General features: G+C 74.2%; 53 protein-coding genes and 1 riboswitch (2 of these 54 running past the window's edge). Of the genes, 22 read left to right on the top strand and 31 right to left on the bottom strand.

Going from position 1 to position 55,496, the window contains the following annotated elements:
* Nucleotides 1–864, top strand: partial view of an SCO1860 family LAETG-anchored protein gene (locus tag HZZ00_RS08655; RefSeq protein ID WP_180331652.1) — the 3' portion only. Its footprint begins 75 nt before the window's first position; 864 of the gene's 939 nt are visible here — the last part of the coding sequence; its start codon lies off the left edge, out of view; the stop codon is at nucleotides 862–864.
* Nucleotides 865–1,294: 430 nt separating this feature from the next.
* Here HZZ00_RS08655 and cobC read toward each other — a convergent pair whose 3' ends face one another.
* From cobC to cobM, 6 genes are read right to left on the bottom strand one after another with little or no spacing between them, the layout of a single operon-like run.
* On the bottom strand, nucleotides 1,295–2,350 hold the full coding sequence (gene cobC, locus HZZ00_RS08660) for an Rv2231c family pyridoxal phosphate-dependent protein CobC (RefSeq protein ID WP_180331653.1): 1,056 nt from the start codon (nucleotides 2,348–2,350) through the stop codon (nucleotides 1,295–1,297).
* Nucleotides 2,340–3,248 (bottom strand): sirohydrochlorin chelatase, encoded by a 909-nt coding sequence (locus HZZ00_RS08665; RefSeq protein ID WP_180331654.1) that lies wholly within the window; start codon nucleotides 3,246–3,248, stop codon nucleotides 2,340–2,342. Before HZZ00_RS08665 ends, cobC begins: the two co-directional genes overlap by 11 nt.
* Complete coding sequence (locus HZZ00_RS08670) at nucleotides 3,245–3,832, bottom strand: precorrin-8X methylmutase (RefSeq protein ID WP_180331655.1); 588 nt, start codon at nucleotides 3,830–3,832, stop codon at nucleotides 3,245–3,247. The genes HZZ00_RS08665 and HZZ00_RS08670 overlap by 4 nt, the downstream gene beginning before the upstream one ends.
* Nucleotides 3,829–5,526, bottom strand: a complete 1,698-nt coding sequence (cobJ, locus tag HZZ00_RS08675) for a precorrin-3B C(17)-methyltransferase (RefSeq protein WP_180331656.1) — start codon at nucleotides 5,524–5,526, stop codon at nucleotides 3,829–3,831. The genes HZZ00_RS08670 and cobJ overlap by 4 nt, the downstream gene beginning before the upstream one ends.
* Nucleotides 5,523–6,860, bottom strand: a complete 1,338-nt coding sequence (cbiE, locus tag HZZ00_RS08680; protein ID WP_180331657.1) for a precorrin-6y C5,15-methyltransferase (decarboxylating) subunit CbiE — start codon at nucleotides 6,858–6,860, stop codon at nucleotides 5,523–5,525. Before cbiE ends, cobJ begins: the two co-directional genes overlap by 4 nt.
* Complete coding sequence (gene cobM, locus HZZ00_RS08685) at nucleotides 6,857–7,699, bottom strand: precorrin-4 C(11)-methyltransferase (RefSeq protein ID WP_180331658.1); 843 nt, start codon at nucleotides 7,697–7,699, stop codon at nucleotides 6,857–6,859. The genes cbiE and cobM overlap by 4 nt, the downstream gene beginning before the upstream one ends.
* 119 nt (nucleotides 7,700–7,818) lie before the next feature.
* Between cobM and HZZ00_RS08690 the strand changes: the two genes are divergently transcribed.
* The gene (locus tag HZZ00_RS08690) at nucleotides 7,819–8,550 is read left to right on the top strand and encodes a ZIP family metal transporter (RefSeq protein ID WP_180331659.1); all 732 of its coding nucleotides are present in this window, start codon (nucleotides 7,819–7,821) and stop codon (nucleotides 8,548–8,550) included.
* 23 nt (nucleotides 8,551–8,573) lie between these two features.
* Here HZZ00_RS08690 and cobI read toward each other — a convergent pair whose 3' ends face one another.
* From cobI to HZZ00_RS08740, 10 genes are all read right to left on the bottom strand, one after another.
* The gene (cobI, locus tag HZZ00_RS08695) at nucleotides 8,574–9,323 is read right to left on the bottom strand and encodes a precorrin-2 C(20)-methyltransferase (protein ID WP_180331660.1); all 750 of its coding nucleotides are present in this window, start codon (nucleotides 9,321–9,323) and stop codon (nucleotides 8,574–8,576) included.
* The gene (locus tag HZZ00_RS08700; RefSeq protein ID WP_180331661.1) at nucleotides 9,320–10,696 is read right to left on the bottom strand and encodes a cobyrinate a,c-diamide synthase; all 1,377 of its coding nucleotides are present in this window, start codon (nucleotides 10,694–10,696) and stop codon (nucleotides 9,320–9,322) included. Before HZZ00_RS08700 ends, cobI begins: the two co-directional genes overlap by 4 nt.
* Nucleotides 10,690–11,289 (bottom strand): cob(I)yrinic acid a,c-diamide adenosyltransferase, encoded by a 600-nt coding sequence (gene cobO, locus HZZ00_RS08705; protein ID WP_180331662.1) that lies wholly within the window; start codon nucleotides 11,287–11,289, stop codon nucleotides 10,690–10,692. Before cobO ends, HZZ00_RS08700 begins: the two co-directional genes overlap by 7 nt.
* Nucleotides 11,289–13,298, bottom strand: coding sequence for a putative cobaltochelatase (locus tag HZZ00_RS08710; protein WP_180331663.1), 2,010 nt, complete (start codon nucleotides 13,296–13,298; stop codon nucleotides 11,289–11,291). The genes cobO and HZZ00_RS08710 overlap by 1 nt, the downstream gene beginning before the upstream one ends.
* Nucleotides 13,295–16,951, bottom strand: coding sequence for a cobaltochelatase subunit CobN (cobN, locus tag HZZ00_RS08715; protein ID WP_180331664.1), 3,657 nt, complete (start codon nucleotides 16,949–16,951; stop codon nucleotides 13,295–13,297). The genes HZZ00_RS08710 and cobN overlap by 4 nt, the downstream gene beginning before the upstream one ends.
* Nucleotides 16,948–18,456, bottom strand: a complete 1,509-nt coding sequence (locus HZZ00_RS08720) for a cobyric acid synthase (RefSeq protein WP_180331665.1) — start codon at nucleotides 18,454–18,456, stop codon at nucleotides 16,948–16,950. Before HZZ00_RS08720 ends, cobN begins: the two co-directional genes overlap by 4 nt.
* Nucleotides 18,453–19,415: a cobalamin biosynthesis protein gene (locus HZZ00_RS08725; protein ID WP_180331666.1), complete on the bottom strand. Its 963-nt coding sequence runs from the start codon at nucleotides 19,413–19,415 to the stop codon at nucleotides 18,453–18,455. Before HZZ00_RS08725 ends, HZZ00_RS08720 begins: the two co-directional genes overlap by 4 nt.
* Nucleotides 19,416–19,515: 100 nt before the next feature.
* Nucleotides 19,516–19,658: riboswitch (cobalamin riboswitch) on the bottom strand.
* 133 nt (nucleotides 19,659–19,791) lie between these two features.
* Nucleotides 19,792–20,019: a hypothetical protein gene (locus HZZ00_RS08730; RefSeq protein WP_180331667.1), complete on the bottom strand. Its 228-nt coding sequence runs from the start codon at nucleotides 20,017–20,019 to the stop codon at nucleotides 19,792–19,794.
* 34 nt (nucleotides 20,020–20,053) lie between these two features.
* Nucleotides 20,054–21,310, bottom strand: coding sequence for an inorganic phosphate transporter (locus tag HZZ00_RS08735; protein ID WP_180331668.1), 1,257 nt, complete (start codon nucleotides 21,308–21,310; stop codon nucleotides 20,054–20,056).
* A gap of 155 nt (nucleotides 21,311–21,465) precedes the next feature.
* Nucleotides 21,466–22,215, bottom strand: a complete 750-nt coding sequence (locus tag HZZ00_RS08740) for a lysozyme (RefSeq protein WP_180331669.1) — start codon at nucleotides 22,213–22,215, stop codon at nucleotides 21,466–21,468.
* A 254-nt stretch (nucleotides 22,216–22,469) separates the two neighbouring features.
* On the opposite strand from HZZ00_RS08740, the gene HZZ00_RS08745 reads away from it, so the two are divergent.
* The 3 genes from HZZ00_RS08745 to HZZ00_RS08755 all read left to right on the top strand — a co-directional run bounded on the left by HZZ00_RS08745 (nucleotide 22,470) and on the right by HZZ00_RS08755 (nucleotide 26,508).
* Nucleotides 22,470–23,129: a class II aldolase/adducin family protein gene (locus HZZ00_RS08745; RefSeq protein ID WP_257585717.1), complete on the top strand. Its 660-nt coding sequence runs from the start codon at nucleotides 22,470–22,472 to the stop codon at nucleotides 23,127–23,129.
* A 661-nt stretch (nucleotides 23,130–23,790) separates the two neighbouring features.
* Nucleotides 23,791–24,918, top strand: coding sequence for an alpha/beta hydrolase (locus HZZ00_RS08750; protein WP_180331670.1), 1,128 nt, complete (start codon nucleotides 23,791–23,793; stop codon nucleotides 24,916–24,918).
* A 180-nt stretch (nucleotides 24,919–25,098) separates the two neighbouring features.
* Nucleotides 25,099–26,508 carry a hypothetical protein gene (locus HZZ00_RS08755; RefSeq protein WP_180331671.1) on the top strand — a complete coding sequence of 470 codons (1,410 nt, stop codon included), beginning with the start codon at nucleotides 25,099–25,101 and terminating at the stop codon, nucleotides 26,506–26,508.
* A 15-nt stretch (nucleotides 26,509–26,523) separates the two neighbouring features.
* Here HZZ00_RS08755 and HZZ00_RS08760 read toward each other — a convergent pair whose 3' ends face one another.
* Entirely contained in the window at nucleotides 26,524–26,937 is a 414-nt protein-coding gene (locus HZZ00_RS08760) for a VOC family protein (protein ID WP_180331672.1), read from the bottom strand.
* Nucleotides 26,938–27,114: 177 nt separating this feature from the next.
* Here HZZ00_RS08760 and HZZ00_RS08765 point away from each other — a divergent pair, with 177 nt between their 5' ends.
* The 3 genes from HZZ00_RS08765 to HZZ00_RS08775 all read left to right on the top strand — a co-directional run bounded on the left by HZZ00_RS08765 (nucleotide 27,115) and on the right by HZZ00_RS08775 (nucleotide 30,191).
* The gene (locus tag HZZ00_RS08765; protein WP_180331673.1) at nucleotides 27,115–28,713 is read left to right on the top strand and encodes an ABC-F family ATP-binding cassette domain-containing protein; all 1,599 of its coding nucleotides are present in this window, start codon (nucleotides 27,115–27,117) and stop codon (nucleotides 28,711–28,713) included.
* A 335-nt stretch (nucleotides 28,714–29,048) separates the two neighbouring features.
* Complete coding sequence (locus HZZ00_RS08770) at nucleotides 29,049–29,270, top strand: helix-turn-helix domain-containing protein (protein ID WP_004002281.1); 222 nt, start codon at nucleotides 29,049–29,051, stop codon at nucleotides 29,268–29,270.
* Nucleotides 29,271–29,387: 117 nt separating this feature from the next.
* The gene (locus tag HZZ00_RS08775) at nucleotides 29,388–30,191 is read left to right on the top strand and encodes an enoyl-CoA hydratase/isomerase family protein (protein WP_180331674.1); all 804 of its coding nucleotides are present in this window, start codon (nucleotides 29,388–29,390) and stop codon (nucleotides 30,189–30,191) included.
* A gap of 11 nt (nucleotides 30,192–30,202) precedes the next feature.
* Here HZZ00_RS08775 and HZZ00_RS08780 read toward each other — a convergent pair whose 3' ends face one another.
* The gene (locus HZZ00_RS08780; protein ID WP_180331675.1) at nucleotides 30,203–30,925 is read right to left on the bottom strand and encodes a nucleopolyhedrovirus P10 family protein; all 723 of its coding nucleotides are present in this window, start codon (nucleotides 30,923–30,925) and stop codon (nucleotides 30,203–30,205) included.
* 87 nt (nucleotides 30,926–31,012) lie between these two features.
* On the opposite strand from HZZ00_RS08780, the gene HZZ00_RS08785 reads away from it, so the two are divergent.
* From HZZ00_RS08785 to amaP, 5 genes are read left to right on the top strand one after another with little or no spacing between them, the layout of a single operon-like run.
* A complete protein-coding gene (locus HZZ00_RS08785; RefSeq protein WP_180331676.1) occupies nucleotides 31,013–31,486 on the top strand; it encodes an Asp23/Gls24 family envelope stress response protein in 474 nt (157 codons plus the stop codon).
* 55 nt (nucleotides 31,487–31,541) lie between these two features.
* Entirely contained in the window at nucleotides 31,542–31,736 is a 195-nt protein-coding gene (locus HZZ00_RS08790) for a hypothetical protein (protein ID WP_180331677.1), read from the top strand.
* Nucleotides 31,733–32,107 carry an Asp23/Gls24 family envelope stress response protein gene (locus HZZ00_RS08795; RefSeq protein ID WP_180331678.1) on the top strand — a complete coding sequence of 125 codons (375 nt, stop codon included), beginning with the start codon at nucleotides 31,733–31,735 and terminating at the stop codon, nucleotides 32,105–32,107. Before HZZ00_RS08790 ends, HZZ00_RS08795 begins: the two co-directional genes overlap by 4 nt.
* Nucleotides 32,104–32,709, top strand: a complete 606-nt coding sequence (locus tag HZZ00_RS08800; RefSeq protein WP_257585719.1) for a DUF6286 domain-containing protein — start codon at nucleotides 32,104–32,106, stop codon at nucleotides 32,707–32,709. The genes HZZ00_RS08795 and HZZ00_RS08800 overlap by 4 nt, the downstream gene beginning before the upstream one ends.
* Nucleotides 32,710–32,714: 5 nt before the next feature.
* On the top strand, nucleotides 32,715–33,296 hold the full coding sequence (gene amaP, locus HZZ00_RS08805; RefSeq protein ID WP_180331679.1) for an alkaline shock response membrane anchor protein AmaP: 582 nt from the start codon (nucleotides 32,715–32,717) through the stop codon (nucleotides 33,294–33,296).
* A 14-nt stretch (nucleotides 33,297–33,310) separates the two neighbouring features.
* Here amaP and HZZ00_RS08810 read toward each other — a convergent pair whose 3' ends face one another.
* From HZZ00_RS08810 to HZZ00_RS08830, 5 genes are all read right to left on the bottom strand, one after another.
* Nucleotides 33,311–34,066, bottom strand: a complete 756-nt coding sequence (locus tag HZZ00_RS08810; RefSeq protein ID WP_180331680.1) for an SDR family oxidoreductase — start codon at nucleotides 34,064–34,066, stop codon at nucleotides 33,311–33,313.
* 5 nt (nucleotides 34,067–34,071) lie between these two features.
* Entirely contained in the window at nucleotides 34,072–35,883 is a 1,812-nt protein-coding gene (locus HZZ00_RS08815; protein WP_180331681.1) for a glycoside hydrolase family 15 protein, read from the bottom strand.
* 73 nt (nucleotides 35,884–35,956) lie between these two features.
* Entirely contained in the window at nucleotides 35,957–36,769 is an 813-nt protein-coding gene (locus tag HZZ00_RS08820; RefSeq protein WP_275657255.1) for an SURF1 family protein, read from the bottom strand.
* Nucleotides 36,770–36,831: 62 nt separating this feature from the next.
* Nucleotides 36,832–37,065 (bottom strand): hypothetical protein, encoded by a 234-nt coding sequence (locus HZZ00_RS08825; protein WP_071828796.1) that lies wholly within the window; start codon nucleotides 37,063–37,065, stop codon nucleotides 36,832–36,834.
* 123 nt (nucleotides 37,066–37,188) lie between these two features.
* The gene (locus tag HZZ00_RS08830; RefSeq protein WP_180331682.1) at nucleotides 37,189–38,172 is read right to left on the bottom strand and encodes a DEDDh family exonuclease; all 984 of its coding nucleotides are present in this window, start codon (nucleotides 38,170–38,172) and stop codon (nucleotides 37,189–37,191) included.
* Nucleotides 38,173–38,349: 177 nt separating this feature from the next.
* On the opposite strand from HZZ00_RS08830, the gene HZZ00_RS08835 reads away from it, so the two are divergent.
* On the top strand, nucleotides 38,350–39,060 hold the full coding sequence (locus HZZ00_RS08835) for a VIT family protein (protein ID WP_180331683.1): 711 nt from the start codon (nucleotides 38,350–38,352) through the stop codon (nucleotides 39,058–39,060).
* A 20-nt stretch (nucleotides 39,061–39,080) separates the two neighbouring features.
* Here the strand turns inward: HZZ00_RS08835 and HZZ00_RS08840 are convergent, their stop codons facing one another.
* Entirely contained in the window at nucleotides 39,081–40,460 is a 1,380-nt protein-coding gene (locus HZZ00_RS08840) for a CoA transferase (protein WP_180331684.1), read from the bottom strand.
* 120 nt (nucleotides 40,461–40,580) lie between these two features.
* Nucleotides 40,581–42,113 carry a S8 family serine peptidase gene (locus HZZ00_RS08845; protein ID WP_180331685.1) on the bottom strand — a complete coding sequence of 511 codons (1,533 nt, stop codon included), beginning with the start codon at nucleotides 42,111–42,113 and terminating at the stop codon, nucleotides 40,581–40,583.
* Between the two features lie 278 nt (nucleotides 42,114–42,391).
* Here HZZ00_RS08845 and HZZ00_RS08850 point away from each other — a divergent pair, with 278 nt between their 5' ends.
* The 3 genes from HZZ00_RS08850 to moaA all read left to right on the top strand — a co-directional run bounded on the left by HZZ00_RS08850 (nucleotide 42,392) and on the right by moaA (nucleotide 45,515).
* Nucleotides 42,392–42,748, top strand: coding sequence for a DUF485 domain-containing protein (locus tag HZZ00_RS08850; protein ID WP_180331686.1), 357 nt, complete (start codon nucleotides 42,392–42,394; stop codon nucleotides 42,746–42,748).
* On the top strand, nucleotides 42,745–44,373 hold the full coding sequence (locus HZZ00_RS08855) for a cation acetate symporter (protein WP_180331687.1): 1,629 nt from the start codon (nucleotides 42,745–42,747) through the stop codon (nucleotides 44,371–44,373). Before HZZ00_RS08850 ends, HZZ00_RS08855 begins: the two co-directional genes overlap by 4 nt.
* Before the next feature lie 152 nt (nucleotides 44,374–44,525).
* Nucleotides 44,526–45,515: a GTP 3',8-cyclase MoaA gene (gene moaA, locus HZZ00_RS08860; protein ID WP_180333434.1), complete on the top strand. Its 990-nt coding sequence runs from the start codon at nucleotides 44,526–44,528 to the stop codon at nucleotides 45,513–45,515.
* A gap of 36 nt (nucleotides 45,516–45,551) precedes the next feature.
* Here the strand turns inward: moaA and HZZ00_RS08865 are convergent, their stop codons facing one another.
* Nucleotides 45,552–45,764 carry a hypothetical protein gene (locus HZZ00_RS08865; protein WP_180331688.1) on the bottom strand — a complete coding sequence of 71 codons (213 nt, stop codon included), beginning with the start codon at nucleotides 45,762–45,764 and terminating at the stop codon, nucleotides 45,552–45,554.
* 272 nt (nucleotides 45,765–46,036) lie between these two features.
* The gene (locus HZZ00_RS08870) at nucleotides 46,037–46,420 is read right to left on the bottom strand and encodes a DUF3099 domain-containing protein (protein ID WP_180331689.1); all 384 of its coding nucleotides are present in this window, start codon (nucleotides 46,418–46,420) and stop codon (nucleotides 46,037–46,039) included.
* A gap of 241 nt (nucleotides 46,421–46,661) precedes the next feature.
* On the opposite strand from HZZ00_RS08870, the gene HZZ00_RS08875 reads away from it, so the two are divergent.
* The gene (locus tag HZZ00_RS08875; RefSeq protein ID WP_070025936.1) at nucleotides 46,662–46,952 is read left to right on the top strand and encodes a GlsB/YeaQ/YmgE family stress response membrane protein; all 291 of its coding nucleotides are present in this window, start codon (nucleotides 46,662–46,664) and stop codon (nucleotides 46,950–46,952) included.
* 74 nt (nucleotides 46,953–47,026) lie between these two features.
* Here the strand turns inward: HZZ00_RS08875 and tyrS are convergent, their stop codons facing one another.
* From tyrS to HZZ00_RS08890, 3 genes are read right to left on the bottom strand one after another with little or no spacing between them, the layout of a single operon-like run.
* Nucleotides 47,027–48,298 (bottom strand): tyrosine--tRNA ligase, encoded by a 1,272-nt coding sequence (tyrS, locus tag HZZ00_RS08880; protein WP_180331690.1) that lies wholly within the window; start codon nucleotides 48,296–48,298, stop codon nucleotides 47,027–47,029.
* A 56-nt stretch (nucleotides 48,299–48,354) separates the two neighbouring features.
* Complete coding sequence (locus HZZ00_RS08885; protein WP_180331691.1) at nucleotides 48,355–49,749, bottom strand: metallopeptidase TldD-related protein; 1,395 nt, start codon at nucleotides 49,747–49,749, stop codon at nucleotides 48,355–48,357.
* Nucleotides 49,746–51,269: a TldD/PmbA family protein gene (locus HZZ00_RS08890; RefSeq protein ID WP_180331692.1), complete on the bottom strand. Its 1,524-nt coding sequence runs from the start codon at nucleotides 51,267–51,269 to the stop codon at nucleotides 49,746–49,748. Before HZZ00_RS08890 ends, HZZ00_RS08885 begins: the two co-directional genes overlap by 4 nt.
* A gap of 249 nt (nucleotides 51,270–51,518) precedes the next feature.
* Here HZZ00_RS08890 and fabG point away from each other — a divergent pair, with 249 nt between their 5' ends.
* From fabG to HZZ00_RS08905, 3 genes are all read left to right on the top strand, one after another.
* On the top strand, nucleotides 51,519–52,223 hold the full coding sequence (gene fabG, locus HZZ00_RS08895) for a 3-oxoacyl-[acyl-carrier-protein] reductase (protein ID WP_074991950.1): 705 nt from the start codon (nucleotides 51,519–51,521) through the stop codon (nucleotides 52,221–52,223).
* 5 nt (nucleotides 52,224–52,228) lie between these two features.
* The gene (gene fabI / locus HZZ00_RS08900; protein ID WP_070025941.1) at nucleotides 52,229–52,996 is read left to right on the top strand and encodes an enoyl-ACP reductase FabI; all 768 of its coding nucleotides are present in this window, start codon (nucleotides 52,229–52,231) and stop codon (nucleotides 52,994–52,996) included.
* A gap of 231 nt (nucleotides 52,997–53,227) precedes the next feature.
* A complete protein-coding gene (locus HZZ00_RS08905) occupies nucleotides 53,228–53,578 on the top strand; it encodes a hypothetical protein (protein ID WP_180331693.1) in 351 nt (116 codons plus the stop codon).
* On the opposite strand, the gene HZZ00_RS08910 is transcribed toward HZZ00_RS08905, so the two are convergent.
* Entirely contained in the window at nucleotides 53,556–54,248 is a 693-nt protein-coding gene (locus tag HZZ00_RS08910; protein ID WP_180331694.1) for a FadR/GntR family transcriptional regulator, read from the bottom strand. The two genes, HZZ00_RS08905 and HZZ00_RS08910, sit on opposite strands and share 23 nt — an antisense overlap.
* Nucleotides 54,249–54,358: 110 nt before the next feature.
* Here HZZ00_RS08910 and HZZ00_RS08915 point away from each other — a divergent pair, with 110 nt between their 5' ends.
* Nucleotides 54,359–55,496, top strand: partial view of a CynX/NimT family MFS transporter gene (locus HZZ00_RS08915; RefSeq protein WP_180333435.1) — the 5' portion only. It continues 221 nt past the right edge of the window; only the first 1,138 of its 1,359 coding nucleotides appear in the window; the start codon lies at nucleotides 54,359–54,361; its stop codon lies beyond the right edge, outside the window.

The raw sequence follows: 55,496 nt of genomic DNA on the forward strand, positions 1-55,496 counted from the left end.
CCCGCGCTCCTCGGCGCGGGCGCGGCGCACGCCACCGGCGACACCGGTCACGCCTCCGCCACCGTGCTGCGCACCGGCCTCGACGTGTCCCTGCTCAACAAGTCCGTCGACGTCCCGCTGGCGGTCTCGCTCAACGAGGTCCAGGCGCCGCGCAGCGCCGACCGCACGGCCCTCTCCGCCCGTCTGGACGGGGTGGCCGGCGGCGAGCCCTTCACCGTCCTCGGCGCGGACGTCGCCCAGGCGAAGGCCACGGTGACCGACCGGCGGGCCGAGGGCTCGGTCCGGGTCGTCAACGCCCGGCTGCACGTGCCCGGTCTGCCCGCGCTCGCCCTGATCGAGGTCGGCACGGTCACCGCCCGGGCCACCTGCGAGGCGGGCACGGCGCCGACCGCCGCCGCGGACGTCCTCGGCGCGGTCACCGTCCTCGGCCGGCGCGTCACGCTCACCGCGGGCGGCACGACCGAGGTCAAGGTGCCCGGCGTGGGCGAGGTCCGCCTCGACCTCGCCCAGCGCGCCACCACGACGCGTACGGCCGCCGCGACCGCCCTGCAACTCAAGGTCTCCGTCAACCCGTTGAAGCTCAACGTCGCCGACGTCGAGGGCACGGTCACGCTCGCCAGGGCCACCTGCGACGCCCCGAAGGCGCCCGCCACGAGCCACCCGGCCCCGAGCCGTCACCCCGCCCCCGGCACCAAGTCCGACGCGGCCCCCGTCTCCGACACGAAACCCGAGGGCGGCACCACCGGGACCGATCTGGCCGAGACCGGCGGCAGCCCGGCGACACCGTACATCGCGGGCGGCGCGGTGGCCTTGCTGGCGGCGGGCGGGGGAGCGGTGCTGGCGGCGCGGCGAAGGAAGCACTGAGCGCGAGGGCCCGCCGGCCAGGGCTCCGGGGGCCGGGGTGCCCGGAGTGACCGGGAGCGGTGGCGGGGGTGCGACGTCTCGCTCCGGGGAGCGGAGCCGGTGGCCGCCCGGCCGCCGGCGTGGGCTGTGGCGCCGCTGCGGTCCCTGCGCCCCGATGAGGGGTGCCTGTGGCCCCGCAGGTGGAGCCCCCTCGGGGCGCCCGGAGTGCCGCGGCGCGGCGGGCTCCGGTCCGCCGGCCGGGACGGTGGGCGAACCCGGTCTCCCTCCCCACCGGTTGCGGTGCGCGGACCGCGATCCGGGTGCCGCCGCCCTCGCCGGTCGGGCCGTCGGCGGGGCGGTACGCGCGTCGTCTCCTCCCCGGCGGCCGGCGAACCCCGCCGGTGCCCGCGGTGCCGGGGGCGGGTCCGGGCACCGCGGGCACGCCGTCCCGTCAGGGGAGGGCGGCCGACAGGGCGGTCAGGAAGGCGTCCGTCGTGGAGCGGTCCCGGACGGCCAGCCGTACCCAGTCCTCGCCCAGGCCGGGGAACGTGTCCCCGCGGCGCACGGCGTAGCCGAGATCGCGCAGCCGGCGTCGTACCGCCGCCGCCCCCGGCATGCGGACCAGTACGAAGGGGGCCTCGGCCGGGCCGGTGACCGAGACGCCCCGGTCGGCGAGCGCGGCCAGGCCCGCCACCAGGTGGGCGCGGTCCGCCGCGACGCGGTGCGCCGCGTGCCCCGCCTCGGCCAGGGCCGGGGGCGTCATGCACGCCTCGGCGGCGGTCAGCGCCGGGGTCGACACCGGCCACAGCGGCTGGGCCCGCTCCAGGGCCGTGATGATCTCCGGGGCGGCCAGGACGTAGCCGATGCGCAGTCCGGCCAGCCCCCAGGTCTTGGTCAGGCTGCGGAGCACGATCAGACCGGGCAGGTCCGTCCGCCCGGCCAGCGCCTCCCGCTCGCCGGGCACCGCGTCCATGAATGCCTCGTCGACCACCAGGTACCGGCCGGGCCGGGCGAGCCGGCCGATCACCCCGGCCGGGTGGAGCACCGACGTCGGGTTGGTCGGATTGCCGATCACCACCAGGTCGGCGTCCCCGGGCACCGCCTCGGGGTCCAGCCGGAAGCCGTCCCGCGGCCGCAGCAGCACCCGTTCCACCGTGTGCCCGGCATCCCGCAGCGCCGCCTCCGGCTCGGTGAACTGCGGATGCACCACGACCGGCCGGCGCACCCCGAGGGCCCGGGCGAGCAGCACGAACGCCTCGGCCGCGCCCGCCGTCAGCAGCACGTGCCCGTCGGGCAGTCCGTGCCGCGCCGCCACCGCCGCCCGCGCGGCCCGCCCGTCCGGGTAGGCCGCGAGCGACGACAGCGACCCGGCGATCCGGGCGCGCAGCCACTCCGGAGGGGTGTCGGTGCGCACGTTGACCGCGAGGTCGACCAGTGCCGCGCCGTCGTCCCGCACCTCGGCGTCCCCGTGGTGGCGCAGGTCCGGCCCGCGATCGTCAGTGCGCATGGCTGTGCGTGTGCCCGCCGTGGTGGTGCCCGTGCCCGTGCCCGTCGTCGTCCGGGTGGAAGTGCGGCTGCTGGGGCAGCCCCACCTTGTCCTCGAAGCCCGGCAGCGCGATCCGGTACACGCACGAGTCGCAGTTCATCCGCAGATCGCCCGCGACGGCCTCCTCGTACCGTTCGAGCACCAGGTCGAGCAGCTCCGGCTCGGGCCCGATCACGTCGGCCGAGCGCACCTCGACGTCGGGGTGCGCGGCCGCCCACTCCTCGGTCTGCCGCCGCACCCGGTCCGGCAGGACGCCGGTGAACAGGAAGTAGGGCAGCACGACGACCTTCCGTGCCCCCAGCCGCGCGCACCGGTCCAGGCCGCTCGGCACGTCCGGCGCCGCCAGCGACACGAACGCCGTCTCCACGCCCGCGTACCCGCGGCCCTCCCACAGCAGCCGCGCCGCCTTGAACACCTCCGCGTTGGCGTCCGGGTCCGTGGAGCCGCGGCCCACCAGCAGCACGGTCACCTCCGCCCGGTCCCGGCCGCCGGCCGCCTCGTCGAGGCGCCGCTCCAGGACCTTCAGCAGCGCCGGGTGCGGGCCCAGCGGACGGCCGTAGGTGTACGAGATCCCCGGGTGCCGCTCCTTCTCCCGGGCCAGCGCGGCCGGGATGTCGCCCTTGGCGTGCCCGGCGGACACCAGCATCAGCGGGACGGCGGCGAACCGGCGCACGCCCCGCTCCACCAGCTCGGCCACGGCGTCGCCCAGCGGCGGCGGGGACAGCTCGATGAAGCCGCCCGCGACGGGCAGGTCCGGACGGCGGCGGCCCAGCTCCTCGACGAAGGCGCGGAACGCCTCGGCTCCGGCGTCGTCACGGGTGCCGTGGCCGGCGATCAGCAGGGCGGGCGGGGTGGTCACAGGGTCTCCTCGGACGGTATCGGGTGGTACAGCAGGGCGTTGAGCGCGGCGGCGGCGACCGCCGAGCCGCCCTTCTCGGACACGTTGCTCACGGCGGGCAGCCCGCTCGCGCGCAGCGCCGCCTTGGACTCGGCCGCGCCGACGAAGCCGACGGGCAGGCCGATGACGAGCGCGGGCGCGGCGTCCAGGGTGAGCAGTTCCTCCAGGGCGGTCGGCGCGCAGCCGATCACCCACAGGGCGCCGGGGCCCACCTCCTCGTAGGCGAGCCGCACGGCGTGCGCGGAGCGGGTGAGCCCCGGTCCCGACCTGGCGTCCTTCAGCCGGCACACGGTCCGGCGCCGGGTGATGCCGGCCGCGACCATCTCCACGTCCACGACGACCGGCGCCCCGGCGTGCAGCGCGGCGTGCGCCGGGACCAGGTCCGCCTCCGCCAGGACGAGGTCGCTCGCGTACTCCAGGTCGGCGGCGGAGTGGATGACCCGCTCCACCACCGCGCGGGTCAGCGGCGGGAAGTGCGAGGTGTCCAGACGGGCCCGCAGCCGCCGGAAGGACTCCTCCTCGATGGGGTGCACGATCCGGTTCACCGGGCCTCCTCCCGCGCCGGGCCGCTCTGCCAGCGGTAGCCGCGCGGGGTCACCATCCGCCCGGCGACCGTGCGGGACGCGGTGTTGCCCACGGTGACGACCGTCATCATGTCGACCGTCGCCGGGTCGAGCCCGGCCAGCGTGGTGACCCGGCTCGACTCGTCCGGCCGGGAGGCGTTGCGCACGACGCCGACGGGTGTCGTCGGCTCCCGGTGCCCGGCGAGGATCGCGAGCGCCTTCGGCAACTGCCAGTCGCGGCCCCGGGAACGGGGGTTGTAGAAGGTGACCACGAGGTCCGCCTCGGCCGCCGCCCGCACCCGCCGCTCGATGACCTCCCACGGCGTGTGCAGGTCGGAGAGGCTGATCGACACATGGTCGTGGCCCAGCGGCGCGCCCAGGATCGCGGCGGCGGCCAGCGCGGCCGTCACCCCGGGCACCCCGACCACGTCGATGTCGTCCGAGGCCTCGGCGAGCGCGGGCGAGGCCATGGCGTACACGCCCGCGTCCCCGCTGCCGATCAGCGCCACCGCGTGTCCCCGCCGGGCCTGCGCGACCGCCGTGCGCGCCCGCTCCTCCTCGGCGCCGAGCCCCGACTCCAGCACCCGGGTGCCGGGCCGCAGCAGATCGCGGACCTGGTCCACGTACTGGTCGAGCCCGACCAGCACCGAGGCCCGCCGCAGCTCGGCCGCCGCGCGCGGGGTGAGCAGGTCCCGGGCACCCGGCCCGAGCCCGACCACCGCGAGCCGCCCGCGGCCCGGACGCCGCGCCACGGCACAGGTCGCCATCGCCGGGGAGGCGTCCGACTTCCGCTTGGGGACCAGGAGTTCGCCGCCGCGCACCAGGGCCGCAGCCTCGGCGACCGACGGGGTGCCGACGGCCGCGAGCGGGGCGTCGGAGGGGTTGGGCACCTCGACCGCCGCCAGTTCCGCGGCGGAGTACGTCACCACGGGCACGCCCAGCCGTTCGGCGGCGCCCAGGATGCCGGGCTCGGCCGACTTGGCGTCCACGGTGGCGAGTTCGGCGACCGACTTCGCGGACAGCCCCGCCTCCCGGAGCGCGCCCTCGACCAGCGCCAGGACCTCCTCGACCGGCGCCCCCCTGGACGCGCCGACGCCGACCACCAGGGACGGCGGCCGCAACAGCACCTCGCGCTCGCCCGGCGGGACGTCCCGGTCGGTGAGGCGGACGGTGTACGACCCGTGCGCCGAGCAGGGCAGCGGGGGCAGCGGCCAGGCCAACTCCTGCTCCAGCACCACCGGTTCCCCGTCCAGCAGCGCCCGGGAGACGGCGGCGACCGCGCCCTCGCAGGGCAGGCCGAGGGTGTCCAGACCGGCCAGCCCCGCCGCGTCCGTCGCGGTGGTCACCACCGGTTCGGCGCCCAGCAGCCCGGCCACCTCGCGGGCGAGTTCATTGGCGCCGCCGCCGTGCCCGCCGACCAGGGACACCGCGAACCGGCCGCCCTCGTCCACGCAGACCACGCCCGGGTCGGTCGCCTTGTCGCCGAGCAGCGGCGCGAGCAGCCGTACCGTCGCGCCCGTGGCCAGGAAGCACACCAGCTGCTCGCACTCGGCGAACGCGGCCCGCACCGCCGGTCCCACGGCACCCTCGTACACCCGCGTACGGTCCGGCCAGGCCGCGGCCAGCCGGTCCCGTGCCGCCGCCCCCGCCGCGGTGGCGGAAATCAGGCCGATCACTGGTCAACTCCTCGATTGGATACGGGGCTTCTGACGCCCCACAGCAGAAACACCGGGTTGGTGGCCGCGAGCCGGGTCACCTCGCCCGGCAGCGGGGCCAGCCGCGAGGACTGGAGCAGCACCCCGTCGCAGCGCAGCCCGGCGCCGGTCAGCGCCTCGCGGGCCGCCGGCACCCGGTCCAGGGCGGCCATGGCCACGACCACGGCCCGCCGCGCGCGCGGCGCGCACGCCCGGATGACGGCGGGCAGTTCACGCCCCCCACCGCCGATGAACACGGCGTCCGGGTCCTGCGCGAGCCCGTCCAGCGCGTCCGGCGCGGTGCCGTGCACCACGTCCACCTCGACACCGTGGGCGCGGGCGTTCTCCCGGATCCGGGCCACCCCGTCCGCGCTCTTCTCCACGGCGACGACGGCCGCGCCGAGCCGGGCGCACTCCACCGCCACCGACCCCGACCCGGCACCCACGTCCCACACCAGGTCGCCGAGGCGCGGTCCGAGCCGGGCCAGGGCGAGCGCGCGCACCTCGAACTTGGTGATCATCGAGTCGCGGTGGGCGAACTCCGACTCCTCCAGCGCCCAGCGCGAAGGCCCGGGCGCCGCTCCGGCGAGGGCGCCCGGCACCCTCGGCACCAGTGACGCATCCGGCACCGACGGCACATCCGGTACATGCGGCACCGGCGGCACCGGCGGCTCGTCGGGCACCGACGGCGCACCGGCCGCATCCGGCCCCCGCCGCGTCGCCAGGCACAGCACCACGCTCACCGCGGTGCCCCAGTCACGGGCCGCCGCCTCGGCCGGGGTCACCCGCTCGACCCGCTCGCGCACCGGATCGCCCAGCGCGCTCGCCACGACGAGCACCCGGTCGCGGCCGGCGAGCGCCGCGCCCAGTTCGGCGGGGCCCGCGCCCGGACCGGTGAGCACGGCCACCTTGGGACGGGCCCGGCAGACGTGCACCGCGGTGCGCAACGCCCTGCCGTGCGCGCTGACCACCACCGCGTCGTCCCAGGGCAGCCCGAGCCGGGCGAACGCCGTGGCCACCGAGGAGACCCCCGGGCGCACCGACAGCCGCTCGGCGCCGAAGCGCTCGGCCAGCACCCGCACGATCCCGAAGAACCCCGGGTCGCCGGAGGCCAGCACCAGCACCGGCAGCTCCTTCTCGACATACCCGGCGACGGTGTCCAGGGCGGGCGCCAGCGGGCCCAGCACGACCCGCTCGGCCCCGGCGGGCAACCGGACCGCGTCCAGGTGCCGCCGCCCGCCGACGACGAGCGCGGCGCCCGCCGCGACGTCCTGCGGCAGCGGCGCCCCCGTCCCCGTGCCGACGACCGTGATCACCTGCCCGCCCCTCGCTCCCGCAGCTCCCGCCGGGCCGCCGGGTCCGCCTTGCGGAAGCCGTGGAAGTGGCCCGGGTGGTAGAGGTGCGAGCGGGTGCCGTGCGCGTCCAGCGCCGGACCCACCAGGAACAGCGTGTGCTTCCAGAGCTTGTGCTCCTTGACCGTCTCCTCCAGCGTGCCGATCGTGCACCGCACGACCAGTTCCTCCGGCCACGTCGCCTGATGGGCGACGATCACCGGGGTCGTCGTCGGATAGCCGCCCTCCAGCAGCTCCCGCACCAGCTGCCCGCTGCGCGCCGCGGACAGGAAGACCGCCATCGTGGTGCCGTGCCGGGCGAACTCGCGCACCTCCTCGCCGGGCGGCATGGGCGTCTTGCCGCCGCCGAGCCGGGTGAGGACGACGGACTGCGCGACCTCGGGGATGGTCAGCTCGCGCCCCGCGAGGGCCGCCACCGCCGAGAACGACGAGACACCGGGGACGATCTCCGTCGCGATCCCCAGCTCCGCGCACCGGTCCAGCTGCTCCTGCGTGCCGCCCCACAGCGCCGGGTCGCCGGAGTGGATCCGCGCCACCTTCAGGCCCTCGGCGTGCGCCCGCCGGTAGACGGCCACGACCTCCTCCAGGGACATCGCCGCCGAGTCCAGGATCTCCGCGTCCGCGCGCGCGTGCTCCAGCACCTCGGCCTGGACCAGGCTGGCCGCCCAGATCACCACGTCCGCCGCCGCGATCGCGCGCGCGGCCCGGAACGTCAGCAGGTCGGCGGCGCCGGGTCCGGCACCGACGAAGGTCACCTTGCCGAGGGGTGTCCCGGCGGGCGTGTCTGTGGGGGCGTCGGCCATCGGAAAGGTCCTCTCGTACGGAAAGCACACGGCAGTAGCGGGGTGAAATGTCAGGATGCGAGGCGGTATGCGAGGTGCTCGATGTGCGCGAAGGCGCCTCCATCGGATAGCAAGTGCCTATGGCGGTCTTCGTCGCGCTCGGCGCGTTCCTGATGACGCTGGCCGGCGGCTGGACGGCACAGCGGGTGACCGACCGTCGGCATCTCGTCCTCGGACTCGCCGGCGGTCTCATGCTGGGCGTGGTCGGCCTCGACCTGCTGCCGGAGGCACTGCGCGCCGCCGACCGCGAGATCTTCGGGGTACCCGCCGCCCTGCTGCTGTTCGTGACCGGTTTCCTGCTGGCCCACCTCGTGGAACGCACCCTCGCCGCCCGCCAGGCCGCCCACGGCGGGGACGAGCACGACCATCACCGGGCGCCCGAGGTCGGCCTCACCGCGGCCGGCGCCATGGTGGGCCACAGCGCCATGGACGGCGTGGCGATCGGCGCGGCCTTCCAGGTCGGCGGCGGCATGGGCACCGCCGTCGCGCTCGCCGTGATCGCCCACGACTTCGCCGACGGCTTCAACACCTTCACCATCACCAGCCTGTACGGCAACGCCCGCCGCCGAGCCCTCGGCATGCTGCTCGCCGACGCCTGCGCCCCCCTGGCCGGCGCGCTGTCCACCGTCTTCTTCCACATCCCCGAAACGGTGCTCGGCGGCTATCTCGGCCTCTTCGGCGGCGTGCTGCTCTACCTCGCCGCCGCCGAGATCCTGCCCGAGGCCCACCACGAGCACCCGGCCCGCTCCACCCTGCTGTGCACGGTCGCCGGCGCGGCGTTCATCTGGCTGGTGGTCGGCATCTCCGGCTGAGGGCACCGGTCCGCCCGCGCGCCTCACAGCTTGCCGCCCCGCCCGCCGTCCCGCCGCGGCGGCGCGATCAGCGTCGACAGATACGGCAACGGCGCGCCGTCCAGCTCGGCGGCCGGCCGCACCGACTCCTCGGGCAGTCCCAGCGCCGACCCCCACACCGCGTCCTGGAGCCGCCCGGAGCGGGTCAGCGCCCCGGCGACCTCGGCGGCCTGCCGCCCGAACTTGTACGCCACGACCGTCCCCGGCCCGGCCAGCGCCTCCTCCAGCACCGCGGAACCCGCCGTGACCGGCACCAGCGTCAGCGGCTCGGTGCCCTCGGTCAGCACGGCACCGGAGCGCGCCGCCAGGTCCTGCATCGCGGTGATCCCGGGCACGGTCTCCACGACGAGCCCCGGCACCAGCTCCGCGACGGTCTGCGCGAGATACGTGAACGTCGAGTACACGTTCGGATCGCCGATGGTGGCGAAGGCGACCGACCCGTGCCGCCCCAGCAGCGCGGCGACCCGCTCGCCCGCCGCGTCCCAGGCGGCCTCCCGGCGCGTCCGGTCGGTCCGCTCGTTCAGCGCGAACACCACGCGGACGACCTTCTCCTCGGCCACGTAGTGCAGCACGGTCGCCTCGGCGCGCCCCGGCTCACCCCCGTCCCGCCCGTCGGCCGCGCCCATCACCGGCACGACGACGGCATCGGCCGCCCGCAGCGCGTTGACCCCCTTCACCGTCACCAGCTCCGGGTCGCCCGGACCGACCCCGACACCGATCAGCCTGCTGCTCATGACGTCCGGCACCTCTCCACGAACCGACGGGCCACACCGGGCTCGGACGCCCAGTGCGTGTGCAGGTAACTCGCGTGCACGCCCCGCTGAACAAAACCCTCCACCCGCCGGTCCCGGCCCCGGACGCCCCACGCGGGGGCGGGACCGGCGCCCGGCTCGACCGCGGTGCGATGGAACTCGTGCCCCCGCATCCGCGTCCCGGCCGCGGCCAGCGCGCTGTCCCCGACGGCCACGGCGTCCCGGTACCCGAGGGTGAGCCGCTCCGTCATCCGCGCGGTGGCGTCCAGCACCCCGCACATGGGACGGCCGTCCAACTCCCGGCACAGATACAGCAGCCCGGCGCACTCGGCGGCGATCGGCGCCCCGGACGCGGCGAGTTCGGCGACGGCCGCGCGCAGCGGTTCGTTGGCGGACAGCTCGGCGGCGTACACCTCGGGGAAACCACCGCCGACGACCAGCCCGGCCGTGCCGTCCGGCAGCCGCTCCGCCCGCAGCGGATCGAAGGGGACGACCTCGGCGCCTGCGGCGGTGAGCAGTTCGGTGTGCTCGGCGTAGGAGAAGGTGAAGGCCGGGCCGCCGGCCACCGCGATGCGCGGCCCCGGCCCGCCGGCCGGCCGGACCGGGCCGTCGGGGCCGGGCGGCACGGGGCTCCACGGGTCCCCCGGCACCGGCCCGGCGGTACGCGCCAGCGCCTCCAGCGCGGCCAGATCGCACCCCTCGGAGACCAGTGCCGCCATCGCCGCCACGGAGCCGGTCGCCGCCGACTGCCGCTCGGCGACCGGCACCAGGCCCAGGTGCCGGGACGGCGTCTCGACCGGACGGGCCCGCCGCAGCACGCCCAGCACCGGCACCCCCGCAGAGTCCAGCGCCTCGCGCAGCAGCTCCTCGTGGCGGTCGGACCCCACCTTGTTCAGGATCACGCCGCCGATCCGCACCCCCGGGTCCCACGACGCGAACCCGTGCACCAGCGCCGCCACCGACCGTGACTGCGCCGAGGCGTCCACCACCAGCACCACCGGCGCCCGCAGCAGCTTGGCGACCTGCGCCGTGGACGCCAGTTCGCCCTCCCCGGCGGCGCCGTCGTACAGCCCCATCACGCCCTCGACCACGGCGAGGTCGCACCCCCGCGCCCCGTGCAGGAACAGGGGGGCGATCAGCTCCGGCCCGCACAGGTACGCGTCCAGGTTCCGCCCCGTCCGCCCGGTCGCGAGCGCGTGGTACCCGGGGTCGATGTAGTCCGGCCCGACCTTGTGCGGGGACACGGCGAGCCCCCGCGCGGCGAACGCGGCCATCAGCCCCGTGGCCACGGTGGTCTTGCCGCTGCCCGAGGAGGGCGCGGCGACGACCAGCCGGGGCACCGGCGAACTCACCACTCGATGCCCTTCTGGCCCTTCTGCCCCACGTCCATGGGGTGCTTCACCTTCGACATGTCCGTCACCAGGTCGGCGAAGTCCACCAGCTCCGGCGGCGCGTTCCGCCCGGTGACGACCACGTGCTGGGTGCCGGGCCGCGTGCGCAGCACCTCGATCACCTCGTCGGTGTCCACCCAGCCCCAGTGCATGGGGTACGCGAACTCGTCCAGCACGTACAGCCGGTACGTCTGCGCCGCCAGGTCCCGCTTGACCTGCTCCCAGCCCTCCCGGGCCTTCTCCTCGTTGTCCATCTGCGCGTCCCGCTGGACCCAGGACCAGCCCTCGCCCATCTTGTGCCAGGCGACGGTGCCGCCCTCGCCGGAGGCACCCAGCACGCGCAGCGCGTTCTCCTCGCCGACCTTCCACTTCGCCGACTTGACGAACTGGAACACCCCGATGGGCCACCCCTGGTTCCAGGCCCGCAGCGCGAGCCCGAACGCGGCGGTGGACTTGCCCTTGCCGACCCCGGTGTGCACGACGACCAGCGGGCGGTTGCGCCGCTGACGGGTCGTCAGACCGTCGTCGGGTACGACACTCGGCTGCCCCTGAGGCATTACGCGGCCCTCCTGCTGCCGTTCCCCTGCACATCCCTGACGAGACCGGCGATCGAGTCGGCCCGCAGCTCGTCCAGCGTGACGGCCGTACCGCCCAGCTCGCCCGCGAGCCGCCCGGCGAGCCCGAGCCGCACCGGACCCGACTCGCAGTCCACGACCACCGACGCCACCGCCTCGGCCGCGAACAGCCGCGCCGCGCGACCGGCGAGCGCCACCGGGTCGGGGCCACCCGTGGCCCGCCCGTCGGTCACCACGACCAGCAGCGCCCGGCGCGCCGGATCCCGCAGCCGCTCCACCCGCAGCACCTCGTGTGCCTTGAGCAGCCCGGCGGCCAGCGGCGTACGGCCCCCGGTCGGCAGTGACTCCAGCCGTACGGCGGCCGCGTCCACGGAGGACGTCGGCGGCAGCGCGACCTCCGCGGCCGACCCCCGGAACGTCACCAGACCGACCTTGTCCCGCCGCTGGTAGGCGTCGAGCAGCAGCGACAGCACGGCGCCCTTGACGGCGCTCATCCGCTGCCGGGCCGCCATCGACCCGGAGGCGTCGACGACGAACAGCACGAGGTTGCCCTCGCGCCCCTCCCTGACCGCCTGCCGCAGATCGTCCCGGCGGACCACCAGCCCCGGCCCGGACCGCCCCCGCGCCCGCTGGTGCGGGGCCGCGGCCCGCACGGTCGCCGCCAGGTGCAGCTTGGTCAGGGCGCCCCGCGGCCGCCGGGCCCCGGTCGTCCGCCCGTGCTCGGTCCGCGCCCGCGAGCGCCGCCCGGCAACGCCCTCCCCGATCCCGGGCACGCTCAGCGCCTTGGTCCGGAACGGCTCGGCGGCCCGCACGGCCGACTGCTCCCGCGGGCCCGCTGCCCGCGGCTCCCCGCCCTCGCCGGCCTCGGGCCGCGCGGCGGTGTCCCCGCCGCCCTGCGGCCCGTCCTCGGGCTCGGGCCGTCCACCGCCACCGGGACCGCCGGGGCCGGGATCGTCGTCCCCGTCCCCGTCGCCGTCCTGCCCGGCGGACTGCTCCAGCGTCTCGTCCAGCTTGTCCTCGTCCAGGCCCGGCGCGTCGAAGGGGTTGCGGCGCCTGCGGTGCGGCAGCGCCAGCAGCGCGGCCTGCCGCACGTCCTCCGCCAGCACGTCCGTCCGCCCGGCCCACGCGGCCAGCGCGGTCGCCGTGCGCGCCATCACGATGTCGGCGCGCATGCCGTCCACCTCGAAGGCCGCGCAGGTCGCCGCGATCTGCCGCAGCGCGCCATCGCCCAGCCGCACCCGCGGCAGCAACTCCCGCGCCGCCGCGATCCGTTGGCGCACGGCGGCCTCCTCGGCGGCCCACCGCGCGGCGAAGCCGTCCGGATCGTCGTCGTACGCCAGCCGGCGCCTGACGACCTCCACCCGCTGGTCCGGCTCCCGCGAGGCCGCGACCTCCACGGTCAGCCCGAACCGGTCGAGCAGCTGCGGCCGCAGCTCGCCCTCCTCCGGGTTCATCGTCCCGACGAGCAGGAAACGCGCCGCGTGCCGCACGGACACGCCCTCGCGCTCCACGTACGAGGAGCCCATCGCCGCCGCGTCCAGCAGCAGGTCGACCAGGTGGTCGTGGAGCAGGTTGACCTCGTCCACGTACAGGATGCCCCGGTGCGCGTCGGCGAGCAGGCCCGGCTCGAACGCCTTCACGCCCTCCGCGAGCGCCCGCTCGATGTCCAGCGCGCCGACCAGCCGGTCCTCCGAGGCGCCGACCGGCAGCTCGACCATCCGCGCGGCCCGCCGCGCACCCGGCCCCGGCTCGTGCGGCCCGTCCGGGCAGGCCGGGTCCGGGGCGGCCGGATCGCAGGAGAACCGGCACCCGGGCACCACGGCCACCTCGGGCAGCAGCGCCGAGAGCGCCCGCACCGCCGTCGACTTGGCGGTGCCCTTCTCGCCGCGCACCAGCACACCGCCGACCGCCGGGGAGACGGCGTTCAGCAGCAGCGCCAGCCGCAGGTCGTCCTGGCCGACCACGGCCGTGAAAGGAAAGGGGGTGGTCACTGGTCGTCGCCCTCCAAGTCGCCTTCCAGCTCCAGATAGGTGGCTCGCAGCCGCTCCAGCGTGTCCGCGTCCGGCTCGGCCCACAGGCCCCGGTCCGCCGCCTCCAGCAGCCGCTCGGTGATGCCGCGCAGCGCCCAGGGGTTGGACTTCTTCATGAAGTCCCGGTTCTCCGGGTCGAAGACGTACTCGGCGCTGAGCTTCTCGTACATCCAGTCGTCCACCACGCCCGCCGTGGCGTCGTAGCCGAACAGGTAGTCCACGGTCGCCGCCATCTCGAAGGCGCCCTTGTAGCCGTGCCGCCGCATCGCCGCCATCCAGCGCGGGTTGACCACCCGCGCCCGGAACACGCGGTGCGTCTCCTCGCCCAGCGTCCGCGTCCGCACCTGGTCCGGAACGGCCGAATCGCCCACGTACGCCTCGGGATTGGCGCCGGTCAGATGCCGGACCATGGCGACCATGCCGCCGTGGTACTGGAAGTAGTCGTCGGCGTCGACCAGGTCGTGCTCACGGGTGTCGACGTTCTTCGCCGCCACCGCGATCCGCTTGAACGCCGTCTCCATGTCGCCGCGCGCCGCCCGCCCGTCGAGCCCGCGCCCGTACGCGTAACCGCCCCAGACGGCGTACACCTCGGCGAGGTCGGCGTCGGAGCGCCAGTTGCGGGCGTCGATCAGCGGCAGCAGGCCCGCGCCGTACGCACCCGGCTTGGAACCGAAGATCCGGGCGGTCGCGCGGCGCCGGTCACCGTGTTCGGCGGTGTCCTGCGCCACGTGCGCCCGCACATAGTTGCTCTCCGCCGGCTCCTCCAGCTCGGCCACCGCCCGCACCGCGTCGTCGATCAGCCCCACGACGTGCGGGAACGCGTCCCGGAAGAAGCCGGAGATGCGGACCGTGACGTCGATGCGCGGGCGCCCCAGCTCGGCCGGCGGGATGATCTCGAAGCCGGTCACCCGGCGCGAGGCGTCGTCCCAGACCGGACGGCAGCCCAGCAGGGCCAGGATCTCGGCGATGTCGTCGCCCTGGGTGCGCATCGCGGAGGTGCCCCAGACCGTCAGGCCGACGGACTTCGGGTACTCGCCGGTGTCGGCCAGATACCGCCGCACCAGCGAGTCGGCGAGCGACTGCCCGACCTCCCAGCTCAGCCGGGACGGGATCGCCTTCGGGTCGACCGAGTAGAAGTTGCGGCCCGTCGGCAGCACGTTGACCAGACCGCGCGTCGGTGATCCCGAGGGGCCCGCCGGGACGTAACCGCCGTCCAGCGCGCGCAGGATGTGCCCGATCTCGTCCGAGGTGCGCGCCAGCCGGGGCACCACCTCGTCGCAGGCGAACTCCAGCACCGCCACCGCCTCCGGCGGCACGGCACCGCCCAGGGCCTCCCGTACGACGTCCCCGACGGCCGCGCGCGCCCAGTCCCGCGCCTCCATGCCCTCCGCGACCCGGCGGCACAGCTGCTCCAGCAGGTCGATCGCGTCGGCCGCCGTGCGCGCCGGGCCCTGCGCCAGGTCGGTCAGCTCCACCGGCACCTTCACCGCGGCACCCGGCTCGGCCAGCAACTCCTTCTCCACCAGCCCGAAGTGGGCGGCGAGACAGGCCCGCAGACCCGGCAGGGCGTTCGCCCGGCCGCCCCACACCTGGGAGGCGCGCAGCACGGCGAGGACGAGGTTCACCCGCGGTTCGCCTACCGGGCCGCCGCCCAGGACGTGCAGGCCGTCGCGGATCTGCACGTCCTTGATCTCGCACAGATAGCCGTCGATGTGCATGACGAACTCGTCGAACTCCGCGTCGTCCGGCTGCTCGTCCACATGCAGGTCGTGGTGGAGCTCGGCCGCCTTGACCAGGGTCCAGATCTGGGCGCGCACCGCCGGGGCCTTGGCCGGGTCCAGGTCGGAGACGAGCGCGTACTCGTCCAGCAGCTGCTCCAGCTTGGCCAGGTCGCCGTAGGTGTCGGCGCGGGCCATCGGCGGCACCAGGTGGTCCACCACCGTGGCGTGCCCGCGCCGCTTGGCCTGGGTGCCCTCGCCGGGGTCGTTGACGATGAACGGGTAGATCAGCGGGAGTTCGCCGAGGACCGCGTCCGGCGCGCAGCCGCGGGAGAGGCCGAGGCCCTTGCCCGGCAGCCACTCCATGGTGCCGTGCTTGCCCATGTGCACGACCGCGTCGGCGCCGAAGCCGTGCTCCAGCCAGCGGTAGGCCGCCATGTAGTGGTGCGAGGGCGGCATGTCGGGGTCGTGGTAGATCGCGATCGGGTTCTCCCCGAAGCCGCGCGGCGGCTGGATCATGACCACGACGTTCCCGAACCGCAGGGACGCCAGCACGATGTCGTCGCCGTCCACGTACAGGCTGCCCGGCGGCTCGCCCCACGCCTCGGTCATCGCCTCGCGCAGCCCCGGGTCCAGCGTCTCGAACCACGCCCGGTAGTCGGCCAGCGGCACCCGCGCCGGCGCGGCGGCCAGCTGCTCCTCGGTCAGCCACTCCACGTCGTGGCCGCCGGCCTCGATCAGCCGGTGGATCAACTCGTCGCCGCCGGACGGGTATCCGCTGACCCCGTACCCGGCGTCCCGCAGCGCGTCCAGCACCCGCACCGCCGACGCCGGGGTGTCCAGGCCGACCGCGTTGCCGACCCGGGAGTGCTTGGTCGGGTACGCGGTGAAGACGAGCGCGATCTTCTTCTCGGCGTTCGGCTTGTGCCGCAGCCGGGCGTGCCGTACGGCGATCCCGGCCACCCGCGCGGCCCGCTCGGGGTCGGCGACGTAGACCGGGACCTCGTCGGGGCCCTGCTCCTTGAAGGAGAAGGGCACGGTGATCAGCCGGCCGTCGAACTCCGGGATGGCGACCTGCATCGCCGCGTCCATGGGGGACAGCGCCGCGTCCGACTCCTCCCAGGCGGCCCGCGAGGAGGTGAGGCACAGACCCTGCAGCACCGGGACGTCGAGGTCCGCCAGCGCGCCGATGTCCCAGGACTCCTCGTCCCCGCCGGCCGACGCCCCGGAGGCGTGCGTGCCGCCGGCCGCGAGCACGGTGGCCACCAGCGCGTCGGCCCGCCCCAGCAGCTCGTACAGCCCGGCGTCCGCGCCGCGCAGCGAACCGCAGTACACCGGGAGGGCGTTGGCGCCCCGCGCCTCGACGGCCGCGCACAGGGTGTCCACGAAGGCCGTGTTGCCGCTGAGTTCGTGGGCCCGGTAGAAGAGCACGCCCACGGTCGGGCGGTCCGCGCGGATCTCGGGGGCGCCGTGGACGCCGTACTCCGGCATCCGGTGCGGCTCCTCGAAGCCCTCGCCGGTCAGCAGCACGGTGTCGGACAGGAAGCGGGCCAGCTCCCGCAGGTTCGCGGGGCCGCCCTCGACCAGGTAGCGCAGCGCCTCCGCGACCACGCCCGCGGGCACCGTGGACTCGGCCATCAGCTCCGCGTCCGGGACCGCCTCGCCGCCCAGCAGCACCGCCGGGACACCGGACGCCTTCAGCGCGGCCAGCCCCTCCTCCCAGGCGCGCTTGCCGCCGAGGAGCCGCACGACGGCGAGGTCGGCGCCGTCCAGCAGCCGCGGCAGTTCCCCGGCGACGTCGACCCGGGTGGGGTTGCCGATGCGGTAGTCCGCGCCGGAGGCCCGGGCCGCCAGCAGATCCGTGTCGGCGGTCGACAACAACAACACAGTGCTCATGCGGGCGCTCCCGGTGGAATGAAGGGCAGTCCTTGCGGCGCGCCGGACTCGATGAGCCGCCACAGCGCGTCCGTGTCCGCGTGCTGTTCGATCAGATCGCCGAGCCGGTCCAGCTGCTCCTCGCGCAGCGCGGCGAAGGAGGTGTCCGGCGCCGGGACGAAGCGGCGCCCCGCGGCGGCGGCCACCTCGCGCAGGAAGGCCCGGCGGAAGCGGTCCGACTCCAGCGAGCCGTGCCAGTGGGTGCCCCAGGTCTGGCCCGACCGGCAGCCGTCCAGGAAGGGTTCGCCGCCCTCGACGGACGCCACCCCGTGGTGGATCTCGTACCCCTCCACCGGCTCGCCGAGGGCGCGGCCGGCGGGGCGGGCCAGGGTCTTCTCACGGGCGAAGCGCACCCGTACGGGCAGCAGGCCGAGCCCGGGGACCGCGCCGGCGCGCGACTCGACCTCGTCCTCGATGTGCTCGCCGAGGATCTGGAAGCCGCCGCAGATGCCGAGCACGGGCCGCTGCGACGCGACCCGCCGGACCAGGGCGTCCGCGAGCCCCCGGGCGCGCAGCCACTCCAGCGCCCGGACCGTTCCCCGGGTGCCGGGCACGATCACGAGGTCCGCGTCGGCCAGTTCCTCCGGCCGGTCCACGAACCGCACCACGACGCCCGGTTCGGCGGCCAGCGCGTCCACGTCGGTGAAGTTGGACATCAGCGGGATCGCGCACACGGCGACGCGCAGCACGTCCTCGCCGACGGGGGGAGCGACGGCCGACTCCCGCACGGCGCCCCGGAGGGACACCCGCAGTCCGTCCTCCTCGTCGATCCCCAGTCCGTGCCGGAACGGCAGCACGCCGTACGTCCGCCGCCCGGTGAGGTCCCGGAGCATGTCCAGCCCGGGCTCCAGCAGCGAGACGTCGCCCCGGAACTTGTTCACCAGGAACCCGGCGACCAGCTCCTGGTCCTCGGGCGCGAGCAGGGCGAGGGTGCCGAAGAAGGAGGCGAAGACGCCCCCGCGGTCGATGTCCCCGACGACCAGCACGGGCAGCCGGGCACCGCGCGCGATCCCCATGTTGACGATGTCGGTGCGCCGCAGGTTGATCTCGGCCGGGCTGCCCGCCCCCTCGCAGATCACCGCGTCGTACGTGCGCCGCAGCTCGGCCAGGCAGTCCAGCACCGTGCCCAGCAGCCGCCGCTGCCGCCCGCCGTGGTAGCCGCGCGCGCTCATCTCGCCCACCGGCCTGCCCAGCAGCACCACCTGGCTGCTCTGCTCACCGCCCGGCTTGAGCAGCACGGGGTTCATCAGCGCGGTCGGCTCGATCCGGCAGGCCTGGGCCTGCATGGCCTGGGCGCGGCCGATCTCGGCGCCCTCGCGGGTGACGAAGGAGTTCAGGGACATGTTCTGCGCCTTGAACGGCGCGACCTTCACGCCCTGGCGTGCCAGCCAGCGGCAGATCCCGGCCGTCACGACGCTCTTGCCGGCGTCCGACGTGGTGCCGGCGACGAGCAGACCACCGCTCATTTCCCGTGTCCCTTCAGACCCTTGACTCCGGTGACCAGGAGGCGCGCGGCGACCGTGGTGCCGAGCGCGAGCAGACCGACGCGGCGGGAGAGCCGTACCGCCCGGTCGATGTCGCCGGCCCGGACGGCCCGTCCGGTGGCGCCGTTGAGGACGGGGCGGTGCTCCACGCGGCCGCCGTAGGAGAGGGTGCCGCCCAGCCGGACGCCGAGGGCGCCCGCGAAGGAGGCCTCCACCGGACCGGCGTTCGGGCTCGGGTGCCGGCGGGCGTCCGCGCGCCAGGCGCGTACGGCGCCGCGCGGGTCGCCTCCGGCCGCGGCGGCGAGCACGGCGGTCAGCCGGGCCCCCGGCCAGCCGGCCACGTCGTCGAGGCGGGCGGCGGCCCAGCCGAAGCGGCGGTGGCGCGGGGACTTGTGACCCACCATCGCGTCCAGGGTGTTGACCGCGCGGAAGCCGAGCAGTCCCGGCACCCCGGCGACCGCGCCCCACACCAGGGCGCCCACGACCGCGTCGGAGGTGTTCTCGGCGACCGACTCGACCACGGCCCGCGCGATGCCGTCGGCGTCCAGCGCCTGCGGGTCCCGGCCGCACAGATGGGGCAGCCGGGCGCGGGCCGCCTCGACGTCCCCGGCGGCCAGGGCGCGGCCGATGGTCCGGGCCTCCCGGGCGAGCGAGGTGCCGCCGACCACGGACCAGGCGGCCGTGGCGGTCAGCGCGACGGAGGCGGCGGGGGAGGGGCGTACGACGCGTGCGGTCAGCGCCCCGAGCGCGACGGCGCCACCGGCGCACACGGTGGTGTGCAGAGCGCCCCAGCCGCGGTGGTCGTGCCACAACGCGCTCTCCACCGCGGCGGCCGCACGCCCGAACGCGGCGACCGGATGCCCGCGGCGGGGATCGCCGAGGAGCAGGTCGCCGAGAAGCCCGGCGGCGGCGCCGTACGCATACCTGCGATCGGCACCCATCGGCTCAGCCGGCCGTGGGCACCGCGACAGTGGTCCTGGTACTGGTCCTTCGGCTGCCGAGCATGGCGATACAGGTCCTCACTCAGGGTGTCCGCGCCCTGGTACGAAGAAAACGGGCGGCGAGAGTTCCTGGCTCCCGGGGTGTTCACCCCGGTGACAGTGGCGGGACCGCGCCGGATTCGCACCGGCTTCCTCTTCTGCCGCCCTACATGGCCTGGGCAGTCCACCACGTGCCCGGAACGGCCGTCAACTTGCCGTTGACCTGCGGGAGTGTGCGGATGCCCACATCACGCCACGGTACGGGCACGCCGAAGGCCCCGGCGCGCGACGGGCGCGCGGGGGCCTTCGGGGTGTGCGGCCGAGTGGGGCCGCGCGGTCAGGACTTGGAGACGATCAGGACGATGCCGTACGCCACCGCCGCCGCGCACGCCGCGAAGCAGACGTAGGCACCGGTGACGGCGAGCGCCGCGGACTCGCCCTGGGCGGCGGCCTTCTCGCGCCGGGCCAGGCCGTTGACCCCGAGGGTGAACAGGGCCACCAGGCCCACCGTGAACACGAGGCTGACGCCGAAGACGGAGCCGATGGCCGCCCAGTCGATCTTCATGGGGATGCTTCCTTGGTGAACGGGGGCGCGGGGATCAGACGGTGGCGGCCGGCGGCACGGCCGGGGCGGTGGCCGCCGGTTCGGCGGCCGGGGCCGGGATGGTGGCGGTCAGGCCGTCGGCGACGGTGCCCGCCGGGGGCGGGGTCACCGCGGCGATGGCGGCGGTGACCACGCCGGAGGGCTCCGCCGGCGGGTCGGCGACCACGTTGGTGTGGTCGATGACCTCGCGGCGGGACAGCTTGTAGATCCAGGCGCTCGCGGCGACCAGGAAGACGGCGACCACGGCGGTGCCCCAGTCGCCCAGCTCGGTGACGGCCTCGGCGCCCGCGCCGACCAGGGCGGCGGCCGGCAGGGTGAGCACCCAGGCGACGGCCATGCGGGTGGCGGTGGACCAGCGGACCACGCCGCCCTTGCGGCCCAGGCCCGCGCCCATCACGGCGCCGGAGACGACGTGGGTGGTGGAGAGGGAGAAGCCGAGGTGGGAGGAGGCCAGGATGGCCGTCGCGGCGCTGGTCTGGGCGGCGAAGCCCTGACGGGGCTCCAGGTCGGTCAGGCCGGTGCCCATGGTGCGGATGATGCGCCAGCCGCCGATGTAGGTGCCGGCCGCGATGGCCAGGCCCGCGGAGAGGATCACCCAGGTGGGAGGGTTGGAGCCGGGGGAGATGGCGCCGCCCGCGATCAGCGCGAGGGTGATGATGCCCATCGTCTTCTGCGCGTCGTTGGTGCCGTGCGCGAGGGAGACCAGGGCGGCGGAGGCGACCTGGCCGGTGCGGTAGCCCTTGCGGGTGGCCTCGCCCTCGGTCTTGCCGCCGATGCCGTAGGAGGAGCGGGTGGCGACCATCGAGGCGATGCCCGCGACGACCGGTGCCGCGACCGCGGGCAGCAGCACCTTGGTCACCAGGACGCCGCCGTGCACGGCGCCGAATCCGGCGGAGGCGACGGCGGCGCCGATCAGACCGCCCATCAGGGCGTGGGAGGAACTGGAGGGCAGGCCCACCAGCCAGGTCACCAGATTCCAGAGGATCGCGCCGACCAGGGCGGCGAAGATGACCTCGGGACGGATGCCGCTCTCGTCGACGAGACCCTTGGAGATCGTGTTGGCGACCTCCACGGAGAGGAAGGCGCCCACCAGGTTGAGGGAGGCGGACATGGCCACCGCGAGCTTCGGCTTCATGGCGCCTGTGGAGATGGTGGTGGCCATCGCGTTCGCGGTGTCGTGGAAACCGTTCGTGAAATCAAACGCGAGTGCGGTCACCACCACAATCGCGAGGATCAGCGAGAAGCTTTCCATTTACCCAGGCAATCGTTCGAGGTCGTTGGCTGGATGAACGTAGGCAACCTGGGTGAACGGAAGATGAACTGGGGCGGGCACGAGGGTGTCCGTAACGGGGGGTGTGGACCTCCGCTTTCGCCGCCCGTCCCGGGCGCGCCCAGGCGTCCCTTGGGTTACCAGCCCAGCGCGAAGGTCCGCAGCCGGCCGGCGGTGCCGTTGAAGAGATCCTGGTCACCCGGCAGCCGGCCGGCGGTGTCGTACTGCCAGAAGGTCCAGTACCGCCAGCCGCCCGGCAGCCGGCCCGGCCCGGAGGTGCCGTGGCGGGCGATCCACAGGGGGTGGGTGGCGGCGAAGGCGCGGCTGTCGCCGGTGCAGAGCTTCCACCACTGCGAGGTGGTGTAGATCACAGGCCTGCGGCCGGTCTCGCGCCGGATCTCGTCGCTGAAGGACCAGATCCACTTCGTCATCTTCTTCTTGCTCAGCCCGTAGCACTTGTGCCTCGCGCTGTACGGGTTGTACTCGATGTCCAGCGCGGGCGGCAGCGTCCAGCCGTCGGCCCGCCAGTCCCCGCCGTGCGCCACGAAGTACGCGGCCTGCCGGGCGCCGGAGGAGCGGTCCGGCAGCGCGAAGTGGTAGGCGCCCCGGATCAGGCCGGCCTCGCGCGCCCCGTCGTACTGCTGGTCGAAGTAGGGGTTGCGGTAGCCCGTGGCCTCGGTCGCCTTGACGTAGACGAAGCGGGCGCCGTCGTCCTGCGCGGACTGCCAGTCCACGCGCTTCTGGTGGGAGGACACGTCGTGCCCCCGGGGCTGGTTCGCGGCCCGGCCCGGGGGACCGGCCGAGGCGGTCGGGGCGCAGGTGAGGACGAGTGCCGCCGCGGCCGCGGCGAGGGCACCGGCGCGGCGACGGAGGAGGGTGCGGGCCATGTGCGGTCTCCCCGGGGTGACGGACGACCAGGTCGTGGCGGACGAGCGGGTCGCCGGGCGGGCAAGGAGGGCTCATTCAAGGGCGGTTGATCATCGAATCGGCGTAGATTGCTGGTGTTTTGCCGTGATATGCACCCTTTCGGGGTGCGGGATCTCGGACAGAAGTACGCCGAACGGCCGCCCGCCGCGGGGGTGGCTGGAAGGATCACGGCGAGACCGTGGAACCGCGGGACGGGCGAGGAAGGGCGGGCGGGGTGCGCGCAGAGGTGAACGAGGAAACGGCGGGCCGGTGGGCGGCGTTGGTCGCGACGGCGCGGCGGAGCGTGGCCGACGGACTGGTCGTCGGTACCTCGGGCAACGTCTCCGCGCGAGTCGGGGACGTGGTGCTGGTCACTCCCTCGGGCGTGCCCTACGACCGGCTGGGCCCGGACGACATCACCGGTGTGGACCTCACCGGCCGTCAGGTGCTCGGCACGCTGGTGCCGACCAGCGAGCTGCCCATGCACCTCGCCGTCTACCGCAGCACCGAGGCCCGCGCGATCGTGCACACCCACGCCGTGCACGCGACGGCCGTCTCCACGCTGGTGACCGAGCTGCCGCTGGTCCACTACATGGCCGCGGCCCTCGGCGGACCGGTCCGGGTCGCGCCCTACGCCACGTACGGCACCGACGAACTGGCCGAGAACATGCTCCGCGCCCTGGCCGGCCGCTCCGGCTGCCTGCTGCGCAACCACGGCACCGTCACCTACGGCGCCACCCTGGACCAGGCCTACGACCGCACCGCCCAGCTGGAGTGGATGTGCCGCCTGTGGCTGACGGCCTCTTCCGTGCCGGGTCTGACCCCCTCTTTGCTGACGGAGGCACAACTCGCCGAGGTCGGGGAACGCCTGAAGGGATACGGCCAACGGAGGTGACCGCCCCTTGTTCCCCGTCCCTGCTGCCCCCGACCGCCCCACACCGGGCACGCCCGGTGGACCCCGCAGCCCGTCCCCGGCCACCGGCGCGGCCCGGGACCGGGTGACCCGGGCCTTCTCGCCCCGCCGCCGCGACACGAGCGCGTCGGCGCATGCCCGCCGCCGTCTCGCGGCCCGGCTCGCCTCGCTGTGGCACCGGGCCCCGGCGAGCCGGCCCTCCTCGCCCCCGCGTCAGGGCGCCGCCCCCCGGCGGGTCCCCGTCCCGCGCGCGGGCACAGGGGACCGGCCCGCGCCCGGCCGCCGGGGCCGCGCGCACGGCCCCGCCGCACCGGGCCGCCCCGGCGCCGCCCCGTCCGCGAAGGCCCCCCGCCGGCTCCCGGACCGGCTCTTCCGCGTCCTGCGCCAGTGTCTCCCGGGCCCGCTCGCCCCGGTCTCCCCGCGGGGGCTCGCGGCCTGGTTCGCCGTGCCGCGCGGCCGGCGCCTCGTGGGCCCGCCCGCCGCACTCCGCCAGGCAGGCTCCCGGCGCCGGACGGACCCGTTCCCCGCCGCCCGGGCGCCCCGCGCCGTTCCGGTGCCGCCCGGACCGCCCGCGGCCGCGCGCCCGTCACCCTCCTCCCCGGCTCCGCTGGCCGGGCTCCGGGGCCGCCGGGACACTGAGGGGGTGCGCACCGTCAAAGCGGCCGCCGCCGCAGTCACCGCCGTACTCGCCGCCGGCATGGCGTCCGTGGCCGCCGGGCGGCTCGCCAGCGACGCCGCGCTGAAGACCACCGGCAGCCGCCCGCTGCCCACCGAACCCCGGCTCACCGTGCACGGCACCGCCGCCGGCCAGATCACCCTCACCCGGGACCTGGCCTCCCTGCGCCCCGGCTCCTACGGCCTGGCGGGCGACGGCTCCCACGCGGTCGTCGGCCCCGTCCTCGCGGGCACCGGGCACACCGCCGACACCGTCGTACGCCGCCTCGACCGCGTCACCCACGGCACCCTCGCCCCCGGCGACTCCGTGTGGCTCACCCCGAACCTCCACGTCGGCAACCCGCGCACCGCCCTCGGCCTCGACCACGCCGACGTCGACGTGCCCGGCGAACTCGGCACCCTGCCCGCCTGGTTCCTGCCCGGCAACCGGGACGTCTGGGTGATCGCGGTGCACGGCCTGGGCACCACCCGCGAACACGCCATGAACCTCATGGGGTTCCTGAACGGCCGCCACCTGCCGGTCCTCGCCCTCGCCTACCGCGGCGACCCCGGCGCCCCCCGCCCCGCCGACGGCCTGAACCACTTCGGCGAGACCGAGTGGCGGGACGTGGACGCGGCGATCCGCCACGCCGTCCGCCACGGCGCCCGCCGCGTCGTCCTGCTCGGCTGGTCCACCGGCGCCACCATGGCCCTGCGCGCCGCCGAGCACTCGACGATGCGCGACCACATCGCCGGCCTCGTCCTCGACTCCCCGGTGCTCAGCTGGGAGGCCACGCTGCGCGCCCTCGCCCGCGCCCGGCACACCCCGCCCCCGCTGCTGCCGCTCGCGGTGCGCGCCGCACAGGGCCGCGCCGGGCTGCACGCCGACCGGGTCGCCGAGATCACCGACCCCGAGCGGCTCGACGTACCCACCCTGATCATCCACGGCCCCGGCGACCGCGTGGCCCCCTGGGAGTTCTCCCGGATGCTCGCCGAGCGCCGCCCCGACCGCGTCGCCCTGCACACCGTCCCGGGCGCCCCGCACGCGGCGATGTGGAACCCCGACCCGGAGGAGTACGAGGAGCGTCTGCGGCGCTTCCTCACCCCGCTGATGTGACGGCGCACGCAGGGGCGTGCCAGGCGCGCGCCCCTGCGGTCCGGCCGTTCCGGTTAGGGCCCTGGGAATGGCCGAAACGCGCCCGCCCGGCCCCCGCGGAACCCGGTGCCTTGGCCAGCCCCGTCGCCCGCCGTGACATTCCGTTTGGGTTTTCGGACCGTCAACCGGAAGACTGCCCCTGTGACGTCCCGTATCCCGCGCGACTCCAGGCTCCGACTCGTCCGACCTCGACCCCTGGCCGCCGCCCCCAGAGCTGTGAACCAGCGGCACCCGCGCCGCCCCGCACCCCGGCCGCCCGAGGGCACCCCCGCCCGGGCCGAGCTGGCCAAAATGGCCCGCAGCGGGCTCGCGGGCGCGGTCCGCGTCGCCCGCTGGGCGGACAACGCCCTGGGCCCCGGCCAGGGCGGTGCCACCGCCGACGGCAAGGCCACCCTCTCCACCGCGACCGCCGAACGCGCCGCCGCCGACCTCGGCCTCACCGCCGACCAGGTCCGCGCCGACTGGGACACCGCCCGCCTCGCCGGGCTGGTCGAGGTGCACGGCGGCAGCGCCCGCCCCGGCTGGCGGCTGCGCGCCTGGGACCGCGACGACAGCGCCGTGCTGCGCGGCTGGGTCGCCCTCTTCGACGCCTGGTCGCTCGCCCTGCCCGAACCCGCGGGGCACGAGCCGGCCGCCGTCGCCGAGGTCGTCTCGGCCATGCCCCAGGTGCTCTCCTTCCTCCAGCTGTCCGCCGGGCCGGTCCCGGTCGAACAGCTCCTCGACCTGCTCCAGCAGCGGGTCACCGAACTGCGCACCGAACGCTGCGAGGTCACGTACGAGCCCGGCAGCGAGCCGCCCGCCGCGCCGGCCGAGGCCACGGACGTCCCGCCCGCCTCCCTCGCCCCGCTCCTCGACTGGGCGCTGGGCGCGCTCGCCTCCGTCGGCGCCCTCACCTACGGCGCGGGCCAGGCCACCCTCACCCCGCTGGGCAGCTGGGCGGTGTGGGTCAAGCTGGAGCAGATCTGCGTGGCCGCGCAGAGCCCGGCCGGCAACATCGAGCAGTCCGCCGAGGACATGCTGCGCGGCTGCGCCCAGCTGCGCCCCAACGCGGCCCGCGCCGAGTACCGCGCCTGGCTGGCCGCCCGCACCGTCGGCAGCGCCGTCACCGAGCTGATCGACGCGGCGCGCGGCGAGGACGCCCTGCTGCGCGGGCTCGCCTTCGAGGCGCTGCGCGTGGTCGGTGCGCCCGCCGAGCCCGAGGTGCGGGCCGTGGTGGACGAGCCTGCGCTGCGGCCGTACGCGCTGCTCTGGCTCGCCGAGCACGACGGCCTCGACCCGGAGGACGCCCACGAGGTCCTCACCCGCGAGGAGGCCACCTGGCTGTGGGTGGACACCGCCGCGGCCGTCGCCGACCACGGCGAGGCGCCGATGCTGGTCCGGCACCTGGAGTCCGCGGTGCAGCCCACCGTGCCCCAGCTGCTCGACGAGGTCCGCGCCGTCGGCCACCCGCGCACCGTGCAGGTCCTGGTCGCCCTCGCCGCCGCCCACCCCGACCCGGCCCTCGCCAAGGCCGTGCGCCGGGCCGCGTTCCAGGTGCACACCGGCGGCTGAGCCCGGCGGGGCGGCTCAGACGCCGATCTCCGGCGCGTACGTCCCGAAGCTCCAGATGTTGCCCTCGACGTCCCGGGCGAGGTAGTCCCGGGAGCCGTAGTCCTGGTCCGTCGGGGGCAGCAGGATCTCCACGCCGTGCGCCACGGCCCGCCGGTGGTGGGCGTCCACGTCGTCCACCACGACGTACACCCCCGCGGGCCCCGCGTGCCGCAGCGCCGCGTCGAACGGTCCGCCGCGGCCCTTGGAGCCGATCATCACCGCGCCGTTGCCCTGCACCAGCTCGGCGTGCAGCACCTTGCCGTCCGCGGCCTCGTACACCGTCAGCTCGGTGAACCCCAGCCCCTCCGTGAGCTGCCGGATCGCCGCCTTCGCGTCCGCGTACAGCAGCGTGGGACAGATGCCAGGCCGTCCGCCGCCCATACCCGCCATACAGATCACTCCTCCCGCAGAGTTCTCCCCGGCCCGCCCGGCGGGGATGCGGACGCGGGAAAACGGCTTGCACCGCCCCGTTAGACTTCTTCCCATGGCCATTCTCCTCGCGCATTAGACGGCGGGAACGCCCTCAGCCGCCCACCCGCCAATCCCTGTACGCCCAGGAGTCTGTCCGTGATCTCCGCCTCCGGAATCGAGCTGCGCGCCGGCGCCCGTGTCCTCGTCGAGAACGCCACCTTCCGCGTCGCCAAGGGCGACCGCATCGGCCTCGTCGGCCGCAACGGCGCCGGCAAGACCACTCTCACCAAGTGCCTGGCCGGCGAGGGCATCCCGGCCGCCGGCACCATCACCCGCTCCGGCGAGGTCGGCTACCTCCCGCAGGACCCCCGCACCGGCGACCTGGACGTGCTCGCCCGCGACCGCGTCCTGTCCGCCCGCGGCCTCGACGTACTGATCCGCAAGATGCGCGAGAACGAGCAGCGCATCGCCAACGGCACGGGCGCCACCCGCGAGAAGGCGCTCAGGCAGTACGAGCGCCAGGAGACCGAGTTCCTCACCAAGGGCGGGTACGCCGCCGAGGCCGAGGCCGCCACCATCGCCGCCGCGCTGAACCTGCCCGACCGGGTGCTCGGCCAGCCGCTGCACACCCTCTCCGGCGGTCAGCGCCGCCGTATCGAGCTGGCCCGGATCCTGTTCTCCGACGCGGACACCCTGCTGCTGGACGAGCCGACCAACCACCTCGACGCCGACTCGATCGTGTGGCTGCGGGACTACCTGAAGACCTACCGCGGCGGCTTCATCGTGATCTCCCACGACGTCGACCTGGTCGAGACGGTCGTCAACAAGGTGTTCTACCTGGACGCCAACCGCTCCGTGATCGACATCTACAACATGGGCTGGAAGCTCTACCAGCAGCAGCGCGAGGCCGACGAGAAGCGCCGCAAGCGGGAGCGGGCCAACGCCGAGAAGAAGGCCGCCGCGCTCAACGCCCAGGCCGACAAGATGCGCGCCAAGGCCACCAAGACGGTCGCCGCGCAGAACATGGCCCGCCGCGCCGAGAAGCTGCTCTCCGGACTGGAAGAGGTCCGGATGTCCGACAAGGTCGCCAAGCTCCGCTTCCCGGAGCCCGCGCCCTGCGGCCGGACCCCGCTGACCGCCGAGGGCCTGTCGAAGTCGTACGGCTCGCTGGAGATCTTCACCGACGTCGACCTGGCCATCGACAAGGGCTCCCGGGTCGTCATCCTCGGACTCAACGGCGCCGGCAAGACCACCCTGCTGCGGCTGCTCGCGGGCGTGGAGCGGCCGGACACCGGCCAGGTCGTCCCCGGCCACGGCCTCAAGCTCGGCTACTACGCCCAGGAGCACGAGACCCTGGACCCGGACCGCACGGTCCTGGAGAACATGCGCTCGGCCGCCCCGGACATGGACCTGGTCGAGGTCCGCAAGGTGCTCGGCTCGTTCCTGTTCTCCGGCGACGACGTCGACAAGCCCGCCGGTGTCCTCTCCGGCGGCGAGAAGACCCGTCTGGCGCTCGCGACCCTGGTGGTCTCCTCCGCCAACGTGCTGCTGCTGGACGAGCCGACCAACAACCTCGACCCGGCCAGCCGCGAGGAGATCCTCGGCGCGCTGCGCACCTACAAGGGCGCGGTCGTCCTGGTCACCCACGACGAGGGCGCCGTGGAGGCGCTCCAGCCGGAGCGGATCATCCTGCTGCCCGACGGCATCGAGGACCTGTGGGGCGCCGACTACGCGGATCTCGTCGCCCTGGCGTGATCGAAAGTCTGATCCACTGAGTATGGATCATTCGGCCGAGCCGTGATCCGTCATCTGTGTGAGATCTCCTCATATCAGGGTGTGTCGTACACCGATTTCGCGGCCGATTCCTTGTCCAGCAAGGGGTCGGCCGTGGCGCGTCTCTGACCTGGTACTTCGCGAATCCACCCGTTCGGCCGTGTCGCCACCACCGCTTGGAATCCGGCCTTCCGCTTGTGGGGATCCGCTCCTGTCGTCACAACGATGTCTCACGGACCTTGCCGAATGGGTGGCCATCACGCCCCGGAGGGGTGATCATGAGGAGACCAGAGCGCACTTCCCATGAGGAGGCACGGGTGGCCGAGACTCTGAAGAAGGGCAGCCGGGTGACCGGCGCCGCGCGCGACAAGCTCGCGGCAGACCTGAAGAAGAAGTACGACTCCGGTGCGAGCATCCGGGCGCTGGCCGAGGAGACCGGCCGCTCGTATGGCTTCGTACACCGGATGCTCAGCGAGTCGGGCGTCACGCTGCGTGGGCGTGGCGGAGCGACCCGGGGCAAGAAGGCCGCATCGTCCTGACTCCGGGCGGCCCACCGGCTTCGATGGTGGCCACCCGGTCGTCCAACCGACCGGCCGGGTGGTTACTGTGCAGTCACTTAGCTCCGCTTCGCTGACCGCACCCATCGGAGGCGCCCCATGGCCACGCCCGCCCAGGACCTCGCACCTGTACTCGACAAGGACGGCGTACGGCTCACCGTCGACGACGCGCTCGCCACGGTGACGCTGACCAACCCGGCCAAGCGCAATGCGCAGAGCCCCGCCCTGTGGCGGGCACTCATCGAGGCCGGTCGGCTGCTGCCGGGCTCCGTCCGCGTCGTGGTGCTGCGCGGCGAGGGCAAGTCCTTCTCCGCCGGGCTGGACCGGCAGATGTTCACCCCGGAGGGGATCCCGGGCGAGCCGAACTTCATCGATCTCGCGCGCCGTGACGACGCCGAGATCGACGCGACCATCGCCGAATACCAGGAGGCGTTCACCTGGTGGCGGCGCAACGACATCGTCTCCGTCGCCGCCGTTCAAGGACATGCCATCGGTGCCGGGTTCCAGCTGGCGCTCGCCTGCGACCTGCGGGTCGTCGCGGACGACGTGCAGTTCGCCATGCGCGAGACCAGCCTCGGCCTCGTCCCCGACCTGACCGGCACGCACCCGCTGGTCGGTCTGGTCGGGTATGCCCGCGCGCTGGAGATCTGCGCCACCGGCCGCTTCGTCGACGCGCGGGAGTCCGTCGCGTCGGGACTCGCGAACCTCGCGGTGCCGGCGGCGGAACTCGACGCCGCGGCGCGGGACCTGGCGGCGGCGCTGCTGGCGGCCCCGCGGGACGCGGTCGTGGAGACCAAGGCGCTGCTCAAGGGCGCGGTGGACCGCACGTACGACGAGCAGCGCGCGGCCGAACGCGCCGCCCAGGCCCGGCGGCTGCGGGACCTCGCCGGGCTCGGCGAGTAATCACACGGAGATCACGCGGGCCCCGCCGGGGCCTGCTCATCGACCGCCGTCACCAGCACCGCCACCGTCGGCCGGTCCGCCAGCGCGTCCCGGACCGCGGCGCGGACCCGCCGGGCCACGTCGGCGGTCCGGTGGGCCGCGGTGGCGGCCAGGTCCACGCGCACATGGCGGTGCGTGAGGGTGGCCGTACCGCCCGCGCGGGTCTCGACGCGCAGGCCGGTCAGCCGGGCGACGCCCGGCACGGACCGGGCCGCCGCGGCGGCGGGGTCCCCGGCCGGGGGCGTCACCTCCTGGGCGGGCGGCGGCTGCGGGGGCGGTGCCTGCCGCGCCGCTCCGGCCGTCTCCAGCAGGTCGGTGACGCGCAGGTCCACCTCCGTCACCGCGAGGCCGAGGCGCTCGTCCGCCGCCGTGGCGAGCGCGCGCCGCAGCCGCGCCGCGGCCGCCTGCAGCGGCTCGGCGAAGGCCGCCGCGAAGTCCGCCGTCAGCCGCAGGGCGCCCGGCGGCAGCGCGCTCGGCGGGGCCGGTACGGCGGGCTCGGCAACCGTCGCCGGATGGGCGAGGCCGATCCGCAGCGCGCCCAGCCGCACCCCGGGCACCTCGTCCGCCGCGCGGCGCAGCACCGCCACGGCCGCGGCCTCCGCGATCCACGCTCCGTCACCCGGTCCGCCCAGCGGCAGCAGCCTGCCGAGCCCCACGTGGTGCCGTACGACCTGGGTCCATCCGTCCGCCGTCATTCCTCCAGCCTGCCGCATTCCCGGCGCGCGGTCGCGCAACCTTGCTTACGGTGGTCGCAGGACGACGACCGAAAGGGACGTACGGCTATGACCGACATGACGACGAGCCCGGAAGGCGGCGGCGAGCCGCAGGTGTCGCCCCGTAAGGCAGTCCGGCGCGGCGGCGGCGATGCGGCCACCCGCGGCCGGACCACCATCGCGGACGGCGTGGTGGAGAAGATCGCCGGGATGGCGGCACGGGACGTACTCGGCGTGCATGCGATGGGCGGCGGTTTCTCCCGCACCCTCGGCGCGATGCGCGAACGGGTGCCCGGCGGCTCCAAATCGGTGACCCGCGGGGTGAAGGCGGAGGTCGGCGAGGTGCAGACCGCGCTGGACCTGGAGATCGTGGTGGACTACGGCGTCTCCATCAGCGATGTGGCCGGCGCGGTGCGGGAGAACGTGATCGCCGCCGTGGAACGCATGACCGGCCTGGAGGTCGTCGAGGTCAACATCGCGGTCGGCGACGTCCATCTGCCCGAGGAGGAGGACGAGGAAGAGCCGGAACCCCGGATCCACTGACCGTGCGTGCCCCGGCACCCGGGCCCCGTACACCTGACGAACTGAGGAGCGCTGCATGAGCATGGCCGTGGTCGGCATGATCGCCGGGATGGCGCTGGGCTTTGCCGGGTACTTCGGCGGGTTCGGCGCGTTCCTGCTGGTGGCGGCCCTGGGGGCCGTCGGGTTCGTGGTCGGCCGGTTCGCGGACGGGGACCTGGACGCGGGCGACTTCTTCCGCGCCCGCGACGAGCGACGCGTCCGGCGGCGGTGACCGGCGTGAGCACCGGGACCGGCACGACGGAGCAGCCGCAGAGCCGGGTGCCGCCGGCCGAGCGGGGCGCCACCCGGGTGGCCGACCGGGTCGTGGAGAAGATCGCCGCGCAGGCCGCCCGAGAGGCGGTGGGCCCACCGCCCGCCGACGGCGACGCGCCGCACGCGACGGTCGCGGTCCGCCACGGCACGGCACGCGTCCACATCGAGCTGGACCTCGGCTACCCCTGCGACATCGGGGCCCGCTGCGCCGCCGTGCGCCGCCGGGTGACCGAGCGGGTGGGCGCGCTGGCGAACCTGACGGTGTCCGAGGTCGCCGTCTGGGTCGAGCGCCTGTATCCGTCGCCGAAGGGAGCGGAGAGGACACGATGAGCCAGGCAGGCGCCACCACGGCCCTCGACAAGACCACCGACACCCCGGTGTCCGCCGGCGGCAGCGGCCGCTTCTGGTCACCGCGCCGGGTCCCCGCGGGCATCGTCGCCGTCCTGCTGCTGGCCGGGGCGGGCCTGCTGCTCTACGACGTGGCCTCGGTGCGCGCCCACCGCCCCGCGATGAGCTGGCGCCGCGCACTGGCCCGGCAACTGGCCGAACGGCAGCTGGACGACACCTGGGTGCTGGCCGGCGCGGCCCTCGCCGCCGCCCTCGGCCTGTGGCTGATCGCCCTCGCGCTCACCCCGGGCCAGCGCTCCCTGCTGCCGATGCGCCGGCCGCACCCCGACGTCCGGGCGGCACTGCGGCGGGACGCGGCGGCCCAGGTGCTGCGCGACCGGGCCGTGGAGGTGTCCGGCGTCCAGGCCGTACGGGTACGGGTGCGCCGCCGCAAGGCCGACGTCCGCGCCGCCTCGCACTTCCGCGAGCTGGCCGACGTCCGGGCCGACCTGGACACCACCCTCACCGAGGCGATCCGGGGCCTCGGCCTGACCCACCCGCCCCGGCTCGCGCTGCGGGTCAACCGGGCCCCACGGAAGGGATGACGGCGATGCGCTCCGGCGGACTCAACCGCGCCCTGCTGGGCCTGATCGGCCTGCTCCTGCTCGCCCTCGGCGGCGCGGTCCTGGCCGTCGGCCTCGGCGCGCCGCCGCCCTCCTGGTGGATCCACGGCGGCCCGCACGACGTCCTGCTCACGCGCGCCGAGCGCACCCACTACCGCGGCGCCCGCTGGTGGTGGCCCGCCCTGATCGCGGCGCTGGCCGTCATCGTCGTGCTGGCCCTGTGGTGGCTGACCAGGCTCCCGCGCCGGCACCGCCTCGGCGAGCTGCGGGTGGACACCGGCGACGGCGGGGCCGCCCTGCTGCGGGCCGGGGCCCTGGAGACCGCCCTGGCCGAGGAGGGCGCCGCCGGGGACGGCGTGGCCCACGCCCGGATCCACCTGCACGGACGCCGGGCCCGGCCGCGGGCGCGTGCCGTGCTCCAGCTGACCCCGGACACCGACCCGTCGACGGCCCTGAGCGAGTTCACGGCCGGGCCGCTGGCCCGCGCCCGCGAGTCGGCGGGGCTGGCCGCCCTCCCCGCCGAGGTCCGCCTGCGGGCGGTCGGACACCGGGCGGAGAGGGTGAGCTGACGGGGGCCGACGGCTCAGAAGCCGTGCCGCATCCCTCCGTCCACCGGCACCATGAGCCCCGTCAGATAGGAGGCCGCCGGGGACAGCAGGAAGGCGGCCACCTTGCCGAACTCCTCCGGGGTGCCGTAGCGGCGCAGCGGGATGCGGGACTCGTTGGCGGCGCGGGTGGCCTCCGGATCCGCGGACAGGGCGTCCAGCTCGCGGACGCGGTCGGTGTCGATGCGGGCCGGCAGCAGGCCGAGCACGCGGATGCCGCGGGGGCCGAGTTCGTCCGCGAGGGACTTGGCGAAGCCCGCGAGGCCCGGACGCAAGCCGTTGGAGACGGTCAGCCCGGGGATGGGCTCGTGCACCGAACCGGAGAGCACGAAGCCGATGACGCCGCCCTCGTCCAGCTCGGCCGCCGCCGCGCGGGCGAGCCGCACCGCGCCGAGGAAGACGGACTCGAACGCGGCACGCCACTGCTCGTCGGTGTTGTCGGCGACGAAGCCGGGCGGCGGGCCGCCCACGCTCACCAGCACCCCGTGAAAGCCGCCGAAGTGCTCGCGGGCGGCCGAGATCAGCCGGTCGGGGGCCTGCGCATCCGCGTTGTCCATGGCCACGCCCACCGCGTTCGGGCCCAGTTCGGCGGCGGCGTCGGCGGCCCGCTGCTCGTCGCGGCCGGTGATCACCACCTTCGCGCCGTCCGCGACGAGCTGCCGCGCGGCGGCGTTGCCCAGTCCGCGGGTGGCTCCGGTGACGATGTACACCCGGTCCTTCAGTCCAAGATCCATGCCCCCTATCCTGCCTCGTCCGCCCCGAACAGCGTGAGGGCGGAGTTCACCAGGCCGAGATGGCTGAAGGCCTGCGGGAAGTTGCCGAGCTGGCGGCCGTCGACGGGGTCGTACTCCTCGGCCAGCAGCCCCACGTCGTTGCACACCCCCACCAGCCGCTCGAACAGCTCGCGGGCCTCCTCCGGGCGCCCGGTCATGTGCAGCGCGTCCGCCAGCCAGAACGAGCAGGCCAGGAAGGCGCCCTCACCGCCGGGCAGCCCGTCGACCGGCGATCCGCCGTCGTCCCCGGAGTCGTAGCGGCGCAGGAAACCGCCGTGGCCGAGGCCGGCGCGGACGGCGTCGACCGTGCCGGCCACCCGCGGGTCGTCCGGCGGCAGGAAGCCGACCCGCGGGATGAGCAGCAGGGCGGCGTCCAGCGCGCGCGAGCCGTAGTACTGCGTGAAGGTGTTGCGCTCGGGGTCGTACCCCTTCTCGCACACCTCCCGGTGCGCCTCCTCGCGCAGCCGCCGCCAGCCCTCCAGGTCGCCGTGCAGCTCCGGGTGCCGTTCGAGCGTCCTGACCGCCCGGTCGGCTGCCACCCACACCATCACCTTGGAGTGCACGAAGTGGCGCCGCCCGCCGCGCACCTCCCACAGGCTCTGGTCGGGCCGGCGCCACGCCGACTCCAGGAACTCCATCAGCGACCGCTGGATGGACCACATGTGCGGCCGGGTGGGCAGGCCCGCCCTGCGTGCCAGCGACAGCGAGTCCATCACCTCGCCGTAGACGTCGAGCTGGAGTTGTTCGACGGCGCCGTTGCCGATGCGCACCGGCGCGGAGCCGGCGAAGCCGGGCAGCCACGGCAGCTCGCTCTCCGGCAGCCGCCGCTCGCCCGCGACGCCGTACATGACCTGGAGGTCGGCCGGGTCGCCGGCGACCGCGCGCAGCAGCCAGTTGCGCCAGGCCTCGGCCTCCTCCTGGTAGCCCGCGGTGAGCAGCGCGCCGAGGGTGAGGGTGGAGTCGCGCAGCCAGCAGTACCGGTAGTCCCAGTTGCGCACCCCGCCCGGTTCCTCGGGCAGCGAGGTGGTGGCCGCGGCGATGATTCCGCCGGTCGGTGCGTAGGTGAGCGCCTTGAGGGTGATCAGGGAACGGACGACCGCGTCCCGGTAGGGGCCGTCGTAGCGGCACCGCCCGGCCCAGCTGCGCCAGTCGGTGACGCTGCTCTCCAGCGCCTCGTAGGGATCGACGAGCCGTGGGCGCGGCTCGTGGGAGGGGTGCCAGGTGAGCACGAACGCGACCCGCTCGCCCTCGTTGACGGTGAACTCGGAGTGGGTGCAGTAGTCCTCGCCCCAGGTGCGCACGGGCGGCTCGGAGCGCAGCCACACCGAGTCGGGTCCGGCCACCGCCACCCGGTGGCCGTCGGAGCGGCGCATCCACGGCGTGATCGAGCCGTAGTCGAAGCGCAGCCGCAGCGTGCCGCGGAGGGTCACCCGGCCGCTGACGCCCTCCACGATGCGGACGACGTCGGGGGCGTGCTCGCGCTGCGGCATCAGATCGGTGACGCGGACCGTGCCCTGCGCGGTCTCCCACTCGGTGTCGAGGACGAGGGTGTCGGGCCGGTAGGCCCGGCGGGTGCAGGTGCCCGCGCTCGCGGAGCCCCCCGGCGGTTCGGGGGCGATCCGCCAGTGGCCGTGGTTCTCGTCGCCGAGCAGCCGCGCGAAACAGGCTCCGGAGTCGAAACGGGGCAGGCACAGCCAGTCGATCGAGCCGTCCCTGCCGACCAGCGCCGCGGTCTGCTCGTCGCCGATCAGGGCGTAGTCCTCGATACGAGCGCTCACGGAATGCGGTTTCCCGGCCGCCCGAGGGGCCAATCAGGTGGTGCGCCCAGGGAGTGAAACCGGCGCGCGGCGGTCAGACCGCGGCCGGTTCGTTCTCCTTCGGCTGGGGCGCGGCCGCGGCCTCCTCCTGGTCCCGGATCTCCCGCCGGAGCAGGAACCACCAGCCGACCGGCACGGCCGCCGCGAACAGCCACCACTGGATCATGTACGCGTAGTTCAGCGGGGCGTCCTCGGTGCCGGGGTCGGAGATCTGCTCCGGGGAGCCCCCCTTGGACGCGGGCGCGGTCTGCTCCATGTAGCCGCCCAGCACCTGCGCGCCGAGCCGGCGCGCCTCCGCGGTGCTGTCGATCAGCATGACCATCCGGTCGGGCAGGCCCTTGATGTTCTTGATGCCGCTCGCCGCGGTGGTCTCGTCGGCCATCAGCCGCCCGCTGATGGTGGTGCGGCCGGCCGGCGGGGCGGGGATCTTCGGGAAGGCGGTCTGCGTGCCGTCGGCGGGCACCCAGCCGCGGTTGACCAGCAGCACCTTGCCGTCGGTCAGCACGAAGGGGGTGAGGACGTGGTAGCCGACGTCGCCGTCGGCGTTGGTCCGGCGCCGGACCACCTCGGTCTTGTCGGTGTCGAAGGTGCCGGTCGCGGTGACCGTGCGGTACTTCTCCGCGCGGGTCACGGCGTGCCCGGGGGAGGACAGCTGTTCGACGGGGACCGGCTTGGCGTGCAGCGCGGCGGAGACCAGGTTGTTGCGCGCGGTGCGCTCCTCGTAGCGGTGCTGCTGCCAGAAACCCAGCTTGATCATCGTCGGGATCAACGCGATCGCGACGATGGTGAGGATGACCCACTGGAGGGACAACAGGAAGCGGTAGCGATGCACCCCACGACGGTACATCCGGGCCGTGGGGTGCATTCAGGCGGGTACCGGGTCACCCCGGGTGTCGTACGGCCATCGGGTCACACCCGGTCGACGACGCCCGTGCGCCCCTCCGCGCGGGCGCAGTGCGCGCCGCAGAACCAGTGGCCGTCCACCTCCACGCCCTGCCCGATGATCTGCACCCGGCAGTGCTCGCAGATCGGGGCCATGCGGTGGATCGCGCAGGAGAAGCAGTCGAAGACGTGGACCGCGCCCTGGGCGTGGACCTCGAAGGTCATTCCGTAGTCATTGCCGCAAACTTCGCATCTCGCCATGCGCCACAGGGTGGGCCGCAGCGGGTGCGCGGGCGAGCCGGTGCCGGGTGAGTCGTGCGTCAACCACTCGTCCGGACGATCACCCGTCCGTGAGGCCGGTGCCTTCCGCTTCCGGGTCCGGTGTCACTCGTCCGCGGGCTCGACGTCCCTCAGCAGCTGCCCGAACGCGGCCTCGTCCACGATCGGGGTGCCGAACTGCCGCGCCTTCACCGTCTTGGAGGTGCCCGAGTCCGGGTCGTTGGTCACCAGCAGGCTGGTCAGCCGGGAGACGCTGGACGCCACGTGCAGTCCGCACTCGGTCGCCCGGTCCTCCAGCAGCTCCCGCTCGACCGAGGTGTCACCCGAGAACGCCACCCGCATGCCCTGTTTGAGGCGTTTGCCGTCTTCGTAGCGGCCCGGGTTGGGATAGGGGCATGCGGGCCTTTTGCGGGCGGGGCGCCAACTGCCGGGCCGGTAGCCGCCGTAGCCCCCGGCCGCCTGCCGGGGCACCGGCTGGTCCGACCACTCCGTCAGCGGGCGGCACTCCAGCAGCGGCAGCCGTACGCCGCCCGCCGCCGCGGCCAGCAGGCTGGGCCGGAACGCCTCCGCCAGCACCCGCGCGTCGTCCAGCGCGTGGTGCGCCCGCTGCTGCACCACGCCGAAGTGCGCCGCGAGGGACTCCAGCTTGTGGTTGGGCAGCGGCAGACCCAGCTCCTTCGAGAGCGCGATGGTGCACAGCCGCTGACGCACCGGCGCCCGGCGTTCGGCGCGCGCGTACTCGCGCGCGATCATCTGCCAGTCGAAGACGGCGTTGTGCGCGACGAGCACCCGGCCGTCCAGCCGGGCCGCGAACTCCTCGGCGATGTCCGCGAAGACGGGCGCGCCCTCCAGTACGTCGCTCGTCAGGCCGTGTATCCACACGGGCCCCGGATCGCGCTCCGGGTTGACCAGCGTGTACCAGTGGTCCTCGACCTCGCCGCGCGCGTCCAGCCGGTAGACGGCGGCGGAGATGATCCGGTCGTGCCGGGCCAGGCCGGTGGTCTCCACGTCAACGACCGCGTATCCCTGGGGATACGCGGCCGGCCACCGGGTGGGGGAGGACACTGCGGTCGCACGGTCTTCGAGCATGGTCACTGAGGATACGGGCCATGACTGACAATCCGGCCCCGCAGGGCCGCCCGGGTACCGCCCCCGGCGCCCGACCGGTCCGTGTACCTGCCGAATGTCCCTTTTTCGTGGGGCCTGTTGTCGCTCCCGAGGCGCTGGTGCGACACGGACGCCCCGGAGAGTGCGATGCTCGCTGCTGTGACGGAACCGACCCATGACGAGAGCCACGGCGGCGCGCTCGGCTCGCGGCTGAACTGGCTGCGCGCCGCCGTGCTCGGCGCGAACGACGGCATCGTCTCCACCGCGGGACTCGTCGTCGGCGTGGCCGGGGCGACCCAGAGCCGCTCCGCCCTGCTCACCGCCGGACTGGCCGGACTGCTCGCCGGATCGATGTCCATGGCGGCCGGCGAGTACGTCTCCGTCTCCACCCAGCGCGACTCCGAGCTGGCCGCGCTGGCCGTGGAGAGACGGGAGCTGCGCGAGCAGCCCGAGGCCGAACTGCGGGAGCTGACCGAGCTGCTCCAGGAGCGCGGCCTGTCCCGCGAGGTGGCCCGGGAGGCCGCCGAGCAGCTCACCGAGCGGGACGCGCTGCGGGCGCACGCCAGCGTGGAGCTGGGCATCAACCCCGACGAGCTGACCAACCCCTGGCACGCGGCCTGGGCGAGCTTCCTGGCCTTCACCGTGGGCGCCCTGCTCCCCCTGCTGGCCATCGTGCTGCCACCGGCCGGCTGGCGGCTGCCGGTGACCGTGGTCTCCGTGCTGGCCGCGCTGGTGCTGACCGGCTGGACCAGCGCCCGCCTCGGCGCCGCCGCCCCCCGGCGGGCGGTGGTGCGCAACGTGGTCGGCGGCGCGCTGGCGATGGCGGTCACCTACGCGGCGGGCAGCGCGCTGGGCGCGGTCGGCGTCTGACCGGCCGCCCCCCCCCGGTCTTACGCCCAGACGGGCCGCTGCGTGCCCCACGGCACCGGGGGACGGCCCCAAGTGGCCGGTCCGCCGGTGAAGTTCACCGCGGGCAGGGCGTACCGCAGCCGCCCGAGGGGGCTGTCCGCCTCGGCGAGCCAGGGGTCCGGCGTGTCGTACGGCGTGCCGTCCGTCCCCCGGTCCGGCTCGATCCCGTCCGTGAGCCAGAGCGCCGTGCGGGCCAGCGCGAGCCGCACCGAGCGGCTGCCGCCGTCGTACGACTGCTCGGTCAGCGCCCGCAGCACGGCCCCCGCCAGCAGATAGCCGGTGCCGTGGTCCAGGGCCTGCGCGGGCAGCGCGCCGGGCTGTTCGGGCGAGCCCTCGGTCGTCGCGATGCCCGTCGCCACCTGCACCAGACTGTCGAAGCCGCGCCGCCCGGCCCAGGGACCGTACGCGCCCCACGCCGACACCTGCGCCACCACCAGGCCGGGCCGCCGCTCCGCCAGGGCCTCGGGGGAGAGGCCGAAGCGGTCGAGCGCGCCGGGGCGGTAGCCGGTGACCACGACGTCCGCCGCGGCCAGCAGCTCCTCGAAGGCGTCCCGGTCGACGGCCAGGTCGAGGGTCGCGGACCGCTTGCCGAAGCCCGTGTCGGCGTGCTGGTCGGGGAGTTCGGGCAGCCAGGGCGCGTCCAGGCGCAGCACGTCGGCGCCCAGCAGGCCGAGGGTGCGGGTGGCGACCGGGCCCGCCAGGACCCGGGTCAGGTCCAGGACCCGCAGCCCGGCGGCGGGCAGCAGGGGAGCGGCCGCGGGGTCCAGGGGCGGGAGCACGCGCGCGGGAGCGCTGTCGAGCCGGACCCGCTCCACCAGGGGCCGGGCGGCGACCTCCGCGGCCTGCTCGGTCGCCCGCCACCGGCCGGGATCCCGCAGGGCCACCGCGAGGCCGCCGGCGTCGCTGACGGCCGCCTCGGTCTCCAGGGCGCGGCGGTCGGCGAGCCGGGCGGCCACGTCCTCGGGTGAGGCGTCCGGCGAGAGGGACAGCGCGTGGAGCAACCGGGCCCGGTGGTGCGGGTAGTTGGCGTGGGTGCGCACCCAGCCGTCGGCCGTGCGCCAGAACCGCGACAGCGGAGCGAAGGAGACCGGTGCCCGCCCGTCCACCCGGACCAGCCGCTCGCTGTGGAACGCGGCCGCCACCGCGCCGTCGTCCACCCGGACGCCGGGCACCTCGGCGCGCCCGGTCCGGTGGGTCCCCAGCTCGGCGGCGGCCAGGGCGCAGGCGCCGACGCACGCGCGCGCCAGCTTCCGTACCGGGAGCCGGGCCGGCAGTGCGCCGGGCCGCTCGACCGTGGTCACCCCGGAGACGAGGGCGGGATCGCCGCCCAGTGCAGTCCACGCGAACGCGATATCTGTCATGACTGCACTATGCATTATTGATTCAATCAATCTGCAGCGGGATGCCGTTGCCATGCGGGCGGGCGGCCGGGGTGTGCCGCCGTGGAGCGCGGCCCCGGCCCGCCCGCCCGCACCCGGGCGCTACCTGGTCACCGCGTCCAGCGCGTCGGCCATGCCGCGGCCGTAGAAGCCGTTGCGGTTCTTCGGGCCCTCGCAGACCGCGTCGACCTTGCCGTCACCGTTGATGTCGTACGGGTTCGTGCACGGCGTGGCGTCGGCCTCCGCGTACAGCAGGGCCTTGACCAGCGCGGGGGAGGCGTGCGGATGGGTTGACTTGATCAATGCGGCAACACCGGCCACGTGCGGGGTCGCCATGGAGGTGCCGGCCATGTAGCCCCACTTGCCGCCCGGCAGCGTGCCCAGGATGAGACCGCTGGCCGCCGGGGGCGCGGGCTGCTGGTACGCCGTCGAGTCACCGCCGGGCGCCGCGATGTCGACCACGCCGAGACCGTAGTTGGAGTACGACGACTTCAGCCCCTTGGCACCGGTCGCCGCGACGGTCACGACGCCCGGCAGCTCGGTCGGGATGTCGAAGCACCGGCGCTTGTCGACCACACGGGACGACGGGGTGCCGTCGTTCGGCGAGGCGGGGTCGGTGATCGAGCCGGCGGCCAGGTCGTACTTCTCGTTGCCCGCCGCCGCTATGTTGACCGCGCCCCGCTTCTCCGCGTACCGCGAGGCCCGTTCGACGGCGTCCACGAGCGCCTTCTGGTCCGGGTCGGTGACGCAGTTGAAGTACCAGGGGTCGGTGTAATAGCTGTTGTTGGTCACGTCCACGTGGTGCTCGGCGGCCCACACGAAGCCGCAGACCACGGACTCGGCGTAGAAGTACCCGTCGGGGTTGGCCACCTTGATGCCGGCCACCTTCACGCCCGGCGCCACGCCCGTCATGCCCACGCCGTTCTTCGCGGCCGCTATCTCGCCCGCGACGTGGGTGCCGTGCGGGCTCTCCGCGGCGCCGGGCCGCCAGGCGCCGTCGGCCGTGTCCGGCTTGCCCGAGACGCAGTTGACGGAGGCGGCCCGGTCGAAGTTGGGCGCGATGTCGGGGTGGGTGTCGTCCACACCGGTGTCGATGACCCCGACCGTGACATCAGGGCTGCCCAGGGTCTTCTCGTGCGCCTTGTCCGCCTTGATGGCCGGCAGGTCCCACTGGAGCGGCTCCAGCGGGTCCTCGTCCCCGGTCGCCGCCGCGCCCGCCGCGGCCATCTGAGCGCCGCTCAGCGCCTTGGGCGTGCCCAGGTCCATGGTGGAGGAGGCGGCGAGCGGGGCGGTGCGCGTGGCACCGGCCGAGTCCACCCCGGGCACCGCGCGCATCAGCCGGGCGAAGTCCGGGTCGGCGGAGTGCGCGACCAGGACGCCGATCCGGTCGTAACCGGCCACCAGGGTGCCGCCGTTGCGCGTGATCTCCCGGCGCACCGACTCCAGCGTACGGCGGTCCGTGCGGGTGTTGACCACGTACGACAGGTTGGGGCCGTCCGCCGCCTTCGCCTTCGCGGGTGCCGCCGCGACGGGTGCGGCCGTGGCGGCCGAGGGCAGGAAGCCGAGCGAGGCGGTCAGCGACAGCACGACCGGCACCGCGAGCGCGAGTCGGCGTCTGGGGCGCAGCTGGGCCATGGGTCCTCCACAACATCCGGATACGGAACGACGGAACCCGCCCGGGACACGATCGGTGCCCGGGCAGGTGCATGACGAGTGGCGTGCAGCCGGAACCTAACCCGTTCTCTCAGCGATCAGCAATGAGTTGGCAATGACTCAATCAGATCGGTTGCGGGCAAATTCAGGGGCACTTGGGTCGGCTCGCGCGTGGCGCCGTGGATCTGGGCGCGGCGCGCCAGCACCATCGAGCGGCCGGCCTGCACGCCCCACCTCATCCGCATCCGCGAGGAGACACCGTGGCCACCGAGACACCGCCCCCCGCGACACCGGGGACCCCCCGTCCCGCCACCGAGGAGTTCACCGAGGTCCAGCAGAGCGCGGACTTCCGCGAACTGCGCCGTGCGCACCGCTCGTTCGCCTTCCCGCTGACCGCCGCCTTCATCGCCTGGTACCTGCTGTACGTGCTGCTGTCCAACTACGCGGGCGAGTTCATGGCCACCAAGGTCGCCGGGAACGTCAACGTCGCCCTGGTCCTCGGCCTCGCCCAGTTCCTCACCACCTTCCTCATCGCCTGGTGGTACGCCCGCCACGCCGCCGCCCGGCTCGACCCGCGCGCGGCCGCCATCAAGTCCCGCATGGAGGACGCCGAATGAGCCCCGCGACCCACCCCGCGCTGCTGGCCGCCGGCGAGGCGAGCGAGCACCGCACGCTGATCGTCACCCTGTTCGCCGTGTTCGTCGTCGCCACCCTCGTCATCACCGTGTGGGCCGGCCGGCAGACCAGGGACGCCGCCGACTTCTACGCGGGCGGCCGGCAGTTCACCGGCTTCCAGAACGGCCTCGCCGTCTCCGGCGACTACATGTCCGCCGCGTCCTTCCTCGGCATCGCCGGCGCCATCGCCCTCTTCGGCTACGACGGCTTCCTCTACTCCATCGGCTTCCTGGTCGCCTGGCTCGTCGCCCTCCTCCTGGTCGCCGAGCCGCTGCGCAACTCCGGCCGCTACACCATGGGCGACGTGCTCGCCTACCGGATGCGCCAGCGCCCGGTCCGCACGGCCGCCGGCGCCTCCACCATCGTCGTGTCGATCTTCTACCTGCTCGCCCAGATGGCCGGCGCGGGCGTGCTCGTCTCCCTGCTGCTCGGCATCACCGGCGACCTGGGCAAGATCGGCGTCGTCGCCCTGGTCGGCGTCCTGATGATCTTCTACGTCACCATCGGCGGCATGAAGGGCACCACCTGGGTGCAGATGGTCAAGGCGGTGCTGCTGATGATCGGCGCCCTGCTGCTGACCTTCCTGGTGCTGCTGAAGTTCCACTTCGACGTCTCCGATCTGCTCGGCCGGGCCGCCGGCAACAGCGGCAAGGGCGGCGCGTTCCTGGAGCCCGGCCTGAAGTACGGCGCCACCGGCACCACCAAGCTGGACTTCCTCTCCCTCGGCCTCGCCCTGGTCCTGGGCACCGCGGGACTGCCGCACATCCTGATCCGCTTCTACACCGTGCCCACCGCCAAGGCCGCCCGGAAGTCGGTCATCTGGGCCATCGGCCTGATCGGCGTCTTCTACCTGATGACCCTCGCCCTCGGCTTCGGCGCCGCCGCGCTGATCAAGCCGGACGAGATCATCGCCTCCAACAAGGCGGGCAACACCGCGGCCCCGCTCCTCGCCCTGCACCTCGGCGGGGTCGACTCCGACGCGGGAGCCGTCCTGCTCGCCACCATCTCCGCCGTCGCCTTCGCCACCATCCTCGCCGTCGTCGCCGGCCTCACCCTCGCCTCGTCCTCCTCCTTCGCCCACGACATCTACGCCAACGTCATCAAGAAGGGGCAGGCCACCGAGCGGCAGGAACTGGGCGCGGCCCGCTGGGCGACCGTCGGCATCGGTGCCGTCTCCATCGTCCTCGGCGCCCTCGCCCGCGACCTCAACGTCGCCGGCCTGGTGGCCCTCGCCTTCGCCGTCGCCGCCTCCGCGAACCTCCCGACGATCCTCTACAGCCTGTTCTGGAAGCGGTTCACCACCTCGGGCGCCCTGTGGTCGATCTACGGCGGCCTGGTCACCGCCGTCGGCCTGGTGCTGTTCTCCCCGGTCGTCTCCGGCGGCCCCGCCTCGATGTTCCCCGGCGTCGACTTCCACTGGTTCCCGCTGGAGAACCCCGGGATCGTCTCCATCCCCGTCGGGTTCCTGCTGGGCGCCCTGGGCACCCTGTTCTCCAAGGAGGCGCCGGACTCCGCCAAGTACGCGGAACTGGAGGTGCGCTCCCTGACCGGCACCGGCGCGCACTGAGACTCGTACGACCGGCCGCGCCGTCAGGGCTGTACGGTCCTACGACGCGGCCGCGGGTCAACTCGTCGGATCGGGCCGGTGTCGATGTCGGTGGCGTCACGTAGGCTCGCAGATGACACGGAAAAACGCCGATGCCGAGGGAGGGGGCCCTGGTGCTCATCGACACGTACGGCCGCGTGGCCACCGACCTGCGGGTCTCGCTGACCGACCGGTGCAATCTGCGCTGCACCTACTGCATGCCCGAGGAGGGCCTGCAGTGGCTGGCCAAGCCCGATCTGCTCACGGACGACGAGATCGTGCGCCTGATCGACATAGCGGTACGCACGCTCGGTATCGAGGAGGTCCGCTTCACGGGCGGTGAGCCGCTGCTGCGCCCCGGTCTGGTGGGCATCGTCGAGCGCGTCGCGGCCCTCGACCCACGGCCCCGGACGTCCCTCACCACCAACGGCATCGGCCTGGGCCGTACCGCCGCCGCACTGAAGGCGGCCGGCCTGGACCGGGTCAACGTCTCCCTGGACACCCTGCGCCCCGAGGTCTTCAAGGCCCTCACCCGCCGCGACCGGCACAAGGACGTCCTCGAAGGACTGCGCGCCGCCCACCAGGCGGGACTCACCCCGGTCAAGGTCAACACCGTACTGATGCCGGGGCTGAACGAGGACGAGGCCCCCGACCTGCTGGCCTGGGCGATCGAGCACGACTACGAACTGCGGTTCATCGAGCAGATGCCCCTGGACGCCCAGCACGGCTGGAAGCGCGAGGGCATGGTCACCGCCGGCGACATCCTCGCCGCCCTGCGCACCCGCTTCCGGCTCACCCCCGAGGGCGCCGAGGAACGCGGCTCGGCACCGGCGGAGCGCTGGCTGGTGGACGGCGGACCGCACCGGGTCGGCGTGATCGCCTCGGTCACCCGGCCGTTCTGCGCGGCCTGCGACCGCACCCGGCTGACCGCCGACGGCCAGATACGCACCTGTCTGTTCGCCACCGAGGAGACCGACCTGCGCGGCGCCCTGCGCTCCGGCGCCCCCGACGAGGAGATCGCGCGCATCTGGCGGCTGGCGATGTGGGGCAAGAAGGCCGGCGCGGGACTGGACGACCCGTCCTTCATCCAGCCGGACCGCCCCATGTCGGCGATCGGCGGCTGACGGCCGGCCCCGGCCCGCCGCTGTGCCGCCCGGCGTTCAGTCGGCGTGCTCCCACTCGCTCAGCAGGACGACGTCCTTCAGGAACCCCCGTACACCGAGGAACTGCGACAGATGCTCGCGGTGCTCCTCGCACGCGAGCCACGTCTTGCGCCGCTCCGGCGTGTGGACCTTCGGGTTGTTCCAGGCCAGCACCCACACGGCGGCGGCACGGCAGCCCTTGGCGGAGCAGATGGGGGTCTCGTCACTCACGGATCTCTCGCGTCTCACGCAACGGAAAACTCAATGAACAGGGGCGCGGAAAAAGGACAACGGCGCGGAAAACAGGCGCGGAACGAGGCGACGCCGAGCAGCCACGGGGGGAGCTGCCCGGCGTCGGTCCGTCGCTCCGACGGGGGATGCGGAGCGCACTCGCAGTATGTCACGGCGGACCCGTCGCCCGGCACTGGAACTGCATGATTGATTCTGAGGTTTTTCTGAGCTTCGCCCGCCGTCGCCGACCGCTTCCCCCACGTCCACACAGGTCACGCGGGGCCGGACCGTTCGCCGCGCACCCCGGCCTTCGGGCCGTTCTGCCCGTCCCCGGCGTTCTCGTCCGCGTCGGGCGGCGCCCCGATCATCGGGCGCAGGGGCGCGGTGACGAACGTCGAGGGCAGTCCGGGCGGTCGCTCGCGGCCCGCGTTGGCGACCACCACGGCGATATAGGGCAGGATCGCCCCGGCCACCAACGCCACGATGGCCAACGGCCGTTCGACGTTCCACAGGGTGGCCGCGAGGATCACCGACACCGTGCGGATCGACATCGAGATGACGTACCTCCGCTGCCGGCCGCGCACATCCTCGGCGAGCCCGGTCCGGGCCCCGGTGATCCGGAACACCTGGCCGCCGTCGCCGTGCTGTTTCCGCATCACTTCCACCATCCGCCCGTCTCGGACTCTCCCGGTCCGCGCCCTCGTCCACGCCCGGCGAAGCAGGGGGGCGCCGGGACACGTCCAACGGTACGCCGCGCTCGCGCGGCCGACGAGACCGGGTCACCCCCCTGCCTGCGGCGATGATCCAGCCGGGCACGCGCGGGTGCCGACATGCGACCGGGCGGGGACCGGCCGACACTGGCGTAAAGCTCACTTCGACCGCGACGAGGAGGCAGCCATGGGCTGGTTGTGGGCGATCATCGTGGGACTCGTGCTGGGTGTGATCGCCAAGGCGATCATCCCGGGCAAGCAGCACAGCCCTCTCTGGCTGACCACCATCTGCGGCATCCTCGGCGCCGTCGCGGGCAACGCGATCGCCCGCGCCCTCCACGTCGCCGAGACCCGGGGCATCGACTGGAGCCGGCACATCTTCCAGCTCGTGGCCGCGATCATCATCGTGGCCGTGGTGGACTCCTTCTACGCGGCGACCCTGGGCAAGCGAAAGCGCCGCAGGATGGAGAGGGTCTGAGACCGCCCCGAGGGGCGGCGTCCCGGAGGGACGCGGGAAGCCGCGCGCACCGCGGCTCCCTCGCCCCGACGGAACTACTCTCCTGCGACGACCTCCACCGCCGCCAGGTTCCGCTTGCCGCGCCGCAGCACCAGCCACCGCCCGTCCAGCAGCTCGTCGGCCGACGGCACCGCGTCCTCGGCGGCGACCTTCACGTTGTTCACGTAGGCACCGCCCTCCTTCACCGTGCGCCGCGCCGCGGACTTGCTGGCGACGAGCCCCACCTCGGCGAAGAGGTCGACCACGGGAGCGAGCTCGGTGACCTGGATGTGCGGCACCTCGGACAGCGCCGCGGCCAGCGTCCGGCCGTCCAGCTCCGCCAGCTCGCCCTGCCCGAACAGCGCCTTGGACGCGGCGATTACCGCGGCCGTCTGCTCGGCGCCGTGCACCAGCGTGGTCAGCTCCTCGGCGAGCGCCCGCTGCGCCGCCCGGGCCTGCGGCCGCTCCTGCGTCTGCCGCTCCAGCTCCTCGATCTCCTCACGGGACCGGAAGCTGAAGATGCGCAGGAACTTCGCCACGTCCCGGTCGTCCGCGTTGACCCAGAACTGGTAGAACGCGTACGGCGTGGTCATCTCGGGGTCGAGCCAGATGGTGCCGGACTCGGTCTTGCCGAACTTGGTGCCGTCCGCCTTGGTGATCAGCGGGGTGCCCAGCGCGTGGACCACGGCGTCCGGCTCGACCCGGTGGATCAGATCGGTGCCCGAGGTCAGGTTGCCCCACTGGTCGCTGCCGCCGGTCTGCAGGGTGCAGCCGTAGCGCCGGTACAGCTCCAGGAAGTCCATGCCCTGGAGGATCTGGTAGCTGAACTCGGTGTAGCTGATGCCCGCGTCGGAGTTGAGCCGCCGCGAGACGGCCTCCTTCGCGATCATCTTGTTGACCCGGAAGTGCTTGCCGATGTCCCGCAGGAACTCGATGGCCGACAGGCCCTGGGTCCAGTCCAGGTTGTTGACCATCACCGCGGCGTTCGGGCCCTCGAAGTCCAGCAGCGGCTGGATCTGCCCGCGCAGCCGCTCCACCCACTGGGCGACGGTCTCCGGGGCGTTCAGCGTGCGCTCCGCGGTCGGCTTGGGGTCGCCGATCAGTCCGGTGGCACCTCCGACCAGGCCCAGCGGACGGTGACCCGCCTGCTGGATGCGGCGCATCGTCAGGATCTGCACGAGGTTGCCGAGGTGCAGACTGGGCGCGGTCGGGTCGAAGCCGCAATAGAACGTGACGGGACCGTCCGCGAACGCCTTGCGCAATGCGTCCTCGTCCGTGGAGAGGGCGATGAGCCCACGCCACTTCAGTTCGTCGACGATGTCCGTCACGGTTCTCGCGTCTCCTCAATGATCTTCGGGCCGCCGGATGCCGGCCGACTACGAGGTTATACGCCCTGGCTGACAGAACTCATGTTGAATTCGGGGACCCGCAGCGGGGGCATCGCGGCCCTGGTGAACCAGTCGCCCCACTCGCGCGGCAGCGTCTTCTCCGTACGCCCCGCCTCGGTGGCCCGGCGCAGCACGTCCACCGGCGACTCGTTGAACCGGAAATTGTTCACCTGGCCGGTCACCTCCCCGTTCTCCACGAGGTAGACGCCGTCCCGGGTCAGACCGGTGAGCAGCAGCGTCGCCGGGTCGACCTCGCGGATGTACCACAGGCAGGTCAGCAGCAGCCCGCGTTCGGTGGCTGCGACCATCTCGTCCAGCGAGCGGTCGTTGCCGCCGTCCAGGATGAGGTTGCCCGGCGCCGGCGCGACCGGCAGCCCGGTCAGGGCGGCGCTGTGCCGGGTGGTCGTCAGCCGCCGCAGGACGCCCTCGCGGATCCAGTCGGTGGCCGGGGCCGGCAACCCGTTGTCGAACACCGACCGGTCGCCGCCGGAGGAGTGGGCCACCACGAAGGGCGCGCACTCCAGGCCGGGCTCGTGCGGGTCGCCGCGCAGCGTGAGCGGCAGCTCGGCGAACCGCTCGCCGATCCGGGTGCCGCCGCCGGGCCTGGAGAACACCGTGCGGCCCTCGGTCGCGTCCCGGCCCGACGCCGACCACATCTCGTAGATCAGCAGGTCCGCCACCGCGGTCGGCGGCAGCAGCGTCTCGTAGCGGCCCGCGGGCAGCTCCACGCGCCGCTCGGCCCAGCCCAGCCGCACCGCCAGCTCGGCGTCGAGCGCCGCCGGGTCGACGTCCTTGAAGTCCCGGGTGGACCGCCCGGCCCAGGCCGAGCGGGTGCGGTCGGGCGACTTGGCGTTCAGCTCCAGGGTGCCGGCCGGCTGGTCGTGCCGCAGCCGCAGCCCGGTGGAGGTGCCCAGGTACGTCGAGACCAGCTCGTGGTTGGCGAAGCCGTACAGCTCCCGGCCGCCGGCCCGGGCGCGGGCGAAGGCCTCGCCGAGCGCCGGGGCGAAGTCGGCGAACACGGCGGAGGAGGTCTCGGCCGGCGGGTCCGTGAAGTCGGGCGCCGCCGGCACGCCGGTGACCAGCGGGCGGGCGTCCTCGGCGGGCCCGGCCCCGCGCGCGGCCGCCTCGGCGGCCCGCACCAGCGGCTCCAGCTCCTCGGCGGTCACCGCGGAGCGCGAGACGACACCGGAGGCGGTGCCCTCCTTGCCGTCCACGGTGGCGATCACGGTGAGCGTACGGCCGCGGGTCACCCCGTTCGTGGTGAGCGCGTTGCCCGCCCAGCGCAGGTTGGCGGTGGAGTGCTCGTCGGCGATGACGACGCACCCGTCAGCCCGGGACAGCGCAAGGGCCCGCTCGACGGTCTCGTGCGGCTTGTCGGTACGGGGGCTCATCGGCCGGCCTCCTGAGTGGTGTTGAGGATGTTGACGCCCCGGAACAGGGCGGAGGGGCACCCGTGCGACACGGCGGCCACCTGCCCCGGCTGGGCCTTGCCGCAGTTGAAGGCGCCGCCCAGGACGTAGGTCCCCGGGCCGCCGACCGCCGCCATCGACCCCCAGAAGTCGGTGGTCGTGGCCTGGTAGGCGACGTCCTTCAGCTGCCCGGTGAGCCGCCCGTTCTCGATCCGGAAGAACCGCTGACCGGTGAACTGGAAGTTGTACCGCTGCATGTCGATCGACCACGACCGGTCCCCGACCACGTAGATGCCCCGGTCGACGCCCCCGATCAGGTCCTCGGTGGACAGCCCGGCCGGATCGGGCCGCAGCGACACGTTGGCCATGCGCTGCACCGGCACATGGGCGGGGGAGTCGGCGTACGCGCACCCGTTGGACCGCTCGAACCCGGTCAGCCGGGCGATCCTGCGGTCCAGCTGGTAGCCGACCAGCGTGCCGTCCTTCACCAGGTCCCAGGACTGCGCCTCGACGCCCTCGTCGTCGTACCCGATGGTCGCCAGGCCGTGTTCCGCGGTGCGGTCGCCGGTGACGTTCATCAGCTCGGAGCCGTACCGCAGCTTGCCCAGCTGGTCGAAGGTGGCGAAGGAGGTGCCGGCGTAGGCGGCCTCGTAGCCCAGCGCCCGGTCCAGCTCGGTGGCATGCCCGATGGACTCGTGGATGGTCAGCCACAGGTTGGAGGGGTCGATCACCAGGTCGTACAGGCCCGGCTCCACGCTCGGCGCGCGCATCTTCTCGGCGAGCAGCTCCGGGATCCGCGCCAGCTCGTCGTCCCAGTCCCAGCCGGTGCCGGTCAGGTATTCCCAGCCGCGCCCGGCCGGCGGCGCGAGGGTGCGCATCGAGTCGAACTCGCCGCTGGAGCCGTCCACCGACACGGCGGTCAGCTCCGGATGCAGCCGCACCCGCTGCTGGGTCGTCACGGTCCCGGCCGTGTCGGCGTAGAACTTGTTCTCGTGCACGGTGTGCAGGCTCGCGTCCACGTGGTCGACGCCGTCGGCCGCGAGCAGCCGGGCGCTCCACTCGGCCAGCAGCGCCGCCTTCTCCTCGGCCGGCACCGAGAAGGGATCGATCTCGTACGACGACACCCAGGTCCGGTCCGCGTGCACCGGCTCGTCGGCCAGCTCCACCCGCTCCTTTGCCCCGGCGGCCTTGATGACCTGCGCGGACAGCTTGGCCATGGCCACCGCCTGGGAGGCGACCCGGGCCGCCGCGTCCATGGTCAGATCGACCCCGGAGGCGAACCCCCACGTGCCGCCGTGCACGACCCGGACCGCGTACCCGAGGTCGGTGGTGTCCGAGGACCCCGCGAGCCGGGCGTCCCGCAGCCGCAGGGTCGCGTCGCGCACCCGCTCGAACCGGAAGTCCGCGTGCTCGGCCCCGAGCGCCCGCGCGCGGGCGAGCGCGGCGTCGGCGAGGGACCTGAGCGGAAGCGCCGTGAAGGCTTCGTCGATGGAATGGGGCACGGAGGTCTCCCTGCTGTCGTGGCCTGTCGGCTCCGATCATGGCGCGCGGGCGGGGCGACGGACCACACCCTTTCGGGTCGGGAGCGGTCCGATCTGTAGGGACCCGACAGTGACGGTCCCGCGCCACTGTCGGTGCCCGATTGCCCGCGGGCGCGCCCGGACCGATAGGTTTCCGATGAAGCCGCCTGTCATCCAGGTGTTCGGGCGGGTTGTCGGATCTCTGCAGACCGCTATCGAAAGGGTGATCCGTTGAGCCGCTCGGTTCTCGTCACCGGAGGCAACCGGGGCATCGGCCTCGCCATCGCCCGCGCTTTCGCCGACGCCGGCGACAAGGTCGCCATCACGTACCGCTCGGGTGAGCCGCCGGCCGGCTTCCTCGCCGTCAAGTGCGACATCACCGACGCCGAGCAGGTGGAGCAGGCCTACAAGGAGATCGAGGACCAGCACGGTCCCGTCGAGGTGCTGGTCGCCAACGCCGGCATCACCAAGGACCAGCTCCTGATGCGCATGTCCGAGGAGGACTTCACCTCGGTCGTCGACACCAACCTCACCGGCACCTTCCGCGTCGTCAAGCGCGCCAACCGCGGCATGCTGCGCGCCAAGAAGGGCCGCGTGGTCCTGATCTCCTCCGTGGTCGGGCTGCTCGGCTCGGCGGGCCAGGCCAACTACGCCGCCTCCAAGGCCGCGATGGTCGGCTTCGCGCGCTCCCTCGCCCGTGAGCTGGGCTCGCGCAACATCACCTTCAACGTCGTCGCCCCCGGCTTCGTCGACACCGACATGACCAAGGTGCTCAGCGACGAGCAGCGCCAGGGCATCGTGTCCCAGGTGCCGCTCGGCCGGTACGCGCAGCCGGAGGAGATCGCCGCGGCGGTGCGGTTCCTCGCGTCGGACGACGCCTCGTACATCACTGGAGCCGTCATCCCCGTTGACGGCGGACTGGGAATGGGTCACTGATCACCATGAGCGGAATTCTCGAGGGCAAGCGCGTCCTGATCACCGGTGTGCTGATGGAGTCCTCCATCGCCTTCCACGCCGCCAAGCAGGCCCAGGAGCAGGGCGCCGAGATCATCCTGACCGCCTTCCCGCGGCCCACGCTGACCGAGCGCATCGCCAAGAAGCTGCCGAAGCCCACCAAGGTCATCGAGCTGGACGTGACCAACGAGGAGCACCTCGGGCGGCTGGCCGACCTGGTCGGCGAGGAGCTGGGCGGTCTCGACGGCGTCGTGCACTCCATCGGCTTCGCCCCGCAGGACGCGCTCGGCGGCAACTTCCTCAACACGCCGTTCGAGTCGGTGGCCACCGCCATGCACGTCTCGGCGTTCTCCCTGAAGTCGCTGACCATGGCCTGCCTGCCGCTGATGCAGAACGGCGGCTCGGTCGTCGGCCTCACCTTCGACGCCCAGTACGCCTGGCCGCAGTACGACTGGATGGGCCCGGCCAAGGCCGCCCTGGAGGCCACCAACCGCTACATGGCGCGCGACCTCGGCAAGCAGAACATCCGCTGCAACCTGATCTCGGCGGGCCCGATCGGCTCGATGGCCGCCAAGTCCATCCCCGGTTTCGGCGAGCTGGCCTCCGTGTGGGACAGCCGCTCCCCGCTGGAGTGGGACCTGAAGGACCCGGAGCCGGCCGGCAAGGGCATCGTCGCCCTGCTGAGCGACTGGTTCCCGAAGACCACGGGCGAGATCATCCACGTGGACGGCGGTCTGCACGCGATCGGCGCCTGAGCCCTCCGCTCGCACCAAGAGGCCCGCACCCCCGCCCGGGGTGCGGGCCTCGCCGTCTTCGGGCCCGGACGCGGGCCTCGCCGGTTTCCGTGCCCGGGGTGCGGGCCTCGCCCGTCTGCGCGTCCGTCACCCGTTCGGCGCACCGGCCGGGCGGGCCGGCGTCCGCGCGGCGCACCCTGGAAGCGCGTCCAGTCCGCGCGTTCCTCCGAGCCCGGCCGAGGAGGTCCCCTTGTGCGCCTGTCCCGGAGCCTGGCACCGCTGACCGTGGCCGTCGCCCTGGTGCTGTCCCTGCCGTACGACGCGGCGCCGCACGCCCCCGCGAGCGGTGGCGGGGCCGGCGCGCCGCAGCCCTTCGGGGCCGCCTGCCGTACGGCGGTCACCGGTTCCCACGTGGTGGCGTACTGCCACAACCCCTATCCCGACACCGACCGGGTACGGCTGCACATCGAGTGCGCCCGCTGGTGGGACATCGACACCGACAGCGCCCCGGTGGACGCCGCGCCGGCGCTGACCGTCCGGCTGACCGGGCGGTGCTGGAAGGAGGTCGGCTCGGCCTGGATCAGCCACCAGAAGGTGCGCTGAGTCGGCCGGTACGGCACTGGAAGGGGTAGCCGGCGGCCTCGCTCGCCGCCGTCTCGGCGTCGCCCGCGCGGATCGCGTCCACCAGGCGGGTGTGGTCCATGTGCGCCTCGGGCGTCAGCTCGGCGCCGACGTCCGCGCGCAGCGCGGCCCGCAGCAGCTCGCCGAGGTCCGCGTACATCGCCGTCATGACCTCGTTGTGGGAGGCGGCGACGACGGCCAGGTGGAAGGTGGCGTCCGCGGTCACGAAGGCCTCCGTCTCGCCGCTCCGCCACGCCTCGTCGCGCCGTGCCAGCAGCGCGTCCAGTTGCTTGAGGTCCTTCTCGGAGCGCCGGGTGGCGGCCAGCTTGGCCGCGGCGGACTCCAGCGTGGAGCGCAGTTCGGCGATGTGCCGCGGGTCCGCGTCGGCGAACCGCAGGTGCATCACACCGGCCAGTTCGCTGGTGGCCACCACATAGGTGCCCGAACCCTGGCGGATGTCCAGCAGTCCGTTGTGGGCGAGCGCGCGCACGGCCTCGCGGACCGTGTTGCGGGCGACGCCCAGCTGCTCGACGAGTTCCGGCTCGGTCGGGATGCGGGAGCCGACCGGCCACTCGCCGGTGGCGATCTGGTTGCGCAGTTCGGCGATCACCTGCTCGGACAGGGCCGAACGGCGCGGGTGGCTCAGGGGCATGGCACACCTTTGCACGAAAGGCCGGGGCGCGCACGCTCCGGGGGTTGCGGAAGGGGACGACGACCCATCATGGACAGCCGTTCATGGACAACCAATCATCCTATGATTCTATGATGGGTCTCATGGCTAGTGAGGAAATCCGCGCAGTGGACACCCGTACGGCGATGTCACCGACCGAACGCGGCACGTCCGCCACGCCGAGCGCCCAGAAGACGCCCCAGAAGCCGGGCGCCCCGCGTCCCTGGGTGATCCGCCTGGTCACGGCGGGCATCGTGCTGTCCGCGCTCAACCTGCGCCCGGCCATCACCAGCCTCGGCGCCCTCCTGGAGGAGGTCCGCGACGGGCTGGGCATGAGCGGCAGCGTGGCCGGGCTGCTCACCTCCGTGCCCCCGCTCTGCTTCGCCGTCTTCGGGGTGACCGCGCCCCGCCTGGCCCGCCGCTTCGGCCCGGCCGCCGTGGTGTGCGCCGGTATGGCCGCCATCTGCGCGGGCCTGCTGATCCGGCCGTACGCCGGGGGCACCGCCGGGTTCCTGGCACTCAGCGCGCTCGCCCTGATGGGCATCGCGGTCAGCAACGTGCTGATGCCGGTCATCGTCAAGCGGTGGTTCCCCGACCGGGTCGGCTCCATGACCGGCCTGTACTCGATGGTCCTCGCCCTCGGCACCTCGGTCCCCGCCGCGGCGACCGTCCCGCTGACCCACGCCATGGGCGGCCGCTGGCAGCTGGGTCTCGCCGTCTGGGCGGCGATCGCCGCGGTGGCCGTGCTGCCGTGGCTGCCGCTGGTACGGCAGGGCCGGGACGGCGCCGAGCAGGCAGGACCCGGGCAGGGGGCCGTTCCGCGGGCGGCCGCCGCGCCGGGGGCGGAGCCGGCGCAGGCCCCGCTGCGGATCACCCGCAGCCGCACCGCCTGGGCGCTCGCCGTCTTCTTCGGTCTCCAGGCCACCGCGGCCTACATCACCATGGGCTGGATGGCGCAGATCTTCCGCGACGCGGGTGTGTCGGCCGGCACCGCGGGCCTGCTGCTCGCCGTCACCATGGTGATGGGCGTGCCGCTGGCCTTCGTCATCCCGCGGGTCGCCACCCGGCTGCCCCACCAGGGCCCGATCGTGCTGGTCCTGGGCGTGTGCGGGCTCGCCGGATATGCCGGCCTGTACCTCGCCCCGGCCGGCGGGGCCTGGGCCTGGGCGCTGCTGCTCGGCATCGCCAACTGCGCCTTCCCGCTCGCGCTGACGATGGTCGGCATGCGCG

Origin of the sequence: Streptomyces sp. NEAU-sy36, from assembly GCF_013423905.1 — a bacterium.
Classification (GTDB): Bacteria; Actinomycetota; Actinomycetes; order Streptomycetales; family Streptomycetaceae; genus Streptomyces; species Streptomyces misionensis.

Excerpts from the sequence above, each read along its gene's own strand:
- cobN (WP_180331664.1), bottom strand. The coding sequence starts at position 16,951 with ATGAGCACTGTGTTGTTGTTGTCGACCGCCGACACGGATCTGCTGGCG.
- HZZ00_RS08740 (WP_180331669.1), bottom strand. The coding sequence starts at position 22,215 with ATGGCCCGCACCCTCCTCCGTCGCCGCGCCGGTGCCCTCGCCGCGGCC.
- HZZ00_RS08760 (WP_180331672.1), bottom strand. The coding sequence starts at position 26,937 with ATGGCGGGTATGGGCGGCGGACGGCCTGGCATCTGTCCCACGCTGCTG.
- HZZ00_RS08855 (WP_180331687.1), top strand. The coding sequence starts at position 42,745 with ATGAGCCCCGCGACCCACCCCGCGCTGCTGGCCGCCGGCGAGGCGAGC.
- cobO (WP_180331662.1), bottom strand. The coding sequence starts at position 11,289 with ATGCCTCAGGGGCAGCCGAGTGTCGTACCCGACGACGGTCTGACGACC.
- HZZ00_RS08775 (WP_180331674.1), top strand. The coding sequence starts at position 29,388 with ATGGCCACGCCCGCCCAGGACCTCGCACCTGTACTCGACAAGGACGGC.
- HZZ00_RS08830 (WP_180331682.1), bottom strand. The coding sequence starts at position 38,172 with ATGCTCGAAGACCGTGCGACCGCAGTGTCCTCCCCCACCCGGTGGCCG.
- HZZ00_RS08780 (WP_180331675.1), bottom strand. The coding sequence starts at position 30,925 with ATGACGGCGGACGGATGGACCCAGGTCGTACGGCACCACGTGGGGCTC.
- HZZ00_RS08735 (WP_180331668.1), bottom strand. The coding sequence starts at position 21,310 with ATGGAAAGCTTCTCGCTGATCCTCGCGATTGTGGTGGTGACCGCACTC.
- HZZ00_RS08785 (WP_180331676.1), top strand. The coding sequence starts at position 31,013 with ATGACCGACATGACGACGAGCCCGGAAGGCGGCGGCGAGCCGCAGGTG.
- cobM (WP_180331658.1), bottom strand. The coding sequence starts at position 7,699 with ATGGCCGACGCCCCCACAGACACGCCCGCCGGGACACCCCTCGGCAAG.
- HZZ00_RS08690 (WP_180331659.1), top strand. The coding sequence starts at position 7,819 with ATGGCGGTCTTCGTCGCGCTCGGCGCGTTCCTGATGACGCTGGCCGGC.
- HZZ00_RS08810 (WP_180331680.1), bottom strand. The coding sequence starts at position 34,066 with ATGGATCTTGGACTGAAGGACCGGGTGTACATCGTCACCGGAGCCACC.
- HZZ00_RS08825 (WP_071828796.1), bottom strand. The coding sequence starts at position 37,065 with ATGGCGAGATGCGAAGTTTGCGGCAATGACTACGGAATGACCTTCGAG.
- HZZ00_RS08800 (WP_257585719.1), top strand. The coding sequence starts at position 32,104 with ATGAGCCAGGCAGGCGCCACCACGGCCCTCGACAAGACCACCGACACC.
- amaP (WP_180331679.1), top strand. The coding sequence starts at position 32,715 with ATGCGCTCCGGCGGACTCAACCGCGCCCTGCTGGGCCTGATCGGCCTG.
- HZZ00_RS08790 (WP_180331677.1), top strand. The coding sequence starts at position 31,542 with ATGAGCATGGCCGTGGTCGGCATGATCGCCGGGATGGCGCTGGGCTTT.
- fabI (WP_070025941.1), top strand. The coding sequence starts at position 52,229 with ATGAGCGGAATTCTCGAGGGCAAGCGCGTCCTGATCACCGGTGTGCTG.
- HZZ00_RS08730 (WP_180331667.1), bottom strand. The coding sequence starts at position 20,019 with ATGAAGATCGACTGGGCGGCCATCGGCTCCGTCTTCGGCGTCAGCCTC.
- HZZ00_RS08885 (WP_180331691.1), bottom strand. The coding sequence starts at position 49,749 with ATGAGCCCCCGTACCGACAAGCCGCACGAGACCGTCGAGCGGGCCCTT.
- HZZ00_RS08910 (WP_180331694.1), bottom strand. The coding sequence starts at position 54,248 with ATGCCCCTGAGCCACCCGCGCCGTTCGGCCCTGTCCGAGCAGGTGATC.
- HZZ00_RS08840 (WP_180331684.1), bottom strand. The coding sequence starts at position 40,460 with ATGACAGATATCGCGTTCGCGTGGACTGCACTGGGCGGCGATCCCGCC.
- HZZ00_RS08720 (WP_180331665.1), bottom strand. The coding sequence starts at position 18,456 with ATGAGCGGTGGTCTGCTCGTCGCCGGCACCACGTCGGACGCCGGCAAG.
- cobC (WP_180331653.1), bottom strand. The coding sequence starts at position 2,350 with ATGCGCACTGACGATCGCGGGCCGGACCTGCGCCACCACGGGGACGCC.
- HZZ00_RS08725 (WP_180331666.1), bottom strand. The coding sequence starts at position 19,415 with ATGGGTGCCGATCGCAGGTATGCGTACGGCGCCGCCGCCGGGCTTCTC.
- HZZ00_RS08870 (WP_180331689.1), bottom strand. The coding sequence starts at position 46,420 with ATGCGGAAACAGCACGGCGACGGCGGCCAGGTGTTCCGGATCACCGGG.
- cobI (WP_180331660.1), bottom strand. The coding sequence starts at position 9,323 with ATGAGCAGCAGGCTGATCGGTGTCGGGGTCGGTCCGGGCGACCCGGAG.
- HZZ00_RS08875 (WP_070025936.1), top strand. The coding sequence starts at position 46,662 with ATGGGCTGGTTGTGGGCGATCATCGTGGGACTCGTGCTGGGTGTGATC.
- HZZ00_RS08845 (WP_180331685.1), bottom strand. The coding sequence starts at position 42,113 with ATGGCCCAGCTGCGCCCCAGACGCCGACTCGCGCTCGCGGTGCCGGTC.
- HZZ00_RS08820 (WP_275657255.1), bottom strand. The coding sequence starts at position 36,769 with ATGTACCGTCGTGGGGTGCATCGCTACCGCTTCCTGTTGTCCCTCCAG.